The sequence below is a fragment of the Citrobacter sp. Cb004 genome, assembly GCF_030337065.1.
GTDB lineage: Bacteria > Pseudomonadota > Gammaproteobacteria > Enterobacterales > Enterobacteriaceae > Citrobacter > Citrobacter braakii.
The window spans coordinates 1-49,599 of the sequence record NZ_JAOWCH010000047.1 but is presented as its reverse complement, the minus strand read 5'-3'; the positions used below and the strand labels follow the sequence as shown (position 1 = coordinate 49,599).

Annotated in this window: 44 protein-coding genes, 1 rRNA gene and 1 pseudogene; 33 read left to right on the top strand and 13 right to left on the bottom strand. The window is 53.0% G+C overall.

Going from position 1 to position 49,599, the window contains the following annotated elements; genetic code table 11:
• Positions 1-10: 10 nt before the first annotated feature.
• Positions 11-1,552: ribosomal RNA gene (locus tag OGV65_RS07980) — 16S ribosomal RNA — on the bottom strand.
• Between the two features lie 597 nt (positions 1,553-2,149).
• Between OGV65_RS07980 and OGV65_RS07975 the strand changes: the two genes are divergently transcribed.
• The 6 genes from OGV65_RS07975 (at position 2,150) to OGV65_RS07950 (ending at position 9,064) form a co-directional block, all read left to right on the top strand.
• Positions 2,150-3,781: a sensor histidine kinase gene (locus OGV65_RS07975; RefSeq protein ID WP_049282257.1), complete on the top strand. Its 1,632-nt coding sequence runs from the start codon at positions 2,150-2,152 to the stop codon at positions 3,779-3,781.
• Positions 3,778-4,497 (top strand): two-component system response regulator DcuR, encoded by a 720-nt coding sequence (gene dcuR, locus OGV65_RS07970; protein WP_016155419.1) that lies wholly within the window; start codon positions 3,778-3,780, stop codon positions 4,495-4,497. The genes OGV65_RS07975 and dcuR overlap by 4 nt, the downstream gene beginning before the upstream one ends.
• Positions 4,498-4,794: 297 nt before the next feature.
• A complete protein-coding gene (locus OGV65_RS07965) occupies positions 4,795-5,097 on the top strand; it encodes a hypothetical protein (RefSeq protein WP_200108564.1) in 303 nt (100 codons plus the stop codon).
• A gap of 118 nt (positions 5,098-5,215) precedes the next feature.
• Positions 5,216-6,556, top strand: coding sequence for an anaerobic C4-dicarboxylate transporter DcuB (dcuB, locus tag OGV65_RS07960; protein ID WP_003031873.1), 1,341 nt, complete (start codon positions 5,216-5,218; stop codon positions 6,554-6,556).
• 96 nt (positions 6,557-6,652) lie between these two features.
• Positions 6,653-8,299 (top strand): class I fumarate hydratase FumA, encoded by a 1,647-nt coding sequence (fumA, locus tag OGV65_RS07955; RefSeq protein ID WP_016155418.1) that lies wholly within the window; start codon positions 6,653-6,655, stop codon positions 8,297-8,299.
• 147 nt (positions 8,300-8,446) lie between these two features.
• Entirely contained in the window at positions 8,447-9,064 is a 618-nt protein-coding gene (locus OGV65_RS07950; RefSeq protein ID WP_016155491.1) for a DUF2238 domain-containing protein, read from the top strand.
• Between the two features lie 26 nt (positions 9,065-9,090).
• Here the strand turns inward: OGV65_RS07950 and OGV65_RS07945 are convergent, their stop codons facing one another.
• The 3 genes from OGV65_RS07945 to melA form a co-directional block, all read right to left on the bottom strand.
• Positions 9,091-9,345, bottom strand: coding sequence for a SemiSWEET transporter (locus OGV65_RS07945; RefSeq protein WP_016155416.1), 255 nt, complete (start codon positions 9,343-9,345; stop codon positions 9,091-9,093).
• Between the two features lie 2 nt (positions 9,346-9,347).
• Positions 9,348-10,778: a melibiose:sodium transporter MelB gene (gene melB / locus OGV65_RS07940; RefSeq protein ID WP_103928839.1), complete on the bottom strand. Its 1,431-nt coding sequence runs from the start codon at positions 10,776-10,778 to the stop codon at positions 9,348-9,350.
• A gap of 92 nt (positions 10,779-10,870) precedes the next feature.
• Complete coding sequence (gene melA, locus OGV65_RS07935; protein ID WP_286454815.1) at positions 10,871-12,226, bottom strand: alpha-galactosidase; 1,356 nt, start codon at positions 12,224-12,226, stop codon at positions 10,871-10,873.
• 269 nt (positions 12,227-12,495) lie between these two features.
• Between melA and melR the strand changes: the two genes are divergently transcribed.
• From melR to pmrB, 7 genes are all read left to right on the top strand, one after another.
• On the top strand, positions 12,496-13,428 hold the full coding sequence (gene melR, locus OGV65_RS07930; protein ID WP_016155413.1) for a transcriptional regulator MelR: 933 nt from the start codon (positions 12,496-12,498) through the stop codon (positions 13,426-13,428).
• 277 nt (positions 13,429-13,705) lie between these two features.
• Positions 13,706-15,973: an arginine decarboxylase gene (adiA, locus tag OGV65_RS07925; protein WP_286454816.1), complete on the top strand. Its 2,268-nt coding sequence runs from the start codon at positions 13,706-13,708 to the stop codon at positions 15,971-15,973.
• A gap of 315 nt (positions 15,974-16,288) precedes the next feature.
• Positions 16,289-17,050, top strand: a complete 762-nt coding sequence (locus tag OGV65_RS07920) for an AraC family transcriptional regulator (RefSeq protein WP_016155411.1) — start codon at positions 16,289-16,291, stop codon at positions 17,048-17,050.
• A gap of 127 nt (positions 17,051-17,177) precedes the next feature.
• On the top strand, positions 17,178-18,515 hold the full coding sequence (adiC, locus tag OGV65_RS07915) for an arginine/agmatine antiporter (RefSeq protein ID WP_003031853.1): 1,338 nt from the start codon (positions 17,178-17,180) through the stop codon (positions 18,513-18,515).
• A 146-nt stretch (positions 18,516-18,661) separates the two neighbouring features.
• Positions 18,662-20,299 (top strand): phosphoethanolamine transferase EptA, encoded by a 1,638-nt coding sequence (eptA, locus tag OGV65_RS07910; protein ID WP_047499583.1) that lies wholly within the window; start codon positions 18,662-18,664, stop codon positions 20,297-20,299.
• A 4-nt stretch (positions 20,300-20,303) separates the two neighbouring features.
• Positions 20,304-20,972: a two-component system response regulator PmrA gene (gene pmrA, locus OGV65_RS07905; protein ID WP_049282260.1), complete on the top strand. Its 669-nt coding sequence runs from the start codon at positions 20,304-20,306 to the stop codon at positions 20,970-20,972.
• The gene (gene pmrB, locus OGV65_RS07900; RefSeq protein ID WP_016155407.1) at positions 20,973-22,055 is read left to right on the top strand and encodes a two-component system sensor histidine kinase PmrB; all 1,083 of its coding nucleotides are present in this window, start codon (positions 20,973-20,975) and stop codon (positions 22,053-22,055) included. It abuts the gene before it with no gap.
• Here pmrB and pmrR read toward each other — a convergent pair.
• A complete protein-coding gene (gene pmrR / locus OGV65_RS07895) occupies positions 22,049-22,138 on the bottom strand; it encodes an LpxT activity modulator PmrR (RefSeq protein ID WP_286454813.1) in 90 nt (29 codons plus the stop codon). The two genes, pmrB and pmrR, sit on opposite strands and share 7 nt — an antisense overlap.
• A gap of 82 nt (positions 22,139-22,220) precedes the next feature.
• The gene (gene proP, locus OGV65_RS07890) at positions 22,221-23,723 is read right to left on the bottom strand and encodes a glycine betaine/L-proline transporter ProP (RefSeq protein WP_016155405.1); all 1,503 of its coding nucleotides are present in this window, start codon (positions 23,721-23,723) and stop codon (positions 22,221-22,223) included.
• Positions 23,724-24,422: 699 nt separating this feature from the next.
• On the opposite strand from proP, the gene kdgT reads away from it, so the two are divergent.
• Positions 24,423-25,421, top strand: coding sequence for a 2-keto-3-deoxygluconate transporter (kdgT, locus tag OGV65_RS07885; RefSeq protein ID WP_016155482.1), 999 nt, complete (start codon positions 24,423-24,425; stop codon positions 25,419-25,421).
• 30 nt (positions 25,422-25,451) lie between these two features.
• Here the strand turns inward: kdgT and OGV65_RS07880 are convergent, their stop codons facing one another.
• Complete coding sequence (locus OGV65_RS07880; protein ID WP_286454812.1) at positions 25,452-26,345, bottom strand: diguanylate cyclase regulator RdcB family protein; 894 nt, start codon at positions 26,343-26,345, stop codon at positions 25,452-25,454.
• Entirely contained in the window at positions 26,342-28,699 is a 2,358-nt protein-coding gene (crfC, locus tag OGV65_RS07875) for a clamp-binding protein CrfC (RefSeq protein WP_109017806.1), read from the bottom strand. The genes OGV65_RS07880 and crfC overlap by 4 nt, the downstream gene beginning before the upstream one ends.
• Positions 28,700-29,238: 539 nt before the next feature.
• Here crfC and OGV65_RS07870 point away from each other — a divergent pair.
• The 16 genes from OGV65_RS07870 to phnP all read left to right on the top strand — a co-directional run bounded on the left by OGV65_RS07870 (position 29,239) and on the right by phnP (position 41,183).
• Entirely contained in the window at positions 29,239-29,574 is a 336-nt protein-coding gene (locus OGV65_RS07870) for a zinc ribbon domain-containing protein YjdM (RefSeq protein WP_003031835.1), read from the top strand.
• 139 nt (positions 29,575-29,713) lie between these two features.
• The gene (gene yjdN / locus OGV65_RS07865) at positions 29,714-30,160 is read left to right on the top strand and encodes a VOC family metalloprotein YjdN (RefSeq protein WP_016155401.1); all 447 of its coding nucleotides are present in this window, start codon (positions 29,714-29,716) and stop codon (positions 30,158-30,160) included.
• Between the two features lie 132 nt (positions 30,161-30,292).
• The gene (gene phnC, locus OGV65_RS07860; RefSeq protein ID WP_016155400.1) at positions 30,293-31,081 is read left to right on the top strand and encodes a phosphonate ABC transporter ATP-binding protein; all 789 of its coding nucleotides are present in this window, start codon (positions 30,293-30,295) and stop codon (positions 31,079-31,081) included.
• Positions 31,082-31,161: 80 nt separating this feature from the next.
• Positions 31,162-32,178, top strand: a complete 1,017-nt coding sequence (gene phnD, locus OGV65_RS07855) for a phosphonate ABC transporter substrate-binding protein (protein WP_016155478.1) — start codon at positions 31,162-31,164, stop codon at positions 32,176-32,178.
• A gap of 104 nt (positions 32,179-32,282) precedes the next feature.
• The gene (phnE, locus tag OGV65_RS07850; protein ID WP_016155398.1) at positions 32,283-33,062 is read left to right on the top strand and encodes a phosphonate ABC transporter, permease protein PhnE; all 780 of its coding nucleotides are present in this window, start codon (positions 32,283-32,285) and stop codon (positions 33,060-33,062) included.
• Between the two features lie 20 nt (positions 33,063-33,082).
• Positions 33,083-33,808 (top strand): phosphonate metabolism transcriptional regulator PhnF, encoded by a 726-nt coding sequence (phnF, locus tag OGV65_RS07845; RefSeq protein WP_047499588.1) that lies wholly within the window; start codon positions 33,083-33,085, stop codon positions 33,806-33,808.
• Positions 33,809-34,261 carry a phosphonate C-P lyase system protein PhnG gene (phnG, locus tag OGV65_RS07840; protein ID WP_019077841.1) on the top strand — a complete coding sequence of 151 codons (453 nt, stop codon included), beginning with the start codon at positions 33,809-33,811 and terminating at the stop codon, positions 34,259-34,261. It abuts the gene before it with no gap.
• Positions 34,258-34,842 (top strand): phosphonate C-P lyase system protein PhnH, encoded by a 585-nt coding sequence (gene phnH, locus OGV65_RS07835; RefSeq protein ID WP_003031824.1) that lies wholly within the window; start codon positions 34,258-34,260, stop codon positions 34,840-34,842. The genes phnG and phnH overlap by 4 nt, the downstream gene beginning before the upstream one ends.
• Positions 34,842-35,909 (top strand): carbon-phosphorus lyase complex subunit, encoded by a 1,068-nt coding sequence (locus tag OGV65_RS07830; protein ID WP_151223035.1) that lies wholly within the window; start codon positions 34,842-34,844, stop codon positions 35,907-35,909. Before phnH ends, OGV65_RS07830 begins: the two co-directional genes overlap by 1 nt.
• A gap of 46 nt (positions 35,910-35,955) precedes the next feature.
• Positions 35,956-36,747: an alpha-D-ribose 1-methylphosphonate 5-phosphate C-P-lyase PhnJ gene (gene phnJ, locus OGV65_RS07825; protein ID WP_049259807.1), complete on the top strand. Its 792-nt coding sequence runs from the start codon at positions 35,956-35,958 to the stop codon at positions 36,745-36,747.
• Positions 36,744-37,502 carry a phosphonate C-P lyase system protein PhnK gene (phnK, locus tag OGV65_RS07820; RefSeq protein ID WP_003844769.1) on the top strand — a complete coding sequence of 253 codons (759 nt, stop codon included), beginning with the start codon at positions 36,744-36,746 and terminating at the stop codon, positions 37,500-37,502. Before phnJ ends, phnK begins: the two co-directional genes overlap by 4 nt.
• A gap of 116 nt (positions 37,503-37,618) precedes the next feature.
• On the top strand, positions 37,619-38,305 hold the full coding sequence (phnL, locus tag OGV65_RS07815) for a phosphonate C-P lyase system protein PhnL (protein WP_047499592.1): 687 nt from the start codon (positions 37,619-37,621) through the stop codon (positions 38,303-38,305).
• Positions 38,302-39,438 (top strand): alpha-D-ribose 1-methylphosphonate 5-triphosphate diphosphatase, encoded by a 1,137-nt coding sequence (gene phnM / locus OGV65_RS07810; protein ID WP_049282266.1) that lies wholly within the window; start codon positions 38,302-38,304, stop codon positions 39,436-39,438. The genes phnL and phnM overlap by 4 nt, the downstream gene beginning before the upstream one ends.
• Before the next feature lie 2 nt (positions 39,439-39,440).
• Positions 39,441-39,995 (top strand): ribose 1,5-bisphosphokinase, encoded by a 555-nt coding sequence (phnN, locus tag OGV65_RS07805; protein ID WP_016155392.1) that lies wholly within the window; start codon positions 39,441-39,443, stop codon positions 39,993-39,995.
• Positions 39,982-40,416: an aminoalkylphosphonate N-acetyltransferase gene (phnO, locus tag OGV65_RS07800; RefSeq protein ID WP_047499593.1), complete on the top strand. Its 435-nt coding sequence runs from the start codon at positions 39,982-39,984 to the stop codon at positions 40,414-40,416. The genes phnN and phnO overlap by 14 nt, the downstream gene beginning before the upstream one ends.
• A gap of 8 nt (positions 40,417-40,424) precedes the next feature.
• The gene (phnP, locus tag OGV65_RS07795) at positions 40,425-41,183 is read left to right on the top strand and encodes a phosphonate metabolism protein PhnP (protein WP_016155390.1); all 759 of its coding nucleotides are present in this window, start codon (positions 40,425-40,427) and stop codon (positions 41,181-41,183) included.
• 69 nt (positions 41,184-41,252) lie between these two features.
• Here phnP and yjdP read toward each other — a convergent pair whose 3' ends face one another.
• Together yjdP and OGV65_RS07785 are read right to left on the bottom strand one after the other, a co-directional pair.
• Entirely contained in the window at positions 41,253-41,582 is a 330-nt protein-coding gene (gene yjdP, locus OGV65_RS07790) for a DDRRRQL repeat protein YjdP (protein WP_016155470.1), read from the bottom strand.
• Positions 41,583-41,651: 69 nt separating this feature from the next.
• Positions 41,652-43,916 carry a hybrid sensor histidine kinase/response regulator gene (locus OGV65_RS07785; RefSeq protein ID WP_235117446.1) on the bottom strand — a complete coding sequence of 755 codons (2,265 nt, stop codon included), beginning with the start codon at positions 43,914-43,916 and terminating at the stop codon, positions 41,652-41,654.
• A 114-nt stretch (positions 43,917-44,030) separates the two neighbouring features.
• Between OGV65_RS07785 and OGV65_RS07780 the strand changes: the two genes are divergently transcribed.
• Genes OGV65_RS07780 through OGV65_RS07770 form a run of 3 tightly spaced genes read left to right on the top strand, consistent with a single transcriptional unit; the run spans position 44,031 to position 47,513 of the window.
• On the top strand, positions 44,031-45,554 hold the full coding sequence (locus OGV65_RS07780; RefSeq protein WP_016155468.1) for a sugar ABC transporter ATP-binding protein: 1,524 nt from the start codon (positions 44,031-44,033) through the stop codon (positions 45,552-45,554).
• Positions 45,547-46,542 carry an ABC transporter permease subunit gene (locus OGV65_RS07775; RefSeq protein ID WP_016155386.1) on the top strand — a complete coding sequence of 332 codons (996 nt, stop codon included), beginning with the start codon at positions 45,547-45,549 and terminating at the stop codon, positions 46,540-46,542. Before OGV65_RS07780 ends, OGV65_RS07775 begins: the two co-directional genes overlap by 8 nt.
• Positions 46,543-46,571: 29 nt before the next feature.
• A complete protein-coding gene (locus tag OGV65_RS07770) occupies positions 46,572-47,513 on the top strand; it encodes an ABC transporter substrate-binding protein (RefSeq protein WP_019077849.1) in 942 nt (313 codons plus the stop codon).
• A gap of 73 nt (positions 47,514-47,586) precedes the next feature.
• On the opposite strand, the gene OGV65_RS07765 is transcribed toward OGV65_RS07770, so the two are convergent.
• From OGV65_RS07765 to OGV65_RS07755, 3 genes and pseudogenes are all read right to left on the bottom strand, one after another.
• Entirely contained in the window at positions 47,587-48,993 is a 1,407-nt protein-coding gene (locus tag OGV65_RS07765; protein WP_286454810.1) for a KPHS_23130 family T6SS system protein, read from the bottom strand.
• Positions 48,990-49,250 carry a PAAR domain-containing protein gene (locus OGV65_RS07760; protein WP_016155465.1) on the bottom strand — a complete coding sequence of 87 codons (261 nt, stop codon included), beginning with the start codon at positions 49,248-49,250 and terminating at the stop codon, positions 48,990-48,992. The genes OGV65_RS07765 and OGV65_RS07760 overlap by 4 nt, the downstream gene beginning before the upstream one ends.
• Before the next feature lies 1 nt (position 49,251).
• Positions 49,252-49,599 (bottom strand): annotated as a pseudogene (locus OGV65_RS07755) (T6SS immunity protein Tli3 family protein); the annotation flags it as partial.

The following is a 49,599-nucleotide window of genomic DNA, read 5'->3' as shown; positions in this document are numbered from 1 at the left end:
TTCTTTAAGGTAAGGAGGTGATCCAACCGCAGGTTCCCCTACGGTTACCTTGTTACGACTTCACCCCAGTCATGAATCACAAAGTGGTAAGCGCCCTCCCGAAGGTTAAGCTACCTACTTCTTTTGCAACCCACTCCCATGGTGTGACGGGCGGTGTGTACAAGGCCCGGGAACGTATTCACCGTGGCATTCTGATCCACGATTACTAGCGATTCCGACTTCATGGAGTCGAGTTGCAGACTCCAATCCGGACTACGACATACTTTATGAGGTCCGCTTGCTCTCGCGAGGTCGCTTCTCTTTGTATATGCCATTGTAGCACGTGTGTAGCCCTACTCGTAAGGGCCATGATGACTTGACGTCATCCCCACCTTCCTCCAGTTTATCACTGGCAGTCTCCTTTGAGTTCCCGGCCGAACCGCTGGCAACAAAGGATAAGGGTTGCGCTCGTTGCGGGACTTAACCCAACATTTCACAACACGAGCTGACGACAGCCATGCAGCACCTGTCTCAGAGTTCCCGAAGGCACGTTCGCATCTCTGCAAACTTCTCTGGATGTCAAGAGTAGGTAAGGTTCTTCGCGTTGCATCGAATTAAACCACATGCTCCACCGCTTGTGCGGGCCCCCGTCAATTCATTTGAGTTTTAACCTTGCGGCCGTACTCCCCAGGCGGTCGACTTAACGCGTTAGCTCCGGAAGCCACGCCTCAAGGGCACAACCTCCAAGTCGACATCGTTTACGGCGTGGACTACCAGGGTATCTAATCCTGTTTGCTCCCCACGCTTTCGCACCTGAGCGTCAGTCTTTGTCCAGGGGGCCGCCTTCGCCACCGGTATTCCTCCAGATCTCTACGCATTTCACCGCTACACCTGGAATTCTACCCCCCTCTACAAGACTCTAGCCTGCCAGTTTCGGATGCAGTTCCCAGGTTGAGCCCGGGGATTTCACATCCGACTTGACAGACCGCCTGCGTGCGCTTTACGCCCAGTAATTCCGATTAACGCTTGCACCCTCCGTATTACCGCGGCTGCTGGCACGGAGTTAGCCGGTGCTTCTTCTGCGAGTAACGTCAATTGCTGTGGTTATTAACCACAACACCTTCCTCCTCGCTGAAAGTACTTTACAACCCGAAGGCCTTCTTCATACACGCGGCATGGCTGCATCAGGCTTGCGCCCATTGTGCAATATTCCCCACTGCTGCCTCCCGTAGGAGTCTGGACCGTGTCTCAGTTCCAGTGTGGCTGGTCATCCTCTCAGACCAGCTAGGGATCGTCGCCTAGGTGAGCCGTTACCCCACCTACTAGCTAATCCCATCTGGGCACATCCGATGGCAAGAGGCCCGAAGGTCCCCCTCTTTGGTCTTGCGACGTTATGCGGTATTAGCTACCGTTTCCAGTAGTTATCCCCCTCCATCGGGCAGTTTCCCAGACATTACTCACCCGTCCGCCACTCGTCACCCAAGGAGCAAGCTCCTCTGTGCTACCGTTCGACTTGCATGTGTTAGGCCTGCCGCCAGCGTTCAATCTGAGCCATGATCAAACTCTTCAATTTAAGTTTGATGCTCGTGAATTAAACTTCGTAATGAATTACGTGTTCACTCAGAGACTTGGTATTCATTTTTCGTCTTGCGACGTTAAGAATCCGTATCTTCGAGTGCCCACACAGATTGTCTGATAAATTGTTAAAGAGCAGTTGCGACGCGCTTTAGCGCTCTGTCGCGAGGTGGCGTATATTACGCTTTCCTCTTTCAGAGTCAACCCTCATTTTCAGGTTTTTCTCTTCAACCGAACCGGCTGTTTGTGTAAAGTGATTCACATCCGCCGTGTCGATGGAGGCGCATTATAGGGAGTTTCCCGCGGCCCGCAACCCTTAAATTGCAGAAAAATGACTGACCGCTGCATTCCACAGCAAAACCCCGCCTTATACCCATTTACACACAGAGTTATCCACAATCGTAAGCAAAATAGTGGTCAGCCTCCCTGAAAGAAGTGAAAGCAGATAAGGAAATCTCTATATAAAAAGAGACTCGCTCCACGTTATATATAGAAGAAAAGCCCAGGCAGCCCATGCCCCATCATCCCTACCACCTTTGAATTACGCATCCCATCAGGCGATAATACCCATACAAACCGTGATTCCAGGACCGTGATGAGACACTCTCTGCAACGTACTGCTATACGCAAACGCCCAATGAAGCTCGGCACTACCGTGATCCTCATGGTCAGTGCGGTACTCTTCTCCGTGCTGCTTGTCGTTCATCTGATTTATTTCTCGCAAATCAGCAACATGACGCGCGATGCATTAGCGGGTAAAGCGCTTGCGGTCGCACGAACGCTGGCAAACTCCCCGGAGATCCGCCAGGGGCTAATGAAAAAGCCCGAGGAAAGCGGTATTCAGGCGATTGCCCAGGCGGTGAATAAAAGCAACGATTTTTTGTTCATCGTCGTCACCGATATGCAAAGCATTCGTTACTCCCATCCCGAAGCGCAGCGAATCGGTCAGCCGTTTAAAGGCGATGACATTTTGCTGGCCCTGCAAGGGAAAGAGAATGTCGCCATTAATCGCGGATTTCTGGCGCAAGCCCTGCGCGTATTTACCCCTATTTATAACGAGCATCATCGGCAGATAGGCGTCGTGTCGATCGGCCTTGAGCTAAGCAGGGTGACTGAGCAGATCAATAACAGCCGTGGCAGCATCTTTTGGTCCATCTTATTTGGCGTGCTGGTTGGGCTGCTCGGCACATGGGTATTTGTCAAAGTCCTCAAGCGTATTCTGTTTGGTCTGGAGCCTTATGAAATCTCCAATCTGTTCGAACAACGCCAGGCGATGCTGCACTCTATAAAGGAAGGCGTCATTGCCGTTGACGAGTGCGGTGAAGTGACGCTGATAAACCAGGCGGCACAAGAGTTGCTGGATTACCACAAATCGCAAGACGATGCCCAGCTCTCCACGCTCAGCCACGCATGGTCAAAAGTGGTCGATTTTTCACAGGTACTGCATGACGGAACGCCGCGTCGCGATGAAGAGATCATGGTGAAGGATCGGCTACTCTTAATTAACACGGTTCCGGTACTCAGCAACGGTAAAATCATCGGGGCCATTTCAACATTCAGAGATAAGACTGAAGTCCGAAAATTAATGCAACGACTGGACGGCATGGTCAACTATGCCGACGCACTTCGTGAACGATCCCACGAATTCATGAATAAATTGCACGTGATTCTGGGATTATTGCATCTGAAAAGTTATAAGCAGCTTGAAAATTACATCCTGAAGACCGCGAACAGTTATCAGGAAGAGATTGGCTCACTATTAGGAAAAATAAAATCCCCGGTGATCGCAGGATTTTTACTCAGTAAGATTAATCGCACATCTGATTTAGGCCATAGCCTGGTGATCAGCAATGAAAGCCAGTTGCCGGAAAACAGCAACGAAGATCAGGTGGCTGTGCTGATTACCGTTCTGGGGAATTTAATTGAAAACGCCCTGGAGGCGCTAGGTCAAGAACCTGGTGGCGAGATCAGCGTATCCTTGCATTATCGACACGGCTGGTTGCATTGCGAAGTGAATGACGATGGTCCGGGGATTGCCCCCGAACACATTGAGCACATCTTTGAGAAAGGCGTTTCGTCAAAAGGAACCGAACGGGGCGTTGGTTTAGCACTTGTTAAACAACAGGTTGAAAACGTTGGCGGCAATATTTCCGTCGAGTCAGAACCTGGGATCTTCACCCAATTTTTTGTACAGTTACCGTGGAATGGTGAGAGGGCCAGCAGATGATCAATGTCTTAATTGTCGATGACGATGCAATGGTAGCGGAATTAAACCGCCGTTATGTCGCGCAACTCTCCGGTTTTCATTGCTGCGGCACAGCCTCCACGCTGGAGAAAGCAAAAGAGATAATCTTTCATAGCGGTAATCATATCGATTTGATTTTGCTTGATATTTATATGCAAAAAGAAAACGGTCTGGATCTGTTGCCTGTATTGCACAGCGAAGGTTGCAAGTGTGATGTCATTGTCATCTCTTCCGCCGCTGACGCGACCACCATCAAAGACTCTCTCCACTATGGTGTCGTTGACTACCTGATCAAACCGTTCCAGGCGTCACGTTTTGAAGAGGCGCTGACCGGCTGGCTACAGAAGAAAACCGAGATGGAAAAGCATCAGTACTATGAACAGTCTGAGCTTGACCAGTTGATTCACGGCAGCTCCTCCAATGAACAGGAAGCGCGGCGCTTACCTAAAGGATTAACGCCACAAACGTTACGCACGCTGTGCCAGTGGATTGATGAGCATCAGGATCAGGAATTCTCCACCGATGAACTGGCCAACGAGGTCAATATCTCGCGCGTTTCTTGCCGTAAATATCTTATCTGGCTCGTCAATTGTCACATCCTATTTACCAGCATCCATTATGGCGTAACCGGTAGACCGGTTTATCGTTACCGCGTTCAGGCTGAACATTACTCATTACTAAAACAATATTGCCAATAAAAACAATTTGGGATTATTTGTTATTTGAAAGTAACAATTATTAAAATAATGAAAAATCCCTTCTTTTCTGAATCATGCTGCAGAATTATAAATTTGCGTTAGATCAAATATATTTGTATCCAGCATGTTACATGTATTATTTTAATATTGATTAACGTCACACTGTTTTTAATTTCAAAATCGCTAACAAAAGTTAATTAAGTATTATCTAGCTCGCAGAGTGTGTATTTTTACCCATAAAGGATTAGTCTGAAATTAACCAGACATACAAAATCTAGACTGGTAGCAATGGAGACCATGCTACGTACCATGGACACCGTACATTTTTGTGAGCAAATAAAAGTATCCGCACGCCAACCTCATCACATTATGAAATGGCGTGAGCGTGATCACACAAATAACCTACTCACCCATTCTGTCGGTGGTTCACGTAATAGCGGAAAACGCAAAACAGATAAATTACAGCGTCAACCGCAGCTCTCCATGTCCAGCTCTGCCTCCCATCGCCTGAGGATTCTCTCCTCTGATCAAAGCCACAGAAAAAAGCTAAATATCGCCATAACGTTAAAAAAACAATCTAGCAAGACATTTGAACATTAATCGCAAATACGGACATATCGAATACTGACCATTTTTTGATGCCTATTTCGGCAAAAAAGAATGTGGCACAGATCCATTTTTCAAAAAATTGACTGGTTTTTTCGCGAGGGTAAATAAAATGTTATTTAGTATACAACTTCTTATAATATTAATATGTTTGTTTTATGGTGCCAGAAAGGGCGGTATCGCGCTGGGTTTATTAGGCGGTATCGGCCTGGTCATTCTGGTTTTCGTTTTCCATCTCCAGCCGGGTAAACCACCTGTAGATGTAATGCTGGTTATTATTGCCGTGGTGGCCGCATCGGCAACCTTGCAAGCCTCCGGCGGCCTTGACGTTATGCTGCAAATCGCTGAAAAGCTGCTGCGCCGTAACCCAAAATACGTTTCCATCGTCGCCCCGTTCGTTACCTGCACCCTGACGATTCTCTGCGGTACAGGCCACGTGGTATACACCATCCTGCCAATCATTTATGACGTTGCCATTAAGAACAATATTCGCCCGGAACGTCCGATGGCGGCGAGTTCTATCGGTGCGCAGATGGGGATTATCGCCAGCCCGGTGTCCGTGGCCGTTGTATCACTGGTCGCAATGCTGGGTAACGTAACGTTTGAAGGCAAGCATCTTGAATTCCTCGACCTGCTTAGCATCACTATCCCGTCTACCCTGTTGGGTATCCTGGCGATCGGTATCTTCAGTTGGTTCCGCGGTAAAGATCTGGATAAAGATGAAGAGTTCCAGAAGTTTATTTCCGTCCCTGAAAACCACAACTACGTTTATGGTGATACCGCCACACTGTTAGACAAAAAGCTGCCGAAAAGCAATTGGCTGGCCATGTGGATCTTCCTTGCCGCTATCGCCGTTGTTGCCGTGCTCGGCGCGTTCTCTGAGCTGCGCCCTACCTTCAGCGGCAAACCGCTGTCAATGGTACTGGTTATCCAGATGTTCATGCTGCTGACCGGTGCGCTGATTATTATCCTGACGAAGACCAATCCCGCTTCAATATCTAAAAACGAAGTCTTCCGTTCCGGTATGATCGCGATTGTGGCGGTGTACGGTATTGCCTGGATGGCCGAAACAATGTTCGGCGCGCACATGACGGAAATCGAAGGTGTGCTGGGCAATATGGTGAAAGAGTATCCGTGGGCCTATGCAATTGTTCTGCTGTTGGTTTCCAAATTTGTAAACTCCCAGGCTGCGGCGCTGGCGGCAATTGTTCCGGTCGCACTGGCAATTGGGGTTGATCCAGCGTACATCGTTGCTTCCGCTCCGGCATGTTACGGTTACTACATTCTGCCGACTTACCCGAGCGATCTGGCGGCTATTCAGTTTGACCGTTCCGGCACCACCCACATTGGCCGTTTCGTTATCAACCACAGCTTCATTCTACCTGGGTTGATCGGCGTGAGCGTATCCTGTGTCTTTGGTTGGATCTTCGCTGCAATGTACGGTTTCCTGTAATTACAGTGCGCGTGCCGTCCGCTTTGGAACGGCACGCCACCGTCAAGACACAGAGAATTTTAAAATTCCTGAGAAAAATGAAAAGGCTGGAAGCAAATGTCAAAAGTTGAATTCACTTATCAGGCGGCTTTCCCACTGGGGGAAGACAAAACTGAGTACTACCTGCTGACCTCCGATCACGTCAGCGTCGGCGAGTTTGAAGGCGAAACAATCCTGAAAGTAGCCCCTGAAGCACTTACGCTACTGGCCCAACAAGCCTTCCACGATGCCTCCTTCATGCTCCGCCCTGAACACCAACAGCAAGTCGCCTCAATTCTCCATGATCCCGAAGCCAGCGAAAACGATAAATACGTAGCGCTGCAGTTCCTGAGAAACTCCGAAATCGCGGCTAAAGGCGTATTGCCAACCTGCCAGGACACCGGTACGGCAATTATCATGGGTAAAAAAGGTCAGCGCGTCTGGACCGGTGGCGGCGACGAAGCGGCACTCTCCAAGGGCGTATTTAATACCTATATTGAAGATAACCTGCGCTACTCGCAAAACGCGGCGCTGGATATGTACAAAGAAGTGAATACCGGCACCAACCTGCCCGCACAAATCGACCTGTACAGCGTGGACGGTGACGAATACAAATTCCTGTGCGTGGCCAAAGGCGGCGGTTCAGCGAACAAAACCTATCTGTATCAGGAAACCAAAGCGCTGCTAACGCCCGGCAAACTGAAAAACTTCCTGGTTGAGAAAATGCGCACGCTGGGTACCGCAGCATGCCCGCCGTACCACATTGCATTCGTCATTGGCGGCACGTCAGCGGAAAGCACCCTGAAAACGGTGAAGCTGGCCAGCACACACTACTATGACGCACTGCCGACTGAAGGTAATGCGCACGGCCAGGCGTTCCGCGATCTGCAACTGGAACAGGAACTACTGGAAGAAGCGCAGAAACTCGGCCTCGGCGCCCAGTTTGGCGGGAAATACTTCGCGCACGATATCCGCGTGATCCGCCTGCCTCGCCACGGCGCATCCTGCCCGGTTGGTATGGGTGTGTCTTGCTCCGCAGACCGTAACATCAAGGCCAAGATTAACCGCGAAGGGATCTGGATCGAAAAACTGGAACATAACCCAGCCCAGTACATTCCGGAGTCGCTGCGCCAGGCAGGCGAAGGTGAAGTGGTTAAAGTTGACCTTAACCGCCCAATGAAAGAGATCCTCGCTCAGCTCTCTCAGTATCCGGTTTCTACCCGTCTGTCGCTGAGCGGCACCATCATTGTCGGTCGCGATATTGCCCACGCGAAGCTAAAAGAACGTATTGAATCCGGCGAAGGTCTGCCGCAGTACGTGAAAGATCACCCTATCTACTACGCGGGCCCGGCCAAAACACCTGCGGGTTATCCGTCCGGCTCTTTAGGGCCAACCACTGCGGGTCGTATGGACTCCTATGTTGACCTGCTACAGTCTCACGGCGGCAGCATGATCATGCTGGCAAAAGGTAACCGTAGCCAGCAGGTGACAGACGCCTGCCATAAACACGGCGGCTTCTATTTAGGCAGCATTGGTGGCCCGGCAGCGGTACTTGCGCAGCAGAGTATTAAACATCTGGAATGCGTGGAATACCCGGAGCTGGGTATGGAAGCTATCTGGAAAATCGAAGTCGAAGATTTCCCGGCTTTCATTCTGGTCGATGACAAAGGCAACGATTTCTTCCAGCAAATCGTCAGCAAACAATGCGCTAACTGCGCGAAGTAACCCATTCGGCCCGGCACTGGACTGACAACAGATTTTTGGCGTCAGTCCAGTGATCCCCCCGGGCCAACTTTATCCCCCCATTTACTGGCGTTGAATTTTTGCCGCTCACAGGGAATAGTAACCTTTTCCATTACTTGTGAATTCGCCATGCTCCGCACACTGAACTCCACAATCTTGCACTCTGGCGCGCTGCTCCTGGCGCTAATACTTATCTACACCGGTGTCTCTGCCACGGAGAAAATCACCTGGCTGATGGAAGTTACGCCGGTCATTATTGTCGTCCCACTGTTGCTGGCGACCGTGAAGCGCTACCCGCTGACGCCATTGCTCTACACGCTCATTTTCTTGCACGCCATCATTCTGATGGTCGGCGGTATGTATACCTACGCTAAAGTCCCTGTCGGTTTTCAGGTTCAGGAGTGGCTGGATCTCAGTCGTAACCCCTATGACAAGCTGGGTCACTTCTTCCAGGGTCTGGTGCCCGCCCTGACGGCAAGAGAGATTTTAGTGCGCGGTAATATAGTTCGTGGCCGCAAAATGCTGGCATTTTTGGTCTGCTGCGTGGCGCTGGCGATTAGCGCGATGTATGAGCTGATCGAATGGTGGGCGGCGCTGGCGATGGGTCAGGGAGCGGATGATTTTCTCGGGACGCAGGGCGACCCGTGGGATACCCAGTCGGATATGTTCTGCGCCCTGCTCGGTGCGCTAACCACGGTGCTCGTGTTGGCGGGCTGGCATAACAGACAGTTAAAAACTGCCGGATAGCGCTGACGCTTATCCGGCAATCTGCCCTACCCATTGCGAGACTTGATAACCAGAATCGGCAAGGCGAACAGGAGTGTCAGAAAGTTCGCCATGCTGACGGCAGTATCTTCAATCAATAATCCATAAATCAGCCACAACACCAGCCCACACACAAACATTACATACATTAAACCGGAGATACCCTGCGTGTTGCGGGTGGTAATGACCTTAATCGCTTGCGGTAAGAATGAGAGCGTCGTCAGGCTAGCCGCCAAATACCCAATCCACGAATGCCATTCCATAGCTACGCCTTCACATCACCTGGGGTGACTATCGCAATAGCCGGGATATCCGGTTGCTCATGGTGCTGCGGCACCTTACGGTACTTATCCAACAAATGAATCTGGACCCTGCGCAGCGTGTCGCCGTTCAGTCGGTAAAAGCGGAAGTAAAGGACTAAGGTCACCACAAAAAAGAGTGCTGGTAGCGCGATCATAATGAATTGCATACCAACAATGGTTTCTGCAGACTGCGCGACATTCGGCGCGTAATTAATCACCCCAAGTATCACTGCGATAAAGAAAGCGGCAAACGCTGACCCTCCTTTTACCACCATCGTCTGCACTGAATAAGCGATACTTTCACAACGTACGTTAAGTTTGTATTCACCGTAATCAACGGTATCCGCCACCATAATGACCTGCAACACCCAGAAAAGCGCTGAACCAATATTCAGTAAAATACCAGCAATAACAATGAGTAAGATGTTATGGAAACCGGCTAACGCCATCACCAGCAAAACAATACAGCTGAGCACCGGCAGCACGGATGCCCCAGCCCACAGGATCCGTCGTGACAACGCTTTTACCAATCGAGGAAAGAAAATCAGCGTCAGCAGGTTTGCCGCTCCTGCGTAAGACATGTAGTACGGGAAGAGGCTTGCATCGCCAATCACATAAGTAAAATAGTAAATGGCAAAGCCAGCAATGATATTGGCGGCAATATTGTAAGCCAGCGCCATGCCTAGCAGGCAGGATAACTGGTCGTTTTTATAGATGAGCCCAACGATCGCTTTCAGCCCAAGACGACTGCTGTCCGTCGTTGCCTCGCTATCTGACGAATAAACCTCATGCACATTACGCAGCGTAACAACGGTAGAAACGATAAAGAATGCAATCAGCACCAGCGTAAACATCTGGAAACCAAAGCCACGATCGGCACCGCCGACATAGCTCACAAAGGGCAACGTCACCCCCGCGGTGACAAACCCAGCCAGGCTTGCGAAGAAACGAGGGAACGGCACCAGTTGTTCACGCTCGCGTTTATCCAGCGTAATAGTTGGCACCAGCGACCAGAATGGAATATCCATAATGGTGTAGGTCATTCCCCATAATATATACGTCACGCAGACAAATACGACTTGCGCAGTGCCCTCAAACAAATGTGCGCTAAAAAGCAAAAACAGCACCAATGAGTTCGCCAGCGTACCGAGTAAGATCCAGGGTTTAAATTTTCCCCACCGCGACCGGGTGGCGTTCACAATCCAGCCCATGATGGGATCGTTTACCGCATCCCAGACCCTTGCCGCCAGGAACAACGTTCCGACCAGCCCCACCGATAATCCCACCACGTCGGTGTAGTAATACATCAGGTACATGTACACAATACCGATGGCGAAATCCTTACCAAACGCTCCAAATCCGTAACTGAGTTTTGTTTTCAGAGAGATGCTCATAGGGTATCGGGTCGCCGTTACCAGCGCCCGCCTTCTGTTAGAGGAAACGTCAGAGGTTAAACGCCGGATGCTCTGCCCGGCGTAATGGTGTGTTAACGGTGTAACCAGGCCGGCAGCCAGTCGCCATGAGACGCGATCAGGTCGTCCACCAGCGCATAAATCTCCTCAATCCCCAATACCGCAGCGGTATGCGGATCCATCATCGCCGCGTGATAAACGCGATCGCGATTTTCCGTCAGAATGGCTTCCGTTAGCAGGGTCTGAACATTGATATTGGTTTGCATCATGGCCGCCAAATGTGACGGGAGAGTACCCACCTTCGTTGGCTGGATACCATTCGCATCGACCAGGCAAGCCACCTCCACGCAACAGCCTTGCGACAGGTTATCGATCAGATGGTCATTGCGAACGTTGCCATACACCACGCTCGGTTCACCGGTCCAGATAGCGTTCATGATAGTGCTGGCATATTCACGTGACGGTTTAATCTCGATCCGCGCCGCCGTTTTGTACTCTTCCAGCTCTTTGTTCCAGTTCGCCAGCTGTTCCACACAGCGTTTTGGATACTCATCCAGTGGAACCTTATAGCGCTCAATCAGATCCTCACGCCCTGGTTTGATAAACCACGGCGTATATTCCGCGAAATGCTCCGACGACTCAGTGACGAAATAGCCCAGCTTTTTGAACATTTCATAGCGCACAATGTTCTGACAACGGGTATTACCGTGAAGATTCGGTTTCGGCGCCTGACCAGATTCATAGGCCGCCAGCAGCTCCGGATAGAGATTCACATAAGCACCGTCAGCCGTTTTACGCTCAAGTTCCAGATAAAACGCCATATGGTTGATCCCGGCGCAGCGATAGCGCAAAGAGGCCGGGTCGATGTTCAAATCGCGGGCCAGCTCCTCCGCTGTCCCTTGCACCGAGTGACACAATCCAACCTGCTTAATATGCGGATAGCGCGCATACATTGCCCAGGTGTTCATCGCCATCGGGTTAACGTAGTTAAGCATGGTGGCCTGCGGGCAGACTTCGGTCATATCCTCACAAATCTGCCATAAATGCGGGATAGTGCGCAGCGCGCGCATAATGCCGCCTGGCCCCAACGTATCGGCAATCGTCTGCTCCAGACCATGGCGTTTACACACCGCAAAATCGGTAACGGTACAAGGTTCATAGCCACCAATCTGGAAAGCGACCACCACAAAATCAGCATCCTGCAATGCCGCTTTTTGATCGGTATAGCATGTGATACGCCCGGACGCGCCCGCTGAGTCCATCAACTTACGCACCACAATGTGTGACTCTTCCAGCCGAGTAGGATTGACGTCCATCAAGGCGATATGCGCAGATTTCAGCGCATCGCGATGAAAGACGTCCCCGAGGATATTTTTGACGAAAATCGTGGAACCAGCGCCGATAAAGGTAATTTTGGGTGCAGACATCATGACTCTCCAGAACATTAGTGAACACAGTCATGGTGGCACAGCGCATTGATGAAAACTTCCGACTTCCCTGGCGAGCATTCCCATAAACTCAGATCGCCTCTTTGCCCCATACTGGATCTGAGTTTATGGGACAAAATTGCACGAAAAGCAGAGTATGCGGCCCCAAAATCTCACTATGCTCAATGATATCGGTCCGATTTGTGTCCTGATTCTCAGCCTTAATGCGCAGCAAATGACATGATTCTGATAATTCAGGAAATGGAGCAACCATGAGTACATTACCGACATCGCCTCTTCCCCCCGATCCGCACATGTGCAGCAGCGATGAAGAGCAAACCCGCAGCCCATTGTCGCTGTACTCAGAATATCAACGGATGGATATTGAGCTGCGCTCACCGCATGCTATGCCTGCCAGCCACTGGCATGGGCAGGTGGAGATTAATGTGCCGTTTGATGGCGACGTTGAGTACCTCATCAACAACGAAGTGGTGCAGATAAAACAGGGACACATTACGCTTTTCTGGGCCTGTACGCCGCATCAGCTCACGCGTCCGGGCAGCTGCCAAAGCATGGCTATCTTCAATTTACCGATGCACCTTTTCCTTTCCTGGCCGCTGGATCGCGAACTGATCAACCACGTTACCCATGGCATGGTCATCAAATCGCTGGCATCGCAGCAGCTAAGTACCTTTGAAGTTCAGCGCTGGCAACAGGAGCTGAGCAACCCGAACGAGCAAATTCGCCAGCTCGCCATTGATGAAATTGGTCTGATGCTCAAGCGGTTTAGCCTTTCCGGCTGGCAGCCAATCCTGGTCAATAAAACTTCACGGACGCACAAAAACAGCGTTTCGCGGCACGCCCAGTTTTACGTAAGCCAGATGCTGAGTTTTATTGCCGATAACTACGATCAGGTGCTCACTATCAACGACGTCGCGGAACACGTGAAGCTCAACGCCAACTACGCGATGGGGATTTTCCAGCGCGTGATGCAACTCACCATGAAGCAGTACATCACCGCAATGCGGATCAATCACGTCCGCGCATTGCTTAGCGATACCGATAAAACCATTCTTGACGTCGCGTTGACCGCGGGATTCCGATCCAGCAGCCGTTTTTATGACACCTTCAGCAAGTTTGTCGGCATGTCGCCGCAGCAGTACCGCAAACTGAGCCAGCAGCGCCGGCAAACAATGGCTGGCTGAGCAGCCAGAAACCACCGGCGTTACCCCGGCCTACAATCCCTATCGTTCGCCGATATCAGTATCAGCCAAAAAAATATTCCCCCTGTCGATAAACAGCGGTGAAAAATCGCCAATAAGCAAACATAAGTATTTGTTTAAAAACAAATTAAACACAAATCAGACTATTTATCACCCGCTTTACAGCCCATTTTGTCAGGATAATACTTGCCTGCGTCACATTCATACGGTGTGTCTGCAATCCATAAATTGCAACCTTTCCACAACCGGGTAAAAGATGATGAAAGTATTAATTGTTGAAAGTGAGTTTCTGCATCAGGACACCTGGGTCGGTAGCGCTGTCGAACGTCTGGCTGACGCATTAAGCCGCCAAAATGTTACCGTCATTAAGTCCACCTCATTCGACGATGGTTACGCAATCCTCGCCGCTAATGAAGCCATTGATTGCCTGATGTTTAGCTATCAAATGGAACAACAAGACGAGCACCTGAACGTCAGGCAATTGATCGGCAAGCTCCACGAGCGCCAGCAAAACGTTCCCGTTTTCCTGCTGGGCGATCGCGAAAAAGCCACCGCATCGCTGGATCGCGACCTGCTGGAGCTTGTCGATGAATTCGCCTGGATTATGGAAGATACCGCAGACTTTATCGCCGGACGTGCCGTTGCGGCGATGACCCGTTACCGCCAGCAGCTTCTGCCGCCACTGTTCAGCGCGCTGATGAAGTACGGCGACATCCATGAATACTCCTGGGCGGCGCCTGGTCACCAGGGCGGTGTCGGATTTACCAAAACGCCGGCGGGTCGTTTTTACCATGATTACTACGGTGAAAACTTATTCCGTAGCGACATGGGTATTGAACGCGCATCGCTCGGCTCACTGCTGGATCATACCGGCGCATTTGGCGAGAGCGAAAAATATGCCGCCCGCGTGTTTGGCGCTGACCGCTCCTGGTCTGTAGTGGTTGGGACATCCGGCTCTAACCGCACCATCATGCAGGCTTGTATGACCGACAACGACGTCGTGGTGCTGGATCGTAACTGCCACAAATCTATCGAGCAGGGGTTGATCCTCACCGGCGCAAAACCGGTGTACATGGTGCCAAGCCGCAACCGGTACGGCATTATCGGCCCTATCTACCCGCAAGAAATGCAACCTGAAACATTGCAGAAAAAAATCAGCGAAAGCCCGCTGACCAAAGGCAAGGCCGGGCAAAAACCGTCTTACAGCGTTGTGACCAACTGTACTTATGACGGTGTTTGCTACAACGCCAAAGAGGCCCAGGACCTGCTCGCGCAAACCAGCGATCGCATCCACTTCGATGAGGCCTGGTACGGCTATGCCCGCTTTAACCCAATTTATACCGATCACTACGCTATGCGTGGCGCGCCGGGCGATCATAACGGCCCTACCGTTTTTGCGACCCACTCGACCCACAAACTGTTGAATGCGCTCTCTCAGGCGTCTTACATTCACGTCCGTGAAGGTCGTGGGGCCGTGAACTTCTCCCGCTTTAACCAGGCGTACATGATGCACGCCACCACCTCTCCGCTGTATGCCATCTGCGCATCAAACGACGTGGCGGTCTCCATGATGGACGGCAACAGCGGTCTGTCGCTCACCCAGGAAGTGATCGACGAAGCGGTCGATTTCCGTCAGGCCATGGCGCGTTTGTACAAAGAATTTTCCGCCGAAGGCGACTGGTTCTTCAAACCGTGGAACAAAGAAGTGGTGACTGACCCGCAAACTGGCAAAACCTATGACTTTGCCGATGCGCCAACCCAGCTCCTGACCACTGACCAGAACTGCTGGGTGATGCGTCCGGGTGAATCCTGGCACGGGTTTAAAGACCTGCCGGATAACTGGAGCATGCTGGACCCAATCAAAGTCAGTATTCTGGCGCCGGGGATGGGCGATGATGGCGAACTGGAAGAGAGCGGCGTACCGGCAGCGCTGGTCACCGCCTGGCTTGGCCGCCACGGTATCGTGCCGACCCGTACCACCGATTTCCAGATTATGTTCCTGTTCTCAATGGGGATTACCCGTGGGAAATGGGGCACGCTGATCAACACCCTGTGCTCATTCAAACACCATTACGATGCCAATACACCGCTGGCGCAGGTGATGCCAGAACTGGTTGAGGAACATCCTGACACTTACGCCAACATGGGCATTCACGATCTGGGCGACACCATGTTTGCCTGGCTGAAAGAGAACACCCCTGGCAGCCGACTCAACGCGGCCTACTCCGGCCTGCCTGTTGCTGAAATCACCCCGCGTGAAGCCTATAACGCGATAGTCAGCGATAACGTTGAGATGGTGGCCATTGAAAATCTGCCGGGTCGTATAGCTGCGAATTCCGTGATTCCTTACCCACCGGGAATTCCAATGCTGCTGTCCGGGGAAAACTTTGGCGACGCCAATAGCCCGCAGATTAGTTATCTACGTTCGTTGCAGTCCTGGGACCACCACTTCCCTGGATTTGAACATGAAACCGAAGGAACGGAAATTATTGACGGTGTATATCACGTCATGTGCGTGAAAGCATAATGTCATTTTATAGATAGTCCGATTTTTAAGGTAGACATGTCATGCTTGAGTAATTCCTGAGTATTGCTGCAAAACAATAACATTGTCATACCTTTTTGCGCGGGACCACCCCGCGCTTTTTTTATACGCAAATATCACGTTTCCACTTGCGTAAAAAAAAGTGTACATAAGAAAATTCCCACCAAACATTGTAATTAATTTCAGACACGTTATTTTAATGCGGTCCTGGATTCATCATACAATTTCAATTTAGCCGATATGGTTCATCTGATGGTGAGCTACGGTGTTTTATGTTCATATTCCTGGAGTTTGGGTATGAGGGTTTGCAGCAGAGCAGCTTGTGTTGTTGTATTAACGGAGAAGGATGTTTGGTTAAGGATTAACGGTAAAGAAGCCATCAGCTTAAAAGCTAATCATATGGCGCTGGTAGCATGCGATAATAATATTATCGATTTCTCATCACTTAATAACGCACTGGTCGTACATATCAGCCGTGATATCATTAAAGACTATCTACGTTTTTTAAATAAAGACCTTTCACAGATCCCACTCTGGCAACGCAGTGCCAACCCAGTGATGACCGCCGTCTGTCTGACGCCGGATGTCTTCCGGGTGGCTGCCCAATATAGCGTAATGGACACAATGGACGAAGGTGAAAGTGTGCGCACGCGCTCGCTACTGTTCACGGTGTTATCACGCTTTCTCGGCAGCAAAAAGTTTATTTCTCTGCTCATGCATATACTACGCAGTCGTATCAGCGACAGCGTTTATCACATTATTGAGAGCGATATACATAAAGACTGGAATTTAAGCATGGTTGCCAGTTGCTTATGCCTGAGCCCCAGTTTGTTAAAGAAAAAGCTCAAAAGTGAAAATACAAGTTACAGCCAAATAATTACCACGTGTCGCATGCGTTATGCCGTCAATCAATTATTGATGGATGGCAAAAACATTTCCCAGGTCTCTCAACTGTGCGGATATAACAGTACCTCGTACTTTATTTCCGTATTCAAAGAGTTCTATGGGATGACGCCTCTGCATTATGTCAGTCAACATAGGGAGCCATCCGCTGCCTGATTTTTAATCAGTTAGCGATAAGCCATAATAATATCAGCATTAGCGATACCCCCAGTCCGCCATCATAAAATAGTCTTCTGAAGAGGTATGATAAGACGTCATTTATCCTTATCAGGAGTTACTAAATATGTCGACGGATGCTGATGCTCACAAAGTGGGCTTAATCCCCGTCACCCTTATGGTGTCGGGGAATATTATGGGTTCCGGTGTATTCCTGCTACCCGCAAACCTTGCGTCAACTGGCGGGATTGCAATCTACGGATGGTTGGTCACTATTATCGGTGCTTTGGCGCTGTCGATGGTGTACGCGAAAATGTCGTCCTTAGACTCCAGTCCCGGTGGTTCTTACGCTTATGCCCGCCGCTGTTTCGGTCCTTTTTTGGGCTACCAGACCAACGTCCTGTACTGGCTGGCTTGCTGGATTGGTAACATCGCCATGGTGGTTATTGGCGTCGGTTACCTGAGCTACTTCTTCCCCATCTTAAAAGATCCGCTGGTCCTGACGCTGACCTGCGTCGTGGTGCTGTGGATCTTCGTGTTGCTGAACATTGTCGGACCAAAAATGATCACCCGTGTACAGGCCGTCGCAACGGTACTGGCGCTGGTGCCAATTGTCGGTATTGCCGTCTTCGGCTGGTTCTGGTTCCGGGGTGAAACCTATATGGCGGCATGGAACGTCAGCGGTATGAACACCTTCGGTGCGATTCAAAGCACACTGAACGTAACCTTGTGGTCATTTATCGGCGTAGAAAGCGCCTCCGTCGCGGCAGGTGTGGTTAAAAATCCCAAACGTAACGTGCCTATCGCCACCATGGGCGGCGTGCTGATTGCCGCCGTTTGCTATGTGCTCTCCACCACGGCGATTATGGGTATGATCCCTAACGCGGCGCTGCGTGTTTCAGCCTCCCCGTTCGGTGATGCCGCACGCATGGCGCTGGGTGACACCGCTGGGGCGATTGTCTCCTTCTGCGCCGCGGCCGGGTGCCTTGGTTCCTTGGGCGGCTGGACGCTGCTTGCCGGGCAAACCGCCAAAGCGGCAGCCGATGACGGCCTGTTCCCACCGATTTTTGCCCGTGTTAACAAAGCCGGTACGCCGGTAGCCGGGTTAATTATCGTCGGCATTCTGATGACCATCTTCCAGTTCAGCAGCATGTCGCCAAACGCTGCGAAAGAGTTTGGTCTGGTCTCTTCGGTCTCCGTTATCTTCACGCTGGTACCGTATCTGTACACCTGCGCCGCGCTGCTGCTGCTCGGCCATGGTCACTTTGGTAAAGCGCGTCCGATGTACTTACTGGTGACCTTTATCGCTTTTGTTTACTGCATTTGGGCGGTTGTCGGTTCCGGTGCCAAAGAGGTGATGTGGTCATTCGTCACACTGATGATCATCACCGCGCTGTATGCACTGAACTACAATCGGATCCATAAAAACCCATATCCATTGGATGCTCCGGTAAACAATAACTAACGCAAACAGTCGTCGTTGCCCGATGGCGTAAGTTCATCGGGCCAACGCCGCCCCCCGCGATTCCTGAAATCAACATTAAGAACTTAAGGTTGGCTTAATTTTACTTTGAGAGGATTTGTAGCACTTAGTCGATGGAACCCCCCTTAATGTTAAAGCACCTGTTTAAAAGACCCACTCTCGGGCTAATCAGCTGGCTTCTCCTGATCTCATTTTATCTTGCGACTTTCCTGAACATTGCGTTCTATAAACAAGTGCTGCAAGAACTGCCCCTGGATTCTGTGCGCAACCTGCTGGTGTTTTTGTCGATGCCGGTCGTCGCTTTCAGCGTCATGAACATTGTGCTGACGCTGGCCTCATTCCTGTGGCTTAATCGCCTGGTGGCCTGCGTTTTCATTCTGGTTGGCGCATCGGCCCAATATTTCATCATGACCTACGGCATCATCATTGACCGTTCGATGATCGCCAATATGATGGACACCACACCCGCCGAAACCTTTGCTTTGCTGACACCGCAAATGCTCATCACGCTCGGAGTAAGCGGCATTCTCGCCGCGCTCATTGCCTGCTGGGTAAGAATCAAACCGATCGCCCCGGCCATGCGCAGCGTACTGTTCCGTGGCGCGAATATTCTGATCTCCGCGCTGCTGATCGTGCTGGTCGCCGCGTTCTTCTACAAAGATTACGCCTCACTGTTTCGCAACAATAAAGAACTGGTGAAATCCCTCAGCCCATCCAACAGCATTGTGGCGACCTCTTCCTGGTATTCACACCAGAGGCTGGCCCACCTGCCGCTGGTACGCATTGGCGAAGACGCCCATCGCAATCCGTTGATGGTGAAAGAAAAGCGTAAGAACCTGACGATTGTGGTGCTCGGCGAGACCTCACGCGGCGATAACTTCTCGCTGTCAGGCTATTCGCGCCAGACCAACCCGTTGCTGGAAAAAGATGATGTGGTCTATTTCCCCCGCACCACATCCTGCGGAACGGCAACGGCAGTATCTGTCCCCTGCATGTTCTCGGGTATGCCACGCGCGCACTACGATGAAGAACTGGCGCAGCATCAGGAAGGCGTGCTCGACATTATTCAGCGGGCGGGAATTAACGTTCTGTGGAACGATAACGACGGCGGCTGCAAAGGGGCATGCGACCGGGTACCGCACCAGAATATGACTAAGCTGAACCTGCCAGGGCAGTGTATTGACGGGGAATGCTACGATGACGTGCTGTTCCACGGGCTGGAAGAGTACATTAATAACCTGCAAGGCGACGGCGTGATTGTGCTGCACACCATCGGCAGCCACGGTCCGACCTATTACAACCGCTATCCTGCGCAGTTCAAGAAATTTACGCCAACCTGTGACACCAACGAAATCCAGACTTGTTCACAGCAACAGTTGGTCAATACCTATGACAACACCATTCTTTACGTCGACTATATTGTTGATAAAGCAATCAATATACTGAAAGAGCATCAGGATAATTTCACCACCAGCCTGGTCTACCTTTCCGATCACGGTGAATCCTTAGGGGAAAATGGCATCTATTTACACGGCCTGCCATATTCGATTGCGCCAGATACGCAAAAACATGTGCCGATGCTGCTGTGGCTCTCAGAAGATTATCAGCAACGCTATCAAGTCTCTCAGACATGTTTGCAAAAACGGGCAGGCTCAGAGGACTTCTCACAGGATAATCTCTTCTCAACCCTGCTGGGATTAACAGGCGTGCAAACACAGAAATATCAGGCGGCAGATGATATTCTGCAACCCTGCCGGGGAGGCTAAACGAATGAAAATTCTGATTGTTGAAGACGATACGTTGTTATTACAGGGACTGATACTCGCCGCGCAAACAGAAGGCTATGCCTGCGACGGCGTATCAACGGCCCGTGCCGCGGAGCAGTGTCTGGAGACCGGCCATTACAGTCTGGTGGTTCTGGACCTGGGCTTACCGGATGAAGACGGCCTGCACTTCCTGAACCGCATCAGACAGAAAAAATACACCGTGCCGGTGCTTATCCTCACCGCCCGCGATACGGTGAAAGACCGGGTCAGCGGGCTGGACGTTGGCGCCGATGACTATCTGGTCAAACCGTTCGCACTGGAAGAACTGCATGCCCGCATCCGGGCGCTGCTGCGTCGTCATAACAATCAGGGTGAAAGTGAACTCATTGTCAGTAACCTGACGCTGAATATCGGTCGTCGCCAGGTGTGGATGGATGGACTAGAGGTTATCTTAACGCCGAAAGAATACGCACTCCTGTCGCGCCTGATGCTTAAAGCGGGCAGCCCGGTACACCGGGAGATCCTGTATAACGACATCTACAGCTGGGATAACGAACCGTCGACCAATACGTTGGAAGTGCACATTCACAACCTGCGGGACAAAGTGGGTAAATCACGTATCCGCACAGTCAGGGGATTTGGCTATATGCTGGTTGCCACTGAGGAAAGCTAAGTGAAGCTACTGCAATATCTAAAAAAACCGCTCCCGCTGCGTCATCGCCTGATGCTGACCATCGGTCTTATTCTGCTGGTCTTCCAGTTGATTAGCACCTTCTGGTTGTGGCACGAAAGCACCGAACAAATACAGCTATTTGAGCAGGCGTTACGCGAAAATCGTAACAACGATCGCCACATCCTGCATGAAATCCGCGAGGCCATCGCCAGCCTGATCGTCCCCGGTATCTTTATGGTCAGCCTGACGCTGCTGATTTGCTACCAGGCAGTACGACGTATTACTCGCCCGCTGGCGGATCTGCAAAAAGAGTTAGAAACGCGGGCAGCCGATAACCTTGCTCCGATTGAAGTTCACAGTTCAACCGTTGAGATCCAGGCGGTCGTCTCAGCGCTCAACGAGCTGGTGACGCGGCTGACGAGCACCATTGAAAACGAACGCTTATTTACCGCCGATGTCGCCCACGAACTGCGCACCCCACTGTCAGGCGTTCGCCTGCATCTGGAATTACTGTCCAAAACCCATAAGGTCGACGTTTCACCGTTAATTGCCCGCCTTGACCAAATGATGGACAGCGTGTCGCAACTGCTGCAACTCGCCCGCGTTGGACAGTCGTTCTCGGCCGGGAGCTACCAGCACGTCAAACTGCTGGAGGACGTGATTTTGCCCTCCTACGATGAACTCAGCACCATGCTGGACCAGCGTCAGCAGACGCTGCTCCTACCGCAAAGCACGGCGGACGTTGTCGTACGTGGCGATGCGACGCTATTACGAATGCTGCTGCGAAATCTGGTGGAGAACGCGCATCGTTACAGCCCGGAAGGCACCCATATTACGATTAGCCTGAATACAGAGCATGATGCCGTTATCGCCGTCGAAGATGAAGGCCCTGGCATTGATGAGAGTAAATGCGGGGAGCTGAGTAAAGCGTTTGTGCGTATGGACAGCCGTTTTGGCGGGATTGGGCTGGGGCTGAGCATTGTCAGTCGTATCACCCAGTTACATCACGGGCATTTCTATTTGCAAAATCGTCAGGGAACCACCGGCACTCGCGCTTGGGTGGAATTAGCGAAAGGTCAGTAAGAACTCACCCAAACGTACAAAAAGCTGCTGACGATCAGCACGCTGTACACGGTGGTCAAACTTTCATAAATGCGGTTTTTCATGACACTCTCCTCCGATACTCTGGAGGAGAGTTTGCCTGACACAGATTAAGCCAACCTTAAGTGGATATGATAAATCACATGATTACTCATCAATCCGCGGATGCTGCTGCACCAGGCGCGTACGCTTAAGCTGCAGCTCAGCAATTTCCTGATCGATATCTTCGATTTTATGCTCAATATTATCGTAGTGCTCGCCGAGGAGCTCTTTCGCTTCATGAATATCCGAAGCGGCAGGCGTAGCCCCCTTCAGCGGCTGATTAGCCGTCTCTTTCATGGTCACGCCGGTAATTAAACCTATCACCGCAATCACCATCAGATAATAAGCAGGCATCATCAGATTCTGCGAGCTTTCCACCAGCCATGCGGCCAACGTCGGTGTCAGACCGGCGACCAATACCGAGATATTAAACGCTGCGGCCAGGGCACTGTAGCGAATATGCGTCGGGAACATCGCTGGTAACGTTGACGCCATCACCCCGGTAAAGCAGTTGAGGATCACCGCCAGCATCAGCAACCCGGCGAAAATCAGGCCGATGACGTTACTGTTAATCAGAATAAATGCCGGAATAGCCAGCACAAACAGCGCAATACTGCCCATAATCACAAACGGACGGCGTCCGAAGCGGTCGCTGAGCAGACCCATCACCGGCTGCACAAACAGCATACCAATCATGATGGCGATAATAATCAGCACGCCGTGGTCTTCAGAGTAATGCAGGTTATGCGACAGGTAGCTCGGCATATAGGTGAGCAGCATGTAGTAGGTGACGTTGGTGGCAATCACCAGACCAATACATGCCAGCAGGCTGCGCCAGTGCCTGGTCGCAATCTCTTTAAACGACACCTTCGGACCGTCCTGCAGTCCCTGACGATCGCCCTGCTCCAGTTTATCCACGTGCTGCTGGAACGCCGGAGTCTCTTCCAGTGCATGACGCAGGTACAGGCCAATAAGCCCTAACGGTAGCGCCAGGAAGAACGGAATACGCCAGCCCCACTCAAGGAAGTTTTCTTCGCCGACGATAGTTGAGATCAGGACTACCACGCCCGCACCCAGCACAAACCCGGCAATCGAGCCGAAGTCCAGCCAGCTGCCCATAAATCCGCGCTTACGGTCTGGCGAGTACTCTGCGACAAAAATCGACGCCCCGGTATACTCTCCGCCGACCGAGAACCCCTGCGCCATTTTACACAGCAACAGCAGAATCGGCGCCCAGATACCAATCGAGGCATACGAGGGAATGAGACCGATACAGAAGGTACTTATCGACATAATCACAATGGTGATAGCGAGGATCTTCTGACGACCGTATTTATCGCCAAGCATACCGAAGAACAATCCGCCAAGCGGTCGAATCAGAAAGGGAACAGAGAAGGTGGCAAGTGCAGCAACCATCTGTACGCTGGGGTCAGCCCCAGGGAAGAACACTTTACCTAATGCGTAAGCAACAAACCCATAAACACCAAAATCAAACCACTCCATCGCATTACCTAACGACGCCGCAGTAATGGCTTTTCGCAGTTTACCGTCATCAATGATGGTAACGTCGCGCAGCGTAATTGGTTTTATTTTTTTCCTTTTTAGCATACTCGTCCTCATAGACTTAGCCCTGTCACGCTACAGATCGAGTCCCTCAACGCCCCTGCGTCAAGGTCATCACCGAGCGGGGAATGCACAGACGCATTCCCTGTAACAAGCGTAGCAGGTTTACTTACACTGACGAGAAACGAGCAGTACAACCGAACCTGTTGACGCCTGATTGGGCGGTTAATGACCTCTTTACCCTAACAGTGTTTAAATTTGTGATCAACTTCACATATAGATTTCCATTTCGTCAACATGCGTAAATCAGGTCATTCTTAGTCAACTTTTTAACATGTAATGCTTGCGATTTTCTGGCAATTAAATACAAGAATAAATCGCTTTGTTGCACCAACAATCACAACAGTCACTATTATTCTGCTAGCCAAAAACCCACCTAATCTCTTCACAAAAAGATCACAGCTTTTTTAATAATCAGAGCACTCAGGAACTTTTGCTCGGAATATGTGATGAAGATAACTAAAACATCGTTTTATTTTGATTGAATCAATGTTCCCATGAATGCAAACTAATTCCAGACGCAATATCCCTGGGAGCAGCAACACGCTCAACGTATGCCGCGTTAGATTTTATAAAACAAAGAGATAGCTGTTTTCTTTGTTAAGAAACATCAGTAACCACTTGAATTTATTAATTTTTATTTCCTTGCGCGTGTATTACCTGCGACAAGAGATGAGGACGCTTATGAAAATTAAAGCCACGATTGAACGCATCCCTGGCGGAATGATGTTGATTCCTCTGTTATTAGGCGCAGTGTTAAATACGTTAGCTCCGGATACCGGCGCGTATTTCGGTTCGTTTACCAAAGGAATGATCAGCGGAACGGTGCCGATTCTGGCAGTGTGGTTTTTTTGTATCGGTGCATCTATTGATTTACGAGCAACCGGCACGGTATTACGCAAATCCGGCACACTGGTATTAACTAAAATAGCCGTGGCATGGGTAGTGGCAATGATTGCTGCTTCATTTATTCCTGATACCGGTATTCAAACTGGGTTCTTTGCCGGTCTTTCGGTACTGGCAATTGTTTCAGCGATGGACATGACCAACGGCGGTTTGTACGCCAGCCTGATGAACCAGTACGGAACCAAAGAAGAGTCTGGCGCATTTGTGTTGATGTCTCTGGAATCCGGTCCGTTAATGACCATGGTGATCCTCGGCTCCGCGGGTCTGGCTTCCTTCGAACCACACCATTTTGTCGGCGCGGTATTACCGTTCCTGATTGGTTTTGCGTTGGGTAACCTGGATCACGATCTGCGTTCCTTCTTCAGCAAAGCCACGCCGGTGCTGATCCCGTTCTTCGGCTTCGCGCTGGGCAACACGATTAACCTGAGCGTCATCGTTGATACGGGTCTGCTGGGCATCCTGCTGGGCGTCGCGGTTATCGTCATCACCGGTATTCCGCTGATTATTGCTGACCGCGTTATTGGTGGCGGGAACGGTACGGCAGGCGTAGCAGCCTCTTCTGCAGCAGGCGCTGCAGTGGCAAACCCGGTGATTATCGCCCAGATTAACCCGGCATTTGAACCGGTTGCCGCATCCGCTACGGCGCTGGTTGCCGCCAGCGTGATAGTCACCGCGATTCTGGTGCCGATTATCACCGCGCTGTATGCCAAACGTTTTAATAAAAACCCGGTCGTCAATGAGACGGCGGCTACCCCGGCAGACTCCCTGCACCACTAAACCTGCCTTTATCCCACTCACCGTTCCTGCTCAATTGATGAGCGGGGACGGTGCAAAAATCTCCTCAACCATCGCATCAACCAGCCGCTTCGCCGAACACAATCTCGGCATGCCCAACGCCACATTTTGCCAACGCTGCGTCACCGACCAGCTCACCGGATGACGCTGCGCATCGCACCAGTCTCCGAGCCAGCTCAACATATTGTTGTGCTCACCCGAGCCGCCAACAACCGGCGTGCTGAGCCAATGATGATAGTAATGACGCGTGGCGGGGGCCGCATTCACGCTGTCTGCCAGCGCCTGAGCAGCCATCGTTCGCAGGTTGTCTTTTAGCATTGACACCACATCGGCATTTGCTAACCGGCAGGCGTCACCAAAGGCTCCCCAACGCAGCTCCTCTAACGCCACAAAACAGCGTCCAGGTAACGACCAGCCGTCATACGCGCCAGCCCGCCAGCGGGTAAAAATTTGCTCGCTATGTTCGCCCGCTTGCACCGTCAGGCCGCGTTGCGCCACCGCCTTCTCTTTATAAGCGCCGCGCTGGGTAAACCAGTCAGCGAGTGAATTTATCTGCTGCAGAAGACCGGGCGTGGAGAGTCCACGCGGGTCTTCGGTTTGTTGTAAAAACATCAACCCTTCGGCGATCCGTACCAGCGCCAGATGGCCCGGATCGATCATGCCCGCCAGTTTTTCCACCAGTTTTAGACGCATCACCAGATGCTCGCTGGACACGCCTGCCAACACCCATGCTCGCAGTTGCGTCTGGGATAGCACCTCCTGCGTCAGACGCGCACGCAGCCGCTGCTGTTGTTGCAGAAAACCGCCGGAACGTTTGGTTTCATCTCCCTGAACCAGATCGACCATAAACTTCGGGTAGACACACTCCAGCGTCCGCCCGGGGCCTTCCAGTAACACGTTAGTCATGTGTGCTCGGTTGCAAAAAGGGTATTGATATCGTCGCGCAGCAAGCGGGAATCTTCATAAAGCCATGCCGCAGTCGTAATGCGATGCTGCAGTTGTTCGTTCAAGGCATTCACCGCAGATTCATTTTGCTGGCGCAGGGTCAGACTCTCACGCAGGCTCGCCTGTAATTGCGTCAAACACAGTGAAAAATCAGCAAAAAACGTGGCCATGCCTGCCGTAACGGAAATATCGACCTGCGCAGCTAAAGCTTTACGAATTTGTTGGCAAAACTGGGTGACATAGTGCACAAGGTTCTTATGCAGTGCGCCCATATCAATGAGATAACGCGTTTTTGTTTCGACGTACTCATTCCATCCCCAGTTGGGCTGATTCAACCAGCGAGAGAAGGTATCACGCACCACACCGCCAGTTGACGGCGCATTTTCCGCCGGAATATCCTGCTCAATGGCCTCGTTAAACAACTGGCGGGTGTTGAAGTTAAACATCGCCGCATGAAACGCCGGAAAACGGATCCGCGCACGAAAACCAGCGTGGTTCAGCTCCTCTTTCACCCGCTGCTCAATGGGGCGCATGGCGTCATTTAGCGCCCGGGACAGCGTCGACTCAAGCTGTTCAAAGCGCAGAGCTAAATCCCGGCTGATGCTTTCCTGCGCTGCCAGCAAGACAACTTCACAGGACGAGCGCATTTTATCCAGCACGATTTTCGCCTGACCTTCATCGTGCAACACCAGCATTTCTCCGGCCATTTCTGCCGAGGAAACGCCAGCCCCCTGGCCATGTTGTGACATCATCAGGACATTTTCTTTGATAAAGAACGTGTTGATGCCGCACAGAATCTCAGTCTGTTGCTCATTGAGATAGGCCGCGGCAGCCTCCAGCGCCAGCTCGACCTCATGACTGACTTCATCACTCACCCGCCCCTGACTCACTTCTAACTGCTGCATATCCTCTTCAATATGCGTGATGTTCAGCCGCAGTTTTTCATAGGCAACCGTTAACCCATGGGCGCGAAACTCCAGATATTCGTGCGCGCTTTGCGCATAGTTCAATAACTTATGCGACGCTGAGCGTAGCGCATACAGCGAAGCATTGGCGTAAGCGGCATGAATCACTTTCTGGATCGGCTGCTCAAACAGCGAATCCTCCCACAACAGATCGGCTGCATGGCGAATGTGCTCCGTATCCTCAAGATCGTTGGTGCACCAGCGTCGGCCAAGCGCCGCTTCGGCAAAATCCTGTACCCAACGTTGCACCTGGTGATCCGGCAGCCGCCCGCGAGCCATCAGCTCATGACGCGCCCTGTTCGCCAGATACCCCCACATCGAAGAAACCGGATAGATTCGCTCCGGGGCAATCCCACCTTGCATCAGCGTGCCGGAAATTAATGCCCGCACCTGCTCTTCATCGTCACTGTTGCGGTCTTTCTGATCGAATTTGTTCACCAGCGCATACAGCGGCACTGACTTGCCGACCGCCATGATCGCGTGGCGCACTTCTTCATCGGAAATCGATTTCAGTTGGGTGTAATCCATCACCACCAGTACCGCAGAAGCCCGCGCCAGCTGTTCATTCAGCATCTTTTGTAGATGAGGTTGCCCGGCCTCATTCGGCCCCGGCGTATCCAGCAGGGTTAATTGCCCAGGATAGCTCGCCTGACCGGCCAAATGGACAAATTCGACCTCGATAACCGGAATATGCTCAATCGCGGCATAGGCGGCAAAAGGAAAATCCACCTCCAGCGCTTTTGACAAACGCACCAGGTCATTCAGACTTTTAAGGCAATGGAAAATAGGCTGTGCGCCAAGATAATACCGCTCAAATGCCACGCCGTTTTCAATATGCTGCAGCAGGACATTCATATCCTTATCAATTTCCAGGGTCTGCGTAAGACGCTGGCGATCGCACTCGCGCACGCGCTGCTGTAAAACCTTCATTAAGGCATCGATAGGCGTGACATGTGAAAAATGCAACACCGGCTCTTTCTGCCCCGGCGTATGGCGAATTAGCGTTGGTAGCGCCGTCATGGGACGATTACGATTAGGTAAAACTTCGGTCCCTACAATCGCGTTAATCGTCGTCGATTTTCCCGCTTTCATGGTACCGACAATCGCCAGCACCATTTCCAGACGCGTAATCTTACGCAGTTCATTATTGAGCGTTGCCTGCTGGACATCCATGCCACGCGCGCTGAAATGCAGGGGCTGAACCACCTGTCTGCTATGCTCTCCTTGTTTTAGCGCGACATCATCCAACGACGTCATAGGCAATTTTTGCAATTGCCTGAGATGTTCAAGCGAGAGCATCAGCAAGCGTTCCGCTTCCTGACTTAATTCATATATTGTCTGTGTGTGCATGGAAAATTCTTCCTTAACGCAAATGGCATTACTTTTATTTAGCCCAATCGTTTTATTTATAGATTTTTTGGCTTTTATAATTACGTGTAGAAATAATTAAAATCAAAACAACCAACTGATATTATTAAAATAAATTTGGCGTATAACCGCTGGCCGGATGCCTCTCACTTATGTAATAAGTAAGAAAGATAAACAGCGTAGTTCAGTTTTAAAAAATACCCGCGTAATCCCCCTACTAAAATTAAGGGGGTCAATGATATTCAATCACAATGGCTTAGGCATCCGTAAGCAACGTTACCTATGAATATCAGATATTTCGCCTCACCTTATCTTAAATATCTAAGCGTAGCAATTTCCCTTAAAAAATATTCCGCCATACTTTCATTGAGGTAAAAGCAAAGGGTCTTTACAGCAGATCATTTTGCATAATCACGCAGTAGTCCCGACAAAAGCAGGGATTTTATGTATAATTGCGGCCTTTTTCGGCAATCTGCCATTTTTGGGCGCATTTGCCCCTGCTGACTTTTGAGGAAATCCACATGTCATTACCACACTGCCCACAATGCAACTCCGAATACACTTACGAAGATAACGGCATGTTCATCTGCCCGGAATGCGCTCACGAATGGAACGATGCTGAACCGGCTCAGGACAGCGACGAACTGATCGTTAAAGATGCCAACGGCAACCTGCTGGCTGACGGCGACAGCGTTACCGTAGTGAAAGACCTGAAGGTAAAAGGTAGCTCTTCCATGTTGAAGATCGGGACCAAAGTGAAGAACATCCGTCTGGTTGAAGGCGACCACAACATCGATTGCAAAATCGATGGCTTTGGCCCAATGAAGCTGAAATCTGAGTTTGTGAAAAAGAACTGATGCAAATTGCCTGATGGCGCTACGTCAATCAGGCCGATGCCAGCTCATCTGCCAGGCGGGAAGCTCATACTTCCCGCCTGGCTTATTTTTGCAGACGATAACTACACTTAACTGGTTTCTTTTACCTGAGGTAAAGATTATGCCGTTAAGTCCCTATATCTCCTTCGCAGGCAACTGCGCTGATGCTATCGCCTACTACCAAAAAACATTAGGCGCTGAGCTACTCTACAAAATCAACTTCGGTGAAATGCCCAAACCGGCGCAGAACAGCGAAGAGGGTTGCCCTTCAGGCATGAAATTCCCCGATACCGCCATTGCCCACGCCAACCTGCGCGTTGCGGGCAGCGACATCATGATGAGCGATAGCGCCCCCGACGGAAATGCCCACTACTCTGGCTTTACGCTGGTACTCGACACGCAAAACGTCGACGAAGGCAAACGCTGGTTTGATAACCTGGCAGCAAACGGAAAAATCGAAATGGACTGGCAGGAAACCTTCTGGGCTCATGGTTTCGGTAAAGTGAGCGATCGGTATGGCGTGCCGTGGATGATCAACGTCGTCAAACAGCAGCAACCTACAGAGTAATCCAACGGGAGGCCAGCCCTCCCGTACTGTCATCAAAAATCGCTCAACTCTTCATCACCAAGTAACCATCCCTTAACGAAAACGTCACATTAATCCGCCACGATGGGGCCACTTTTTAAGGGAGGTCGCATCATGCAAACGATTATTCGCGTCGAAAAACTCTCCAAGTCCTTCAATCAACATCAGGCGCTCAATGCGGTTGATCTGAACATCTGTTCCGGTGAGATGGTGGCTCTGCTTGGGCCATCTGGCTCCGGCAAATCCACCCTTTTACGTCATTTAAGCGGTTTGATCGTCGGTGATAAATCCCCTGGTAGCCACGTCGAACTGCTGGGTCGCACCGTTCAACATGAAGGCCGCCTGGCGCGCGATATCCGCAAAAGCCGCGCCCACACCGGCTACATCTTCCAGCAGTTCAATCTGGTTAACCGCCTGACGGTACTGGAAAACGTCCTGATTGGCGCACTCGGCAGCACGCCGTTTTGGCGCACCTGTTTTAGCTGGTTTAGCCAGGAACAGAAACAGCGTGCATTACAGGCGCTGACCCGCGTTGGCATGGCGCACTTTGCATACCAGCGCGTTTCCACGCTTTCGGGCGGGCAACAGCAGCGCGTGGCGATTGCCCGCGCGCTGATGCAGCAAGCCAAAGTGATCCTTGCCGACGAGCCGATAGCCTCGCTGGACCCGGAATCCGCACGCATCGTGATGGACACCCTACGCGACATTAACCAGACCGACGGCATCACCGTGGTCGTCACGCTGCATCAGGTGGATTACGCCCTGCGCTACTGCGAACGCATTGTCGCGCTTCGTCAGGGCAACGTCTTCTTTGATGGCAGCAGCCAGCATTTTGATAACGATCGTTTTGACCATCTCTACCGCAGCATGAACCGCGTCGAACAGAACGCGCAGGCTGCATAGTTCTAAAAAACCAGGCGTTATTGGCGCAGCCAGGCTGGCAAGTGAAATAGCCTGGAACAAAGACTAATTAAGGAAACAACATGAGCTATAAGACCGTTGCCGCGCTGGCCTTTACCAGCATGTTCAGCATCAGCACCTTGTTCAGCCCGGCGCAGGCCGAAGAGCAAGAAAAAGCGCTGAACTTTGGCATTATTTCGACCGAATCACAGCAAAACCTGAAGCCACAGTGGGAACCGTTCCTGAAGGACATGGAAAAATCGTTGGGCGTGAAAGTGAACGCCTTCTTCGCCCCGGACTACGCCGGGATCATTCAGGGAATGCGTTTTAACAAAGTTGATATCGCCTGGTACGGCAACCTCTCAGCAATGGAAGCAGTGGATCGCGCTAACGGACAAGTGTTTGCCCAAACCGTCGCTGCCGACGGCTCCCCGGGATACTGGAGCGTGTTGATCGTTAACAAAGACAGTCCGATCAACAACCTGAACGATCTGATCGCCAAACGTAAGGATCTGACATTCGGCAACGGCGATCCCAACTCAACGTCAGGCTTCCTCGTCCCCGGTTACTACGTCTTCGCCAAAAACAACATCTCCGCCAGCGACTTCAAACGCACCGTTAACGCCGGACACGAAACCAACGCGCTGGCCGTCGCCAACAAACAGGTCGATGTCGCCACCAACAACACCGAAAACCTCGACAAGCTGAAAACCTCCGCACCTGAAAAACTGAAAGAGCTGAAGGTTATCTGGAAGTCACCGCTGATCCCGGGCGATCCGATCGTCTGGCGCAAAAACCTCTCCGAAACCACCAAGGACAAGGTGTACGACTTCTTTATGAATTACGGCAAAACGCCGGAACAGAAAACCGTACTGGAACGCCTGGGATGGGCACCGTTCCGTGCCTCCAGCGACCTGCAACTGGTACCGATTCGCCAACTGGCGCTGTTTAAAGAGATGCAGGGCGTGAAGGGCAACAAAGGGTTGAACGAGGAAGAGAAAAGCAGCAAAACCTCGGCGCTGAAAGCGCAGCTCGACGACCTTGACCGTTTGACCGCCGCCCTGGGCGCCATGACCAGCGTGACTAAAGCGGTGCAGTAAACCTGATGCCCGGTGGCGTTTCGCTTACCGGGCAGACGATGTTCTGTAGGCCGGATAAGGCGTAAACGCTGCCATCCGGCGATAACCTACGCACGGAGCTAAACATGCAAACCATCACCGTCGCCCCGCCCAAACGTAGCTGGTTCTCACTGCTGAGCTGGGCCATTCTTCTCGCCGTGCTGGTGGTCTCGTGGAAAGGTGCCGAAATGGCTCCGCTCACGCTGATCCAGGATTCCGGCAATATGGCGACCTTCGCCGCCGACTTCTTTCCGCCAGACTTCAGTCAGTGGCAGGACTATCTCGGTGAAATGGCCGTCACCCTGCAAATTGCCGTCTGGGGTACCGCCCTCGCCGTTGTGCTGTCGATTCCCTTTGGCCTGATGTGCGCCGATAACCTCGTACCGTGGTGGATTTACCAGCCGATGCGTCGCCTGATGGACGCCTGCCGCGCCATCAATGAAATGGTCTTTGCCATGCTGTTCGTGGTCGCCGTGGGTTTAGGTCCGTTCGCCGGGGTAATGGCGCTGTTTATCCACACCACCGGGGTGCTCTCCAAGCTGCTTTCGGAAGCGGTAGAAGCCATTGAGCCGGGTCCGGTAGAAGGCATTCGCGCCACCGGGGCCAACAAAATTGAAGAGATTCTGTACGGCGTTCTGCCACAGGTCATGCCGCTGCTTATCTCCTACTCGCTGTATCGCTTTGAATCCAACGTTCGCTCGGCCACGGTGGTCGGAATGGTGGGTGCGGGCGGTATTGGCGTGACTTTATGGGAGGCGATTCGCGGCTTTCAGTTCCAGCAAACCTGCGCCTTGATGGTGTTAATCATCGTCACCGTCAGCCTGCTGGATTTCCTTTCCCAGCGTTTGCGTAAGCACTTTATCTGATTAGCGAGGCATTGATTGCTATGCACTTGTCTACACATCCGACCAGTTATCCAACGCGTTATCAGGAAATTGCCGCGAGACTTGAGCAGGAGCTTCGTCATCATTATCGCTGCGGTGACTATCTGCCCGCCGAGCATCAGCTTGCCGCGCGCTACGAGGTAAACCGCCACACCCTGCGCCGCGCTATTGACCAGTTGGTTGAGCGTGGTTGGGTCCAGCGTCGCCAGGGCGTTGGTGTACTGGTGCTGATGCGCCCATTCGATTACCCGCTTAATGCCCAGGCGCGCTTTAGCCAGAACCTGCTGGACCAGGGCAGCCATCCCACCAGCGAAAAACTGCTGGCGGTGCTGCGCCCGGCCTCCAGCCACATTGCCGATGCGCTCAGCATTAACGAGGGCGATAACGTGATTCATCTGCGCACCCTGCGTCGGGTAAACGGTATCGCATTGTGCCAGATCGACCACTATTTTTCCGACCTCAGTCTATGGCCGCTGCTGCAGGGCTTTAACAACGGCTCACTGCACGACTACCTGCGCGAACAGTCCGGTCTGACGCTCCTGCGCACACAAACGCGCATCAGCGCCCGCCGCGCACAGGCTAAAGAGAGCAAAGTGCTGGAAATCCCCAATATGGCGCCGCTGCTGTGCGTGCGCACCCTGAACCACCGTGAAGGCGAAGAACACGCGGCGGAATACTCCGTCAGCCTGACCCGCGCCGACATGATCGAATTCACTATGGAGCACTGAATGCATTTCGATACCGCTACCCGCCAGCGCTGGATGCGCGCGCTGGCTTACAGCAATGCCGATGCCCTGAACGCCCGCATCCACGCGCTCAAACTGACGCCAGACTATGAACTTATCCGCGCACCGGAAAGCGGACTGATGCAGCTCCAGGCTCGCATGGGCGGCACCGGCAACCGCTTCTTTGCCGGTGATACCACGCTTACCCGCGCAGTGGTACGCCTGAAGAGCGGCACGCTGGGCTACAGCTACCTGCTGGGACGCAACAAACAACACGCCGAGCAGTGTGCGGTCATTGACGCGCTGCTGCAGGAACAAACGCATTTCCAGAGCCTAATGGAAACCTTAATTGCCCCGCTGGAAGCGGAACGCGATGCGCTGATTAGCGCGCGCCGTGCCGAAGTCAACGCCAGCCGGGTCGACTTCTTCACGCTGGTACGCGGAGATAACGCATGACCTTACAAACCGCTTTTAATTTACCCGTTCAGGATGCTCAGCAGAGCTTTCGTCGCCTGCTGAAGGCCATGAGTGAGCCGGGCGTGATCGTCGCCCTGCATCAACTGAAACACGGCTGGCAGCCACTGGGCCTGGCAACCACCAGCGTGCTACTGACCCTGGTCGATGGCGACACGCCGGTCTGGCTTGCGCCGTCGATGGATAACGATATCGCCCGGCAGAATCTGCGTTTTCACACCAACGCGCCGCTGGTGGATCAGCCGCAGTTGGCGGCCTTTGCCGTCGCCGACGAACGCATCAGCAGCGAACAGCTTAACGCCCTCTCCGCCGGTTCCGCCGTCGCGCCAGAAACCAGCGCCACGCTGATTGTGCAGGTCTCTGGCTTAAGCGGTGGACGCATGCTGCGTCTGACCGGCGCCGGTATCGCTGAAGAGCGCATGATCGCGCCACAGCTACCGGAATGCCTGATTCACGAACTCACCGAACGCCCGCATCCGTTCCCGCTGGGGGTCGACCTTATCCTCACCTGCGGCGAACGCCTGCTGGCTATTCCGCGAACTACCCATGTGGAGGTGTGCTGATGTACGTCGCCGTCAAAGGGGGCGAAAAGGCGATAGCCAACGCCCACGCCCTGCAAGAAAACCGACGCCGGGGCGAAGAGACCATTGCTGAACTGAGCGTGGCGCAAATCGAACAACAGATGAACCTGGCCGTCGACCGGGTGATGACCGAAGGCGGCATCGCCGACCGCGAACTGGCCGCGCTGGCGCTGAAGCAGGCCAGCGGCGATAACGTCGAAGCCATCTTTTTGCTCCGCGCCTACCGCACTACGCTGGCAAAGGTGGCGGTCAGCGAACCGGTTAACAGTGCAGAAATGCGCCTTGAGCGCCGAATCTCTGCGGTCTACAAGGATATTCCCGGCGGGCAGTTGTTAGGTCCCACTTATGACTACACCCATCGCCTGCTGGATTTTACCCTGCTGGCCAATGGCGAAACGCCACCCCTGCGCAGCGCAGACGACGCGCAGGACACCTCTCCGCACGTCTTTTCCCTGCTGGCCAACCAGGGACTGGCAAAGCGTGAAGAGGATGATGGCGCCACGCCCGACGACATCACCCGCACGCCACCGGTTTACCCCTGTTCAAGAGCCTCACGTCTGCAACAGCTGATGCGCGGCGATGAGGGATATCTGCTGGCGCTGGCCTACTCCACCCAACGCGGCTACGGGCGCAATCACCCGTTTGCCGCCGAAATTCGCAGCGGCTATGTGGCACTGGAAACCGTACCGGAAGAGCTGGGATTTGCGGTGAACGTCGGTGAACTGCTGATGACCGAATGTGAAATGGTCAACGGTTTTGTCGCGCCAGAAAACGAATCCCCTCATTTTACCCGCGGCTACGGGCTGGTGTTCGGCATGAGCGAACGTAAAGCGATGGCGATGGCGCTGGTGGACCGCGCCCTACAGGCAGCCGAATACGATGAATCGGTCACGGGACCGGCGCAGGACGAAGAGTTCGTGCTGGCGCATGCGGATAACGTCGAGGCGGCGGGTTTTGTTTCGCACCTCAAACTTCCCCATTACGTCGATTTCCAGGCCGAGCTGGAACTGCTCAAACGCCTGCAACAGGAGGCCACCCGTGACCACTAACCTCTCCGGCTACAACTTTGCGTATCTTGATGAGCAGACCAAACGCATGATCCGTCGCGCAATTCTGAAAGCGGTGGCGATCCCCGGTTACCAGGTGCCGTTTGGCGGACGTGAAATGCCGATGCCCTACGGTTGGGGAACCGGCGGTATTCAGCTCACCGCCAGCGTGATTGGCGAGCCGGACGTGCTGAAGGTAATTGACCAAGGCGCGGATGACACCACTAACGCCGTGTCGATTCGCAACTTCTTTAAACGCGTGACTGGGGTGAACACCACCGAGCGCACGGAAGACGCGACGCTGATCCAGACCCGCCACCGCATCCCGGAAACGCCGCTGGTGGAAGACCAGATCATTATCTTCCAGGTCCCGATCCCCGAGCCGTTGCGCTTTATCGAGCCGCGCGAAACGGAAACCCGCACCATGCACGCGCTGGAAGAGTACGGCATCATGCAGGTGAAACTGTATGAAGATATCGCCCGCTTCGGCCATATCGCCACCACTTACGCCTATCCGGTGAAGGTCAACGACCGCTACGTCATGGACCCGTCGCCAATTCCAAAATTCGACAATCCGAAGATGGACATGATGCCGGCCCTGCAACTGTTCGGCGCAGGCCGCGAAAAACGCATCTATGCCGTTCCACCTTACACCCGCGTGGAAAGCCTCGATTTCGACGATCACCCGTTTACCGTGCAGAGCTGGGATGAGCCTTGCGCCATCTGTGGCTCAACCCACAGCTATCTCGATGAAGTGGTGCTCGATGACACCGGCAAACGCATGTTTGTCTGCTCCGACACCGACTACTGCCGCCAACAGAGTGAGGCCCTCAGCAAATGACGCAACCGCTGCTTTCAGTCAACAACCTGACCCATCTCTACGCGCCGGGCAAGGGCTTCAGCGATGTCTCTTTTGACCTGTGGCCTGGCGAAGTGCTGGGTATCGTCGGCGAGTCCGGTTCCGGCAAAACCACGCTGCTGAAATCGATCTCTTCACGGCTAACGCCGCAGAGCGGTGAGATTTTGTATCAGAACCGTTCGCTGTACGGCATGAACGAGGCCGACCGTCGCCGTCTGCTGCGCACCGAATGGGGCGTGGTGCATCAGCATCCGCTGGATGGCCTGCGCCGTCAGGTCTCCGCTGGCGGCAATATCGGCGAACGCCTGATGGCCACCGGGGCGCGCCACTACGGCGACATTCGTGCCACCGCGCAGCGTTGGCTGGAGGAAGTGGAGATCCCGGCCTCGCGTATCGACGACCTGCCAACCACCTTTTCCGGCGGCATGCAGCAGCGACTGCAGATCGCCCGCAACCTCGTCACCCATCCCAAACTGGTGTTTATGGACGAGCCCACCGGCGGTCTGGACGTTTCCGTACAGGCCAAACTGCTGGACCTGCTGCGCGGCCTGGTGGTGGAACTGGATCTGGCAGTGGTTATTGTCACCCACGATCTGGGCGTAGCGCGCCTGCTGGCCGACCGTTTGCTGGTGATGAAGCAGGGTCAGGTGGTGGAAAGTGGGTTAACCGACCGCGTACTCGACGACCCGCATCATCCGTATACCCAGTTGCTGGTGTCATCTGTTTTGCAAAACTGATTTTGTCTTGCCGGGTGGCGCTTCGCGACCCGGCCTACGGATCGGCATCGGTTGTAGGCCTAATAAGCGAAGCGCCATCAGGCAATCGAACGCAAAAATGCTTAAAGAGGCTAAAAATGAACGCGATTCGCGTTGAAAACGTCAGTAAAACCTTTGTACTGCATCAGCAAAACGGCGTGCGTCTGCCGGTGCTGCAAGACGCCACGCTGGAAGTTAAAAACGGCGAATGCGTGGTGCTGCACGGTCACTCTGGCAGCGGCAAATCCACGTTGCTGCGTTCGCTGTACGCCAACTACCTGCCGGATGAAGGACACATCCACATCCGCCACAGCGGCGAATGGGTCGATCTGGTGCAGGCTCCGGCGCGTAAAGTGCTGGAAGTTCGCCGTTCAACCATCGGCTGGGTCAGCCAGTTCTTGCGCGTGATCCCAAGGATTTCTGCGCTGGATGTGGTGATGCAGCCGCTGCTGGATCTCGGCGTGTCACGCGAGGAGTGCGCAGCCAAAGCGGCTAACCTGCTTACCCGCCTGAACGTGCCGGAGCGGCTGTGGCATCTGGCGCCGTCGACGTTTTCCGGGGGCGAACAGCAGCGCGTCAATATCGCCCGAGGGTTTATCGTCGATTACCCGATTCTACTCCTCGATGAGCCCACCGCCTCGCTGGACGCCAAAAACAGCGCCGCCGTCGTCGCATTGATTGAAGAAGCGAAAGCCCGCGGCGCGGCAATTGTCGGCATTTTTCACGATCAAACCGTGCGCGACCGCGTCGCGGATCGCCTGCACCTGATGGGAACAACAGCATGATTATCAATAATGTAAAGCTGGTGCTGGAAGATGAAGTGGTGCAAGGATCGCTGGAAATTGAGGGCGGAACGATCCGCGCCTTTGCCGAAAGTCAGAGCCAACTGGCCCAAGCGATGGACGGAGAAGGCGGCTGGCTGCTGCCAGGGCTTATCGAGCTGCATACCGACAATCTCGACAAGTTTTTCACCCCGCGCCCGAAGGTAGACTGGCCCGCCCACTCGGCGATGAGCAGCCACGACGCGCTGATGGTCGCCAGCGGCATTACCACCGTGCTGGACGCGGTGGCGATTGGCGATGTGCGCGACGGTGGCGACCGTCTGGAAAATCTGGAGAAGATGATCAACGCGGTGGAAGAGACGCAAAAGCGCGGGGTCAATCGCGCCGAGCACCGCCTGCATTTGCGCTGCGAGCTGCCGCATCACACCACCCTACCGCTGTTTGAAAAACTGGTCGGTCGTGAGCCGGTGACGCTGGTATCGCTGATGGATCACTCCCCCGGCCAGCGTCAGTTTGCCAATCGCGAGAAGTACCGCGAGTACTATCAGGGCAAGTATTCACTTACCGACGAGCAAATGGTCCGCTACGAAGAAGAACAGTTAGCTCTGGCTGCACGTTGGTCGCAACCCAACCGCACGGCGATTGCTCAGATGTGTCGTGAGCGCCAGATAGCGCTGGCGAGCCATGACGATGCTACCTGCGATCATGTGCTGGAATCGCATCAACTTGGCAGCGTGATCGCCGAATTTCCTACTACTTTTGCCGCCGCAGAGGCCTCGCGCCAGCATGGCATGAACGTGCTGATGGGCGCGCCCAACATCGTGCGCGGCGGTTCTCACTCCGGCAACGTGGCGGCGCATAAGCTGGCTGAGCTGGGGCTGCTGGATATACTCTCCTCCGACTACTACCCCGCCAGCCTGCTCGATGCGGCATTTCGCGTGGCAGACGATGATGCCAACTGCTTTACGCTGCCGCAGGCCATTCGTCTGGTGACCCGCAATCCGGCGCGGGCATTAAATCTCGACGATCGTGGCGTTGTAGCCGAAGGTAAACGCGCGGATCTGGTGCTGGCGCATCGCAAAGGCGATCACATCCATATCGACCACGTCTGGCGTCAGGGCAAAAGGGTATTCTGACTATGGGGAAACTGATCTGGCTGATGGGGCCGTCCGGCTCCGGTAAGGACAGTCTACTGGCAGAACTTCGCCAGCAGGAACCTGCGCAACTGCTGGTGGCGCACCGTTACATCACCCGCGCCGCCAACGCCGGGAATGAAAACCATATTGCCCTCAGCGAACCAGAGTTTTTTACCCGCGCCGGGCAGAACCTGCTGGCGCTGAGCTGGCATGCCAACGGCTTCTATTACGGCGTCGGCGTAGAGATTGACCTCTGGCTGCACGCCGGTTTTGATGTGGTGGTCAACGGCTCGCGCGCGCATCTGCCCCAGGCGCAGGCCCGTTACGGCGCTTCTTTACTTCCCATTTGCTTACAGGTTTCCCCGGCCATTTTACGCCAGCGCCTGCAGGCACGTGGACGGGAGAGCGAAACGGAAATCGCTGCCCGCCTTGAACGCGCGGCACGCTACACGCCGTATGACTGCCACGTCCTGAACAATGATGGAAGTTTGCTACAGTCTGTCGATACACTGCTCACACTGATGGGACGCAAGGAGAAGAAACATGTCTGTCTGTGAATTACGCCGCGCCACGCTATACGATACCGATGCGGTTTACGCGCTTATCTGTGAGTTGAAACAGGGCCAATTCGACCTGCAGGCCTTTAGCGCTGGCTACGCCGCAAATCTGCAAGATCCCAATATGCACTACCAGCTGGCGCTGCTCGACGGACAGGTCGTCGGCTTGATCGCTCTGCACCTACAGTTTCATCTGCACCACGCCAACTGGATTGGCGAGATCCAGGAACTGGTGGTGATGCCACAGGCACGAGGACTAAAAGTGGGTAGTCAGTTACTGGCCTGGGCCGAAGCCACCGCGCGCGAAGCGGGCGCAGAAATAACCGAGCTTTCTACCAGTACCCAACGCCTTGACGCGCACCGCTTTTACCAGCGCGAAGGCTATACCATGAGCCATTTTCGCTTCACCAAACCGTTGTAGGGGGAGCCATGAGTCTGACCATTACGCTGACGGGAACCGGCGGCGCGCAACTGGTGCCGGCATTTGGCTGTGACTGTGCGGCCTGCCAACGAGCACGCTTACAGGCGCAATACCGTCGACGCCCTTGTAGCGGGGTGGTCAAATTTAACAATGCGGTGACGCTGCTGGATGCGGGGATCCCGCATCTGATGGACGACTGGCCAGCAGGCAGCTTCCAGCAGTTTCTGCTCACCCACTACCATATGGATCACGTGCAGGGGCTGTTTCCGCTGCGCTGGGGCGTGGGGGCGACTATCCCGGTGTACGGTCCGCCGGATGAACAGGGATGCGACGATCTGTTTAAGCACCCTGGCATCCTCGATTTTAGCCATACCGTCGCGCCATTCGTGGTGTTTAACCTGCAAGGGTTGCAGGTGACGCCACTCCCGCTCAACCATTCAAAGCTGACGTTTGGCTATCTGCTGGAGACCGCGCACAGCCGCGTAGCGTGGCTCTCCGATACCGCCGGACTTCCCGACAAGACGCTGAAGTTTCTCCACAATAACCAGCCTCAGGTGATTATCATCGACTGCAGCCACGCCCCGCGCGCCGAGCCGCCGCGCAATCACAGCGATGTAAATACCGTTATCGCCTTGAACGAGGTTATCCGCTGCCCACGGGTGATCCTGACGCATATCAGTCATCAGTTTGATTTGTGGATGATGGAGAATCCGCTACCGACAGGGCTCGAAGCCGGGTATGACGGAATGGAGATTGTGCTGAGGTAGGTTTACATCGCACTTAAAGGCTTGTTAACAGGTCTCTGCCCCCTATAACCTTGCCAGCGAAAGATTGCGCTAACGATCGTAATCTTCTTCCATTCTGCGCTCTTCGTCTTCTAACTGACGCCGTTCCTGATCGAGCTGGCGCTGGCGGTCATCCAGTTGGCGGCGTCGGTCTTCAAACTGGCGGCGGCGATTATCATACTGCCGGCGACGATCGTCACTCATCTGTCGCTGCCAGCTTTCATCACGAGAGTCGTCATAATCCCGCCCGCTGTCCGGTTTGTATGCGTCGTTAATTGCCTGCTGAATATTGCCGATGGCGTCATCGATAATATCGGCCTGCGCCGATACGGTGGTCATCATCAGCAGAGTGAAAAGTAAGAATGTCGCGGAGCGTTGCATAAAACCAGCCTCATCAAGAAACTCGCCCCACGGTAATCAAAGCGTATTTGCGCGGGTAGCGGAGGAATCTCAATTACGCGAATGCCGCAGCGCCTGCGCCAGTTCTCCCCGGGTGAAGGGCTTACGCAATAACGCCACATCCGGCAGCGCCGGGTTATGCGCCGGACGTAAATCCTGGCCGCTAATCAGCAGGATGTTCAGTTGTGGATAATGTGCCAGCGCATGATTAACCACATCCACACCGCTTAAACCGCCGGGCAGCATTAAGTCGCTGATAAAAATATCAATCTCGGATGAAGCCGCCAGCATATGCATAGCCTGTTCGCCGTTGGCGGCCTCTAACGTCAGGTAGCCCAGCAGGTGTAATTGCTCACATAACGTCTGGCGCACATCGGCTTCATCTTCGAGAACCAGCACCAGTTTTTCACCGCGAGTCGGGGTGTGCTGTGCGATTGTCTCCACCGGTGTCTGCACCGGCACAACCGCGCGAGGAAGCTGCAATCTGACCGTCGTTCCCTGCCCAGGGGCGCTTTCAATCTCCACGCGGCCACCGGACTGGCGCACAAAACCGTAGACCATAGACAGCCCCAGCCCACTGCCGCTGCCGGTCTGTTTGGTGGTGAAAAACGGCTCGAAGACCTGAGCTTTCACCTCCTGCGACATCCCGCTTCCCTGGTCGGCAACTTCCAGCATCACCATATCCTGCTTACGCCCATCGCTGCGCGTGACCCGCTGATTCCAGGTACGGATTTTAATCGTGCCCGCCTGCCCGTCCATGGCGTCACGGGCATTCATCACCAGATTGATAATGGCGTTTTCCAGTTGGCTGACATCAATCCACGCGGGCCAGGCGGGAGACTGAGCTTCAATCTCCAGCGTCAACGTAGCCGGAAGAGAGTGGCGCATCAGTTCGCCCAAATTTTCCAGCAGCGTTTTCAGCTCCACCGCATGGGGATGCAACGACTGTTTGCGCGAAAAGGCCAGCAGCCGCTGGGTAAGGAGCGCCCCGCGCTCGGCGGCTTTTAGCGCCCGATTGACCCGTGGCGCATCGGGAGAGTCTGGGTTCACCAGATCCAGGCTGCCAATAATGACCGCCAGCAGGTTATTGAAATCATGCGCTAATCCGCCCGTCAGTTGCCCTACCGCCTTCAGTTTCTGACTGTGCAACAGCGCTTCCTCCAGCCCCTGGCGCTCGGTGCGGTCGATTTCCATCTGGCTGGTTTTTTCTTTTAGCAGTCGGGTGGTGTGCTCCAGCGATGCCGTATTACGGGCGAAGACGCTAAAGGCGCGGGCCAGCTCGCCCAGCTCATCGCGCCGCTGCAGGGCCGGGACGCTAACGTCCGATTCACCGTGCGCCAGCCGGGTCATCGCCCGCGAAATGGCCGTCAGGTTAGATCCGAGGTTACGGTAGATATACCAGCCGGCAAAACCGGTGATCACCACCGCCAACAGCGCAAACACTAAAATAAACAACGCGCCGGATTGCAGTTCCTGATGGCTTTGCGCCACCCGCTGTTCGGAGATCAGCGCCACCTGCGAAGCATACCGGTTGATATCGCTGTTGAGGATCGCCACCAGCGCTTTGATATGAAACATATACCAGTTGATCGCCAAATCGCTCTGCTCAAGCGCAGAAGAGAGCGGCTCCAGCTTATGCAACTCCTGGTTGAAGTCGGTGAGGATGTTGGTAATCAGCGGATTGCTATTTTGCACAGGCAGCGCGGGCATCACGCCGTCCAGTTGTTTCACCACCGAACGCGGCGTGGGTGTTTCAATGGCGGCAACAATTAAGCGGTCTATCTGCCCCAGCAGCACGTCATCCTGCGTGCCGGTCAGCTTTTGCAGATGACGTAAATAACTTTGATTCTGATACAGCGAACTGAGCAGAGCGTTACGTTCCAGATGTCGCCGTTGCCCGCGCTGCAGCATACCTTCCACGCTGCTTTGTAGCTCCTGGCTGCGCTGGATAATACGCTCGACCAGCGCCGGCTCCTGCTGCGCCAACGGCGCGGTGGCCAACTGTTCCAGCGAATGCTTCAGCGCCCGTTGCGTCTCCTGCAGCCGCTCCGCTTCACCTTTGTATTCCAGCGCGCCGACTACCTGCGACAGCCGTACCGCCGCCGTCGCCACGTTCGCCGTATCCCGGGCCAGGTTCATGCTGCCGGTCATGTCGTCAACGGTTTGCTGCTGCACCTGTTCCTGGATTTGACTGGCATGCTGAAACCCCAGCACCGCCACACCGCTTACCATCAGCGTGACCGTCACCACCAGCAGATTGAAGAACAGCAATCGTCCGCGCGCACTGGCGAAAAAGTGACGTCCTGGTTGCGGCATATCACGCTCCGTGAAGAAAAATCGCAATATGACAAATATGAACGGCTTCTGACATTTTGCATTTACATTCCTGTGATGGACTGCTGATATCGGCCACCCCACAGGAGATCCGCTATGAGCAGGACACCGGTTCTGGAGATGCGCAACATTGCCAAAGCGTTTGGTAAATTTTACGCGCTGAAAGGGGTCGATTTAACGGTCTGGCCGGGTGAGATTCATGCCCTGATGGGTGAGAATGGCGCGGGGAAAAGCACCCTGATGAAGATCCTCGCGGGCGCGTATACCGCCACCAGCGGTGAGATCCTGATCGACGGTCAGCCGTTTCACATTCGCGGGCCAAAAGACGCGCTCAGCGCAGGCATCACGCTGATTTACCAGGAGATGCAGCTCGCGCCGAACCTGACGGTGGCGGAAAATATCTTTCTTGGCAGCGAGCTGTCGCGCGGCGGTCTGGTCCAACGTAAAGAGATGGTGATGCAGTCGCAAAAAGTCATCGACCGGCTCGGCGCCCAGTTTAAGGCCAGCGATCGCGTGATGACGTTGACCATCGCCGAACAGCAGCAGGTGGAAATCGCCCGCGCCCTGCACCGTAACAGCCGCATTCTGGTGATGGATGAACCCACTGCCGCCCTCTCCTCACGTGAAACCCACCGCTTGTTTGAACTGATCATGCGCCTGCGCGATGAGGGGATGGCGATTATCTACATTAGCCACCGCATGGCGGAGGTGTATGAACTCTCGGACCGCGTCAGCGTCCTGCGCGACGGACAATATGTTGGCAGCCTGACCCGCGACAAACTCAACGCCTCTGAGCTGGTGCGCATGATGGTGGGCCGACCGTTAAGCGATTTGTTCAACAAAGAGCGCGATATTCCCTTAGGTAAAGCGCGCCTCAACGTCCACCACCTGACCGACGGCCATAAAGTCCAGCCGTGCAGTTTACTGGTGCGCTCCGGGGAGATCGTCGGACTTGCCGGGTTAGTCGGCGCCGGGCGTTCTGAACTGGCTCAACTGATTTTTGGCGTGCGTAAAGCCATCGGCGGCATGATTGAAGTAGACGGTGAACCGGTGGTGATCCACTCCCCTCGCGAGGCGATTGACCACGGCATTGGCTTTCTGACGGAAAACCGCAAAGAGCAGGGATTGTTTTTAGAGCTGGCGGCAGCAGAGAACATCACCATGGCGACGCTGGAACGTGACGCCAACTGGGGCATGCTCGATCGCAAAAAGGCGCAGGCTATTTCCGATGACGCCATCCAATTGCTCAACATCCGCGTTCCGCACGCCCAGGTACGCGCGGGCGGGCTGTCCGGTGGTAATCAGCAAAAGCTGCTGATTTCACGCTGGGTCGCGATCGGCCCACGCATTTTGATCCTCGATGAACCCACGCGCGGCGTGGATGTTGGCGCCAAAAGCGAGATCTACCGGATCATGAACGACATGGCGCGCAAAGGCGTGGCGATCCTGATGATCTCCAGCGAATTGCCGGAAGTTGTCGGTATGAGCGATCGCGTGTACGTCATGCGGGAAGGCAGCATTGCCGGTGAGCTGAACGGGCAAAGTATTACCCAAGAAAATATTATGACGCTGGCAACCGGCGTGAACGACTCCCATCATCAGGCGGTGTCCCATGAATAATCCAACCACTCCCCAGCAGGTGGCGAAATCCGCCTCCGCGAAAAAATTGCTGATGAGCGATCTGATGCAAACGGTCGGCATCTTGCCGATTCTCATCCTGATAGTGGCGGTGTTTGGCTTTATCGCGCCAAACTTTTTTACCGAAAGCAACCTGTTGAATATAACCCGCCAGGCGTCGATCAACATCGTGCTGGCGGCTGGCATGACCTTCATTATTTTGACCGGCGGGATCGACCTCTCGGTTGGCTCGATTCTCGGCACCACCGCCGTCGCGGCTATGGTCGTTTCGCTGATCCCTGAATTTGCCATGCTGTCGATTCCGGCGGCGCTGATGCTCGGTCTGGTGCTGGGGTTGTTTAACGGCGCGCTGGTTGCTTTTGCCGGACTGCCACCGTTTATCGTCACGCTTGGAACGTATACGGCGCTGCGCGGCGCGGCCTATCTGCTGGCCGACGGCACGACGGTGATCAATTCCAATATCAGCTTTGAGTGGATCGGTAACAACTATCTTGGTCCGGTTCCGTGGCTAGTGGTCATTGCGCTGGCGGTGGTGGTGATGTGCTGGTTCATTCTTAGGCGCACCACACTCGGCGTTCATATTTATGCGGTCGGCGGCAATATGCAGGCCGCTCGTTTAACCGGTATCAAAGTGTGGCTGGTGCTGCTGTTCGTCTACGGCATGAGCGGTGTGCTCTCAGGTCTTGGCGGGGTGATGAGCGCCTCGCGGCTATACAGCGCCAACGGCAACTTAGGCATGGGTTACGAGCTGGACGCCATCGCGGCGGTGATCCTCGGCGGTACCAGCTTTGTTGGGGGGATCGGCACCATCACCGGCACGCTGGTAGGGGCGTTGATTATCGCCACGCTCAATAACGGCATGACGCTGATGGGCGTCTCCTATTTCTGGCAACTGGTGATCAAAGGGGCGGTGATCATCATAGCGGTACTGATCGACAAATACCGTACCCGACACCATCAAAGTGCATAACAACAACATCTTACTTCGAGGAATACAGCATGAGATTGAAGCCCTTAGTCACCGCGCTCTGTGCTGGCGCACTGCTTGCTGCAGCTCCGTTTGTGCAGGCAAAAGAACTGAAATCGATCGGCGTTACGGTGGGCGATCTGGCCAACCCGTTCTTCGTGCAGATCACCAAAGGCGCGGAACTGGAAGCACGCAAACTGGCGGGTGATAGCGTTAAAGTGACGCTGGTTTCCAGCGGCTACGATCTGGGACAACAGGTGTCGCAAATCGACAACTTTATTGCCGCCAAGGTCGACATGATTATTCTTAACGCCGCCGACTCCAAAGGCATCGGCCCAGCGGTAAAACGCGCGAAAGACGCAGGGATTGTGGTGGTTGCCGTTGACGTAGCGGCGGAAGGCGCAGATGCGACCATTACCTCCGATAACACCCAGGCGGGTGAAATGGCCTGTAAATACATTACCGACCGTCTGAAAGGGAAAGGCAACGTCGTCATTATCAACGGGCCGCCGGTTTCCGCCGTCCAGAACCGCGTGGAAGGCTGCCAGACCGAGTTTAAACGCCACCCGGATATCAAGGTGCTGTCGTATAACCAAAACGCCAAAGGCAGTCGCGAAGGCGGACTGGAGATCATGACCGCGCTGCTGGCGGCGAATCCGAAGATCGACGGCGTATTCGCCATTAACGATCCTACGGCGATCGGTGCCGATCTGGCGGCAAAACAGGCACAACGTAGCGAATTCTTTATTGTCGGCGTAGACGGATCGCCAGACGCTGAAGAAGCGTTGAAGCGGGAAAACTCACTATTTGTGGCGACGCCTGCACAAGATCCACAGGTGATGGCTGCCAAAGCGGTCGAAATCGGCTATGACATATTGCAGGGGAAACCCGCCCCGAAAGAGCCCGTACTGATCCCGGTGACGATGATCGATAAAAACAACGTCGGCAGCTATAAGGGTTGGACGGTGAAATAACCCCTTAACCGACTGATGCTCTCCTGCCGCAAAGAGAGTAAAAGAAGTATGAGCGCCCGTCAGGGCGCTTACCTCATAAAAACTGAGAGTAATAAATATCCATTTCCCGCTCTATATTTTGACTCACTATCAAAGAATAAATCATAATTGCCGTATAAATAACCAGAATGCCGATAACTAAAGGAGTAAACGTATACCAGGGATGATTATTGAACATTTCCGTTGGCACGAGACTTACAAACCCTATACCCCATAAAATAATTGCGCAAACAATTATGATTTTCCAATAATTCCCGAAATCGAGCTTACCAAGTGCAGGCCAACATCCTGGATATTTAGCAGCTATTATTCCGGTTTGAATCGTGCCTGCGGATGCACTGGCGAATAACTGATGTCCTTGACCATATTTTGCAGCATCCGCAGCCAACGCCAATACAACCCAACGCTGAACCTCTGTGCTTTGCCCAGTAACGGCTTCCAGTTCATATCGACTATCGGCCAAAATGTTCACTTTTGCGTTTTCCACCCCACTAAACATTACTAATTTTGACTGTTTATCCAGTGAGTTGAACCACATCTTTTTAATTTTACTCACATCCACTTGTTGAGCAGATAAATATGCACTTACGATTTCATCAAGATAATATGGAGTACTGTCCATCATACGCAATAAATATAAAGGCGTGTCTTTATCTTCAAGCAATTTTGCATTGGTAAAAATAAAGGCATTAGCACTTTCGAAAAAATCAGAATTATTTTTATTGTGCAATTCAACTGTAATAACCAAGTTGTTTTCAGAAATATTTAGGCCAATCCAATCATTGATTAAAGAATAATCCGGACAATCATGAAGAATATTAACGTCTCCGACCTTATTGCTGGAGATGCCCAGACTTGCGAGTACCGCCCTGAAACTATTGCCGATAGTGTCATCCGCACCCTTAACATACAACCAGGTATTAAACGGACGATACTCTTTGACAAGAGAATTCTTGAGTGGTTCTATCAACCGTCTTAGCACTTTATCAACTCTGGCGTCATCCATTGAATCAACTTCGATATCAATTCGTAACGGCGTTGCAGAACCTGCTGGCGCTTCCCCTTCTAGTTTCTGAATTTTTAATGCCAGTTCAGGCACCGGGAGAATTGATGAATAGTCTAAAAGAGGCAATGCCTGTATTGCCCAGTTTTTCCACTTATACATACCATACTGCTCAAGGTAACCCGCATAATAAAACGGAAAAGATATTATACCGTGAATGATTATCACCACACACCAGATTACTAACACTATTAGAGAAGGGATTACTATTGCATTCCATGTCAAATTATCAGCAACTTTCTTTTCCTGAGGCCAGTTTAATATATGGTACATCATACATAACAAGAATATAGCACAGCTAATAACCAGCATAATATTTAGCGGGAATTTTCCTGGGTCTTGATAGGGATTCTTGTTTGGTATCTTCCATTTACTCATTTGCTTGTCCCCGCCATTGGCAGTGTGGTTTTTATTGCACAACCGCATGCAGCCCTACACCCATCCACAACAACGCCTCTACCGTCCATTGTCCAGGTTGGTTCAAAATCAAGTATGGGAAAGGTCCCTTTATGCGCAACACAAAGAACAGTATCCCCCATTAAAGCGACAGGAATTCCCATAAACTTGCTACCAGAAGCTTTGTTCACATACCCACCGTTTTCCAGCGGGTCATTTAGCCTGATTACACCTTTCATATTATTTCCCCGCATCCAGGTCACAGCGCATCTGGGTCCATCCCTTATAGCCCACCACCTCCGGTTCTTTGTCGGGCAGGTTTTGATAATTTGCCTTATAACCCTCCGTTAAATGGGCTAAAGCAGCTTTCATAAAAACGACCGTCCCCCAGGCCGCACCTGGAGATTCAGGTCTCATATGAGCATCTACATACTTACCCTTGGATTTATGTTTGCCTGGCCTGTAGAGATAATACGTGTCATCAAAGAACTTATAATCTATACCCGGACCGCCGGGTTTTAGACGCGGATCGTCAAAAGGGTATGAACTCATATACAAATGATTCTGCGAAGTGGTAATAAATGCCTG

Excerpts from the sequence above, each read along its gene's own strand:
- OGV65_RS07920 (WP_016155411.1), top strand. The coding sequence starts at position 16,289 with ATGAGGGTTTGCAGCAGAGCAGCTTGTGTTGTTGTATTAACGGAGAAG.
- OGV65_RS07760 (WP_016155465.1), bottom strand. The coding sequence starts at position 49,250 with ATGAAAGGTGTAATCAGGCTAAATGACCCGCTGGAAAACGGTGGGTAT.
- eptA (WP_047499583.1), top strand. The coding sequence starts at position 18,662 with ATGTTAAAGCACCTGTTTAAAAGACCCACTCTCGGGCTAATCAGCTGG.
- kdgT (WP_016155482.1), top strand. The coding sequence starts at position 24,423 with ATGAAAATTAAAGCCACGATTGAACGCATCCCTGGCGGAATGATGTTG.
- dcuR (WP_016155419.1), top strand. The coding sequence starts at position 3,778 with ATGATCAATGTCTTAATTGTCGATGACGATGCAATGGTAGCGGAATTA.
- pmrR (WP_286454813.1), bottom strand. The coding sequence starts at position 22,138 with ATGAAAAACCGCATTTATGAAAGTTTGACCACCGTGTACAGCGTGCTG.
- adiA (WP_286454816.1), top strand. The coding sequence starts at position 13,706 with ATGAAAGTATTAATTGTTGAAAGTGAGTTTCTGCATCAGGACACCTGG.
- phnF (WP_047499588.1), top strand. The coding sequence starts at position 33,083 with ATGCACTTGTCTACACATCCGACCAGTTATCCAACGCGTTATCAGGAA.
- phnO (WP_047499593.1), top strand. The coding sequence starts at position 39,982 with ATGTCTGTCTGTGAATTACGCCGCGCCACGCTATACGATACCGATGCG.
- phnC (WP_016155400.1), top strand. The coding sequence starts at position 30,293 with ATGCAAACGATTATTCGCGTCGAAAAACTCTCCAAGTCCTTCAATCAA.
- OGV65_RS07770 (WP_019077849.1), top strand. The coding sequence starts at position 46,572 with ATGAGATTGAAGCCCTTAGTCACCGCGCTCTGTGCTGGCGCACTGCTT.
- melB (WP_103928839.1), bottom strand. The coding sequence starts at position 10,778 with ATGAGCATCTCTCTGAAAACAAAACTCAGTTACGGATTTGGAGCGTTT.
- dcuB (WP_003031873.1), top strand. The coding sequence starts at position 5,216 with ATGTTATTTAGTATACAACTTCTTATAATATTAATATGTTTGTTTTAT.
- phnJ (WP_049259807.1), top strand. The coding sequence starts at position 35,956 with ATGATCCGTCGCGCAATTCTGAAAGCGGTGGCGATCCCCGGTTACCAG.
- yjdN (WP_016155401.1), top strand. The coding sequence starts at position 29,714 with ATGCCGTTAAGTCCCTATATCTCCTTCGCAGGCAACTGCGCTGATGCT.
- OGV65_RS07765 (WP_286454810.1), bottom strand. The coding sequence starts at position 48,993 with ATGAGTAAATGGAAGATACCAAACAAGAATCCCTATCAAGACCCAGGA.
- OGV65_RS07870 (WP_003031835.1), top strand. The coding sequence starts at position 29,239 with ATGTCATTACCACACTGCCCACAATGCAACTCCGAATACACTTACGAA.
- phnH (WP_003031824.1), top strand. The coding sequence starts at position 34,258 with ATGACCTTACAAACCGCTTTTAATTTACCCGTTCAGGATGCTCAGCAG.
- phnP (WP_016155390.1), top strand. The coding sequence starts at position 40,425 with ATGAGTCTGACCATTACGCTGACGGGAACCGGCGGCGCGCAACTGGTG.
- OGV65_RS07880 (WP_286454812.1), bottom strand. The coding sequence starts at position 26,345 with ATGACTAACGTGTTACTGGAAGGCCCCGGGCGGACGCTGGAGTGTGTC.
- phnM (WP_049282266.1), top strand. The coding sequence starts at position 38,302 with ATGATTATCAATAATGTAAAGCTGGTGCTGGAAGATGAAGTGGTGCAA.
- phnN (WP_016155392.1), top strand. The coding sequence starts at position 39,441 with ATGGGGAAACTGATCTGGCTGATGGGGCCGTCCGGCTCCGGTAAGGAC.
- OGV65_RS07950 (WP_016155491.1), top strand. The coding sequence starts at position 8,447 with ATGCTCCGCACACTGAACTCCACAATCTTGCACTCTGGCGCGCTGCTC.
- phnL (WP_047499592.1), top strand. The coding sequence starts at position 37,619 with ATGAACGCGATTCGCGTTGAAAACGTCAGTAAAACCTTTGTACTGCAT.
- OGV65_RS07780 (WP_016155468.1), top strand. The coding sequence starts at position 44,031 with ATGAGCAGGACACCGGTTCTGGAGATGCGCAACATTGCCAAAGCGTTT.
- phnG (WP_019077841.1), top strand. The coding sequence starts at position 33,809 with ATGCATTTCGATACCGCTACCCGCCAGCGCTGGATGCGCGCGCTGGCT.
- adiC (WP_003031853.1), top strand. The coding sequence starts at position 17,178 with ATGTCGACGGATGCTGATGCTCACAAAGTGGGCTTAATCCCCGTCACC.
- melR (WP_016155413.1), top strand. The coding sequence starts at position 12,496 with ATGAGTACATTACCGACATCGCCTCTTCCCCCCGATCCGCACATGTGC.
- proP (WP_016155405.1), bottom strand. The coding sequence starts at position 23,723 with ATGCTAAAAAGGAAAAAAATAAAACCAATTACGCTGCGCGACGTTACC.
- fumA (WP_016155418.1), top strand. The coding sequence starts at position 6,653 with ATGTCAAAAGTTGAATTCACTTATCAGGCGGCTTTCCCACTGGGGGAA.
- OGV65_RS07830 (WP_151223035.1), top strand. The coding sequence starts at position 34,842 with ATGTACGTCGCCGTCAAAGGGGGCGAAAAGGCGATAGCCAACGCCCAC.
- phnD (WP_016155478.1), top strand. The coding sequence starts at position 31,162 with ATGAGCTATAAGACCGTTGCCGCGCTGGCCTTTACCAGCATGTTCAGC.
- phnE (WP_016155398.1), top strand. The coding sequence starts at position 32,283 with ATGCAAACCATCACCGTCGCCCCGCCCAAACGTAGCTGGTTCTCACTG.
- OGV65_RS07775 (WP_016155386.1), top strand. The coding sequence starts at position 45,547 with ATGAATAATCCAACCACTCCCCAGCAGGTGGCGAAATCCGCCTCCGCG.
- yjdP (WP_016155470.1), bottom strand. The coding sequence starts at position 41,582 with ATGCAACGCTCCGCGACATTCTTACTTTTCACTCTGCTGATGATGACC.
- OGV65_RS07965 (WP_200108564.1), top strand. The coding sequence starts at position 4,795 with ATGCTACGTACCATGGACACCGTACATTTTTGTGAGCAAATAAAAGTA.
- pmrA (WP_049282260.1), top strand. The coding sequence starts at position 20,304 with ATGAAAATTCTGATTGTTGAAGACGATACGTTGTTATTACAGGGACTG.
- OGV65_RS07785 (WP_235117446.1), bottom strand. The coding sequence starts at position 43,916 with ATGCCGCAACCAGGACGTCACTTTTTCGCCAGTGCGCGCGGACGATTG.
- melA (WP_286454815.1), bottom strand. The coding sequence starts at position 12,226 with ATGATGTCTGCACCCAAAATTACCTTTATCGGCGCTGGTTCCACGATT.
- OGV65_RS07975 (WP_049282257.1), top strand. The coding sequence starts at position 2,150 with ATGAGACACTCTCTGCAACGTACTGCTATACGCAAACGCCCAATGAAG.
- crfC (WP_109017806.1), bottom strand. The coding sequence starts at position 28,699 with ATGCACACACAGACAATATATGAATTAAGTCAGGAAGCGGAACGCTTG.
- OGV65_RS07945 (WP_016155416.1), bottom strand. The coding sequence starts at position 9,345 with ATGGAATGGCATTCGTGGATTGGGTATTTGGCGGCTAGCCTGACGACG.
- phnK (WP_003844769.1), top strand. The coding sequence starts at position 36,744 with ATGACGCAACCGCTGCTTTCAGTCAACAACCTGACCCATCTCTACGCG.